Genomic DNA, 57,671 nt, shown 5'->3' on the forward strand with positions numbered 1-57,671 from the left:
GCCTCCATTGTCCAATATTCCTCACTGCTGCCTCCCGTAGGAGTCTGGTCCGTGTCTCAGTACCAGTGTGGGGGATCTCCCTCTCAGGACCCCTACCTATCATCGTCATGGTAAGCCGTTACCTTACCATCTAACTAATAGGACGCATACTTATCTTATACCAATAAATCTTTAATTATAAATTGATGCCAATCTATAATACTATGGAGTATTAGTCAGAATTTCTTCTGGTTATTCTCCAGTATAAGGCAAATTGTATACGCGTTACTCACCCGTGCGCCGGTCGTCAGCAAGTAGCAAGCTACTCCTGTTACCCCTCGACTTGCATGTGTTAAGCCTGCCGCTAGCGTTCATCCTGAGCCAGGATCAAACTCTCCATCGTATAAATTTTAAATCTCTTTAAAAACGAAAAGTTTCTCAAAAAAAATTAACTAGGTTCAAACCTATAATTTTACTCTATTTTTACGCTGTCAATTTTCAATATTTTCAATGAACTCCTTCGATTAAACCTCTCAGTTTTTTCGAAAAAAAATACCCAATATATATTAGGTACATCTTCGTTAGTGAACAGGAATCGAACCCGTTTATTTTACCAAATCACTATTTCATTTATTAGCTGTTTCGCTAAGCGGGTGCAAATATAAAACCTTTTTTCTTCCCCGCAAGAAAAAAATAAACTTTTTTTTTATTTTTTCTCTCAAAACAACTTTTCAAAAAACTACCACTCATCATCTCTCCCAAAGCGGGTGCAAATATACAATGGTTTTATTCTTTTACCAAGATTATTTTAAATAAAAATGATAATATTTTTTAATAAGCTAAACCTCAATAACTTATTTTTAACACTACTCAATTAAAACACAAAAGATATCATTTACTTCATAAATTACATCACAATTCAAATCGTCTTATACATATTATATAATAAAATTGAGACACTAATAAAATTTCATCCACTCGCACCTCTCCCACTGCAACAAATTACTTCTTCCAATTATTTACTTAAAACTAAAAAATAACAATACCTATATTAATTGAATATCAATTCATTTAAGAATGATTATACATAACCAATTAACAAAGAAAACAACCAACACTTATATCATAGTAATACAACAATAATAGGCTTTGTTAATATTAAAAAAATTCTTGTTGTTAAAGAATTAGTAATATCTTTGCACCCTTATTTACCATATTTATGATTAAAATTACATTACCCGACGGCTCTATTAAAGAAGTTGTAAAAAATAGCACTCCTATGGATGTTGCAAAAAGTATTAGTGAAGGCTTTGCTAGAAATGTTATTTCTGCAAAATTTAATGACATTACTGTAGAAACCTCAACTAAATTAACTCAGGATGGCACCTTAATATTATACACATGGAAAGATGACGAAGGAAAAAAAGCATTCTGGCACTCTTCTGCACACCTTTTAGCACAGGCTCTTTTGCATTTTTATCCGGATGCCAAACTTACTATTGGACCCGCTATAGAAAAGGGATTTTATTATGATGTGGATTTTGGCGATAAAACCTTATCCGATAACGATTTTAAGAAGATAGAGAATAAAATGATTGAATTTGCTAGAGAAAAGTTTGAATTCAAATTAAGACCAGTTTCCAAAAAAGACGCTCTACAATATTACAAGAATCTTAACAATGAATTTAAAGTTGAGTTAATTGAAAATTTAACTGATGGAGAGATTACTTTTTGCGATCATGCGGATTTTACAGATTTATGCCGTGGTGGGCACATACCCAATACAGGGTTTATTAAAGCTGTTAAAATAATGAGTGTTGCTGGAGCCTATTGGCGTGGTGATGAAAAAAACAAACAATTGACTCGAGTTTATGGTATTTCATTCCCTAAACAAAAAGAACTTACAGAATATTTAAACTTACTTGAAGAAGCAAAAAAACGTGATCACAGAAAACTTGGAAAAGAGCTTGAATTATTTACTTTTTCACCTAAAGTAGGGCAAGGATTACCCTTATGGCTTCCAAAAGGAGCTGCTTTACGTGAAAGATTAGAAAATTTTCTAAAAAAAGCTCAGAAAAAAGCTGGTTACGAAATGGTGGTTACGCCTCATATCGGTCAAAAAGAATTGTATGTAACTTCGGGACATTATGCTAAATATGGAGAAGATAGTTTTCAACCAATACATACCCCAAAAGAGGATGAAGAGTTTTTATTAAAACCTATGAATTGTCCTCATCATTGCGAAATATACAATAACAAGCCATATTCTTACAAAGATTTACCAAAGCGATTTGCAGAATTTGGCACAGTTTACCGATATGAACAAAGTGGTGAATTACACGGGCTAACACGTGTTAGAGGTTTTACACAAGATGATGCTCACATATTTTGTACACCAGAACAATTGGATGAAGAGTTTAAAAATGTTATTGACTTAGTATTATATGTATTTGGCTCACTTGGATTTGATAATTTTTCTACTCAAGTTTCCATTAGAGATATGAATAATTTAGACAAATACATTGGCGATACAGATACATGGGAAATAGCTGAACAAGCAATTATTAACGCTGCAAAAGACAAAGGATTAGACTACGTTGTTGTTGAAGGAGAAGCTGCTTTTTACGGACCAAAGTTAGACTTTATGGTAAAGGATGCATTGGGTAGAAGTTGGCAATTAGGAACTATTCAAGTTGATTACAACTTACCAAAACGCTTTGACCTAACCTATAAAGGTGCTGACAACCAACTACATAGACCTGTAATGATTCATAGAGCTCCCTTTGGATCTATGGAAAGATTTATTGCTTTGCTTTTAGAACATTCTGGAGGTAACTTTCCTTTGTGGTTAATGCCTGAGCAAGTTATTTTATTGCCTATCAGTGAGAAATATGAAAAATATAGCAAAAAAGTTTTACAATTGCTGGAAAATTACGAAATTCGCGGCCTGATAGATGACAGAAATGAAAAAACGGGGAAAAAGATTAGAGACGCTGAAGTAACTAAAATTCCGTTTATGATAATTATAGGTGAAGAAGAAGAAAAGTCTGAAACTATTTCCGTTAGAAGACACGGAGGCGAAGATTTAGGAAAAATAACCGTAGATGAATTTTCATCTTTGGTAAATAAAGAAATAAATAGTACATTACAACAGTTTAAGTTTAATTAAAAATTTACAGCCATAGCAATACGTAGAAAAGGAGGTAGAAAACCTTGGAGAATACAAAAAGAAGATGCACATCGCATAAACGGTAACATTCGAGCTCAAGAAGTTCGTTTAGTTGGAGATAACGTAGAGATAGGGGTCTATCCCTTAGCTCAAGCAAAAAAAATTGCTCAAGAGCAAGAGTTAGATTTAGTAGAAATATCTCCAAACGCGTCCCCACCTGTTTGTAAAGTTATTGACTATAAAAAGTTTTTATACGAACAAAAGAAACGGGAAAAAGCATTAAAAGCTAAAGCGAGTAAAGTTGTAATGAAAGAGATTCGTTTTGGTCCTAATACTGATGACCATGATTACGAATTCAAAAAGAAACATGCAATTAAGTTTTTAAGTGAAGGTGCTAAACTTAAAGCCTATGTGTTTTTTAAAGGACGCTCTATAGTTTATAAAGATCAAGGTGAAATTTTATTATTAAGATTAGCCACTGATTTAGAAGAGTACGGAAAAGTTGAACAATTACCTCGATTAGAAGGTAAGCGAATGACCATGTTTATTGCACCTAAAAAGAAATAAACCTATATTCATAATTGTTTTTTAAAACAAGGTGGATAATTACTAATTAAATTTAAGAGATCGCATAAAAATATCTCTCAGAGTAAAGAAAATAAGTAAGAATAAATATAAAAAGCAGGAGAAAATGCCTAAAATGAAAACAAAATCTAGTGCTAAAAAACGCTTTAAGCTAACAGGTACTGGTAAAATTAAAAGAAAACACGCTTTTAAAAGTCATATTTTAACAAAAAAATCAAAAAAACGTAAGTTAAAGTTAACTCATTCTGCATTAGTACATAAAGCTGATGAAAGAAACGTGTTAAAAATGTTAAAATTAAAATAGATTATAGTCTATGAAATACTTCAAAGCAAAATGCTCTGGAGTACAAGGAATTATTAACCATGTGTTAGTGCTTATAAAATGCCAATGATATAAATAATGGCTGCCTAACTCAAAAACAATTAAAATTATGCCAAGATCGGTAAACTCAGTAGCTAAAAGAGCTCGCAGAAAAAAAATATTAAAACAAGCTAAAGGTTATTTTGGAAGACGTAAAAACGTTTATACAGTAGCCAAAAATGCGGTTGAAAAAGCAATGTCTTATTCATACCGTGATAGAAAAAACAAAAAACGTAACTTTAGAGGGTTGTGGATTCAGCGTATAAACGCAGGAGCACGTCAACATGGAATGTCATATTCTCAGTTTATGGGTAAAATAAAAGCCAATAACATTGAGTTAAACAGAAAAGTATTAGCTGATTTAGCAATGAATCATCCTGATGCTTTTAAAGCCATAGTAGATAAAGTTAAATAAATAATAATATTCTTACTTATAAAAAAATCCTGAACCTTGGTTCGGGATTTTTTTTTGTAGTTATTTAGTTCTAAAGCATTTACTGTTATTTAATTTTAAGTTAGAGTATTCTTACTTTATATGTGGCACTAAAAACATGTTTATCAAAATTAAGAGTCTTATTTTTGCATAAAAATATAATTTATGGATTTAAGTAATGTAAAGCTGGTAGTTACTGATTTAGACGGTACACTTTTAAATTCTAACCATGAAGTGAGTAATCATTTCTTTGAGCTTTTTCACAATCTAAAAAATCATGTTCATTTTGTAGCTGCTAGTGGGCGGCAATATCACAGCATGAGTGCCAAATTTGAATCTATATTAAATGATATTACCATTGTTGCTGAAAATGGTGGACTTACAATGCAAGGAGATAAGGAGCTTTTATTTACCGATTTATCAATTGAAAAGACAAGAGAATTAATTCCATTAATACGTGAATTAAATGGTGGTTATGCAGTATTATGCGGAAAAGAATGTGCTTATGTAGAAACTGAAAACCAAGATTTTATTTCTTTATTTGATGAATATTATAATAAATATAAAATGGTAAAAGATCTTAGTAAAGTAACAAATGATCCAATATTAAAAATAGCAATTTATCATTTTGAATCTTCTGAAAAATATCTGTTTCCAGCTTTAAAACATTTGGAAGGTGAAATGAAAATAAAAGTATCAGGACAGAATTGGTTAGATATATCTCATGTAAATGCCAATAAAGGTTTTGCTTTAAAGCAACTGCAACAAAAAATGGGAATTAGCCCAAAAGAAACTATGGTTTTTGGTGATTATAATAATGATTTAGAAATGCTAGAATTAGCCGATTATAGTTTTGCTATGGAAAATGCACATCCTGATGTAAAAAAAGTTGCCAATTATTCTACAAAAAGCAATGAAGATTACGGTGTAGAAGTAGTTTTAGAACAGTTATATAAGGCCAAACAAAATCGTTGAATCAAGAAGAGATGGTAGTAAGCCCCTCCATTACAATCCAAAAGCGGTAATAACAATAGAACGTGAATTAGCATTATTTCGATGTTCACAAAGATATATTCCTTGCCAAATACCTAAATTTAATTTTCCGTCAGTTATGGGAATTTGAATAGAAGTTCCTAGTAAAGATGATTTAATATGAGCTGGCATGTCATCTGATCCTTCATAAGTATGTATATAATAAGGAGCATTTTCAGGAACTAGAATTTTAAAATGACTTTCAAAATCTTGTCTAACAGTTGGATCTGCATTTTCATTAATTGTTAAACTAGCAGATGTATGCTTTATAAAAACCTGAAGAATACCAGTTTTAATCTCTTTTATCTCTGGAATATTTTGAAGAATTTTATTAGTAATAAGATGAAATCCTCTTTTATGAGGTGGCAATTTAATTTCTTTCTGAAATGTTTTCATAATTAAATAATAAACTAGCCTAACCTATTTTTATAAAATATTTACAAATCTTTATACTCTCCTAATCCTTTGGTAAATTTTTCAGGGTCAGCAGCCAAATGATAACGTGGATCGTCAATGTCTTCTACTATTACTTCTTGAAACTTTGGACTCGCTTTATAAAGTAATTCTTTACATTCCTCACTTAAATGTTTTAATTTAATTTCCTTACCTGCATCTTCATATTTTTTTACAAGATTAAATACAGCTTCGAGTGCAGAGTGATCGCTAATACGAGATTCAACAAAGTCAATTTCCACTTTATCAGGATCATTTTTTACATCAAATTTATTATTAAATTCTTGAATACATCCAAAAAACAAAGGCCCCCAAATTTCGTAAACCTTAGTTCCATCTTCACGCATACGTTTTCTAGCACGAATACGTTTAGCATTTTCCCAAGAAAACACCAAGGCACTTACAATTACACCTGCAATTACTGCAATGGCTAAATCGAAAATTACAGTAAGTGTAGATACTAATACCAAGACTATTAAATCACTAACAGGTATTTTATTTATAATTCTAAAACTTGACCAGGCAAAAGTTCCAATGACCACCATAAACATAACACCGACAAGAGCTGCGATAGGTACTTGCTCAATTAACCCTGATGCAAATAAAATAAAGCCTAATAAAGCTAAAGCAGCCACTATACCCGACAGTCTACCTCTACCCCCTCCTTTTATATTAATGATAGATTGACCAATCATAGCACAACCTCCCATACCTCCAAAAAATCCTGTTACTATATTTGCACCACCTTGAGCCAAACATTCACGATTTGAATTCCCTCTGGTTTCTGTAAGTTCATCAACTAAATTTAAAGTCATTAAGGATTCAATTAATCCAATAGCAGCTAAAATTAATGCATAAGGACCAATAAATTTTAAGGTTTCCCAAGTAAAAGGAACCTTTTCGAATATATCAAATTGAAACTTAGGCAATCCACCTTTTAACCCATCTCCACCTCCATCTGCAATGAAACTACCAACTGTAGCCACATCTAATTTCCCAAAAATAGCAATAGCAGAAACCACCACAATAGCTACCAGTCCATCAGGTATTTTTTTAGAAATTTTTGGCAACCCAAACATTAATAACATTGTTAGAAGTACCAAGCCAGACATTAATAGAAGTTCCTGTTTTGGTAACCATTTTTTTGCGGCACCAATTTTTTTAATTGAATAGATAGCTGAAGGTTCAATATTAAACTTTACTTCTTTATTTTTTATATCAAAGACTTGATTATCGTAAATATCAAATTTCACTTCTTTAGTATCCGCATCAATCAATTGATTATTTTCTTTGATAAATAACAATTTACCTGAATCTGCATCATAGACTTTATTGTCTGCTATATTCATAATTTTAATAACAGATTCAGTTTTTATTTTATTATTTCCATAAGCATCTTTTATATTCTCTTTAAACATGCCAAGTTGAGACAAAAATATAACAATGGCTAATCCATTTACAAACCCCATCATTACAGGATGCGGTATTAATCTAACAAATTTTCCTAGCTTAAAAATTCCTGCAAGCATTTGAATAATTCCCATTAAAATAACTGTTGCAAAAAGGTAATATAACCCTAATTCTTCATTAGGACTTCCCATCGCATTCCCTTTTGCCACTAACGTTACCATAACCACTGCCAACGCACCAGTTGCTCCAGAAATCATACCTGGTCTCCCACCAAAAGCAGCTGTAATTAAACCTATCATAAACGCTGCATACAACCCTACTAAAGGATCAACACCAGCAACAAATGCAAATGCAACTGCTTCTGGTACTAAAGCTAAAGCTACAGTAAGTCCACTTAAAATGTCATTTTTAGCGTTAGATGCTCTTTTTCTAATAAATTCAGTCATTGCATTTTAATTTTGAAGCCGCAAAAATACAGTTAATCTAAAGAACCACAAGAATATATAATACTATTTTTATTAAGTTTGATGCTTAAAATAAAATTATGCAAAAAATTTATCTTCTCTTTTTATTCCTTTGTGCTTCCTTTATGGCAGATGGTCAAACCAAGACTGAATTTACCACTATATTTGAAAAAAGTAATGGAACAGAAACTGCAACTTACAATCAAACAATTGAGTTTTACACAAATTTAGCCAAAAATTATGCTACAATTGAACTTATAAAAATTGGTAAAACGGACGCTGGTAAACCATTACATATAGCGGTATTCAATCCAGATAAAGAGTTTGACTTTTTAGAAATAAAAAAATCAAAAACAGTACTACTTATTAATAATGGAATCCATCCTGGAGAAAGTGACGGAATTGATGCTACCATGATGTTATATAGGGATATTGCTCAAGGCAAAATAAAGTCACCAAAAAATGTAGTTTTAGTAGCTATTCCAATTTATAATGTTGGAGGTAGCTTAAATAGAAACTCTCACAGTAGAACCAATCAAAATGGCCCAAAAGAATATGGTTTTAGAGGAAATGCCCGAAATTTTGATTTAAACCGTGATTTTATTAAAAATGACACTAAAAATGCCAAAACTTTCGCCAAGATTTTTCACTTAGTACAACCTGATGTTTTTATTGACAACCATGTTAGTAATGGTGCTGATTATCAATACACACTAACTCACTTGTTTACGCAACACAATAAACTAGGTGGAAGTTTAGGGAAATATGTCAACACAAAATTAAGACCAGAACTAGAAAAGAAACTAGCTAAAAAAAAATGGGACATCACCCCTTATGTAAATGTTTTTAATAAAACACCAGACAAAGGATTTTCTCAATTTATAGATTATCCTAGATATTCAACTGGTTATACAACATTATTTAATACGTTGGGAATGATGGTTGAAACTCACATGTTGAAACCCTATAAGCAACGAGTTAATGGTACTTACGAACTGATGGTAAGTATGATTGAAATTATGGAAGAAGAAGCTGACGTTATTTCTAATTTACGAAAGAATTACTATTTAAATATTTTATCTAAAAAAACTTACCCTTTAAATTGGGAAATAGATACAACAAGATTTAGCACTTTAAATTTTAAAGGATTTGAAGGGCAAATGATTCCAAGTAAAATAACTGAAAATCTGAGATTAAAATACAATCGATCAAAACCATTTACCAAACCTATTAAATATCAAAATTATTATAAACCTTCAACAGAAGTTATAATACCTAATGGATATATTATCCCTCAAGGTTGGCATAACGTAATTGATTTATTGAAGCTTAATAATATTGTAATGACCCCTATAAAAAAAGATACTACTTTTACGGTTCAATCATATAAAATTATCGATTATAACACGAGGAAATCTGCTTACGAAGGACATTATCAACATTACAACACCAAAGTTAAAACAGAAAAAATTATCAAGACATTTAGAGCTGGTGATGTATTAATAAATATAAAACAACCTGGAATTCGCTACTTATTAGAAACCTTAGAGCCACAAGCTCCTGATTCTTTTTTTAATTGGAATTTCTTCGACGCTATTTTACAACAGAAAGAAGGATTTTCTCCTTATGTTTGGGAAGATGTGGCCTTAGAAGTTTTGGCTAATAATCCAAACCTTAAAAAGACTTTTGAAGAGAAAAAAACAAATAACCATGATTTTTCTACTAATTGGTATGCTCAATTAGAATGGATTCATAAGCATAGTAAATACTATGAAAAAGCTCATTTAGTTTATCCAATTTATCGATTTTAGATATTATATGTAGTTACTTTTAAATAATAATTTTATATTCTCATAAGTATTTGTTAGAGCCTCTTTTATTTGAAGATTATTAAGCCATTCAACTCTAGTTATGCTTTCTTCTTGCTGGGGCACTAGTTTTCCTTTAAAATCTGAAAACATTTTAAACCAATAAGAAACTTTAAGCACATACTTCTTTTTGTGTTTATAAATGTGATAAGTAATAGGTAAAGGTTCAACAATACTTAAATTCTCAATACCAGTCTCCTCCTCTACTTCACGTAAAGCGGCATTTTTTATGGTCTCATTTTTTTCAATTTTACCTTTAGGTAAATCCCATTTATTATTTCTATAAATAAAAAGAACCTCCTTCTTATCATTAACAACTTTTCCTCCACCTGCTTCAATTACCACAAAATAACTTGTAAAATGTTCCCATAAATCTTCAAAATTATTGTGATAAAGGTAAATAGAATCGGACGTATTTTTTTCTATTGTTGATAGAATTAACATTATATCAACATTCTTTATATGAAAAAAGTTTTTTTCTATTTCATATTTTAAATTCGTAACTAAATAAATGACATGATTGTTAAAAAATACAGACTTCATTAAATATATAGTATTAAAATAATTGTTTAATTTTGCTATTATGATTTTAGAAAAAAATATAGCAAAAGAAACCGCAGAGTTTCTTCTACAAATTAAGGCAATTAAATTGAGTCCGAAAAACCCATTTACATGGGCTTCTGGATGGAAATCGCCTATTTATTGTGACAATAGAATAACATTGTCTCATGTACAGATACGCAATTTTATTAGAGAGTCTTTAGCTAAAATTATTGAGCAGAAATACGGAAAACCAGATGCAATTGCAGGTGTAGCTACTGGTGCAATTGCCATTGGGGTATTGGTGGCTCAAGAGTTAGGCTTGCCTTTTATATATGTACGTCCAGAGCCAAAAAAGCATGGCAGACAAAATCAGATTGAAGGACAAATTGACAAACATGCTTCTGTTGTTGTAATAGAAGATTTAATTAGTACTGGTGGAAGTAGCCTAAATGCTGTTAAAGCTCTTAAAGAACAAGATATAAAAGTGAAAGGCATGGTTGCTATTTTTTCTTATGGTTTTGATGTTGCAGCTCAAAATTTTGAAGACGCCAATGTGGAATTGACAACATTAAGTGATTATGACACATTAATACAGCAGGCCATTGCTAGAAATTATGTTCCCGAAGAAGACCTATTTACACTACAACAGTGGAGAAAAAATCCAAGTACTTGGAAGAAATAATTAGGTAAACCATCACCTTCAATATTTAACTCAAAGAAAATCCCAATCCTTTTTTAATTATAAAGATGAATTTAGAAACAAATAAAGTAGTTGTTAAGAAAACTCAAGAAGAAATGTTTGAATTTTTAACAAAAGTTGAAAATTACGAGAAAATAATGCCAGAAAACACAGATAAATTTGAGGTAAAAGACGACTCTTTTTTGTTTGCTCTAAAAGGAATGCCTGAAATTCGATTAAAATTACAAGAAAAATTGGCTAACGACAAAGTAGTTTTGAGCTCTACAAGCGATAAATTCCCTTTTACTTTAACCGGAAACATTGTTAAAATTGACGGTAATTCTAGTGAGGTGCAATTAATTTTTGATGGTAAATTTAATCCTATGATGGCCATGATGATTAAAAATCCTATCCAAAAATTTATCAGTACACTTACTGAGAATATAGGAAAACTTTAAGCGAACTTAATTTCTCTTATTCCAAATTCTTTTAAGGTTTCATCTTCTAATTCAACAATAAGGTTGCCCATTAATGAAGTGCCAACTATTTTACCTAAAAATTTCTGTTCATCAGAAGTTGTTATAAACATAGAAGGAACCCCTTTTTTATATAGAATTTTTTCGTATTGATTTTTTATCTTTTTATACTCTTGCTTTCTTACAGAAATAAGTTGATATTGAATTTCCATTAGAATTTTTTCTAACAGTTCATCTTTATCTATTTCTTTGTTTAGTATTAGTCTTAATGAAGTGGCCTGAGTTAAACCTTTAGAAAACTTAACTTGATTTACATTTAAACCGATGCCTACAATAGCATAATTTACTAGAGAACTTTTTATTACACACTCTGATAAAACTCCACATATTTTCTTACCTGCTGACAAAATGTCGTTAGGCCATTTTACAGATAATTTATCGGGAATATAGTATCTTAAAACATTATAAATTGCAATTGATATGCTATAATTTAAAATATGCTGATGAGCAACATTTAAATTATCAAACCGAATTAACACACTAAAAGTTAAGTTTTTACCTTTTTCCGAAATCCAGATATTATCACCTTGACCTCTACCATTTAACTGTTCATTTGCCACAACAACAGTAGCATCTTTTACATCAGATTTTTTAATTAAATTCCTCAAATAAATATTTGTAGAATCTATGGCATTAAGTTTGACTATCTTCATATATAAACACAAATATAATAATATGTCTGCATTAGTTAGTTATATTCAAACAAAAACTAAAGATGCATTCATCACTAATAATAAAATTAATACATTTGCAAATTAATTATAAAGTTAGTTAATGGCTAAAAATAAAGTAAGTACTGATCAGTTAATTTCTGAAATAATAAATGGCATTGAAAAAGTTAAAGGATTAAAAATTAATCTTTTAGACTTAAGAGAGATTGAGAATACCGTTTGTGATTATTTTATCATTTGCGAAGGAGGTTCAAACACTCAAGTTAATGCAATATCAGGATCAATTCAAAAAACAGTAAGTAAATCATTAAAAGAAAATCCTTGGCACATAGAAGGTGAATCTAACGCTGAGTGGGTTTTATTAGATTATATTAATGTAGTAGTGCACATATTTCAAAAACAAGTTAGAGAGTTTTATGATATTGAAAGTTTATGGGGTGATGCGAAAATTACCTCAATAGAAGTTTCATATTAATATTTAATATTTATTAGAAAACAATAATGAGCAAAGACAATAATAACAAAAATAATAATAAGCCATTTAAGGAATTTAAGTTCAAGTTTAATTTTTATTGGATTTATGGAATTCTATTCGCTTTAATTATCGGTTACCAATTTTTTAACAGTTCTGATTTAGCTTCAACCAACCTTACCGAAAATGAGTTCGTAGAGTTGCTGAAAGAAGATGATGTGAAAAATATTGTAATCGTAAATGATGATGTTGCAAAGATTTATTTAAAAGATGAAGCTTTTGAGAAAGCTAAATTTAAAAAATTAAAAGAAAGTCCTTTTTTTAATAAAAATGAAGCCGCTTATATTCATGAATTTGGTGAATTAGGTAAATTCCAAGAGAAACTAGATCAATTAAAAAGTGAAAATAGCTTATCATTTGACACTAGTTACACTAATGAAACTAGTATTTGGGAAGGTTTATCTCTATGGTTACCTTTTCTAATAATTATTGCAATTTGGATTTTCATTATGCGTCGTATGTCAGGTGCTGGTAGTGGCGGCGGACCAGGTGGCCAAATATTTAATATTGGAAAATCTAAAGCCAAACTATTTGACCAAGATCAAAAAGTACAAACTTCATTCAAAGATGTTGCTGGATTAGAAGGAGCAAAAGAAGAAGTTCAAGAAATTGTAGATTTTCTTAAAAATCCTGATAAATACACTAAATTAGGAGGAAAAATACCAAAAGGAGCTTTACTAGTTGGCCCTCCTGGTACAGGTAAAACCTTATTAGCAAAAGCAGTTGCTGGTGAAGCTAAAGTCCCATTCTTTTCTCTATCTGGATCTGACTTTGTTGAAATGTTTGTTGGTGTTGGAGCTTCTCGTGTTAGAGATTTATTTAAACAAGCTGCACAAAAATCACCTTCAATAATTTTTATTGATGAGATTGATGCAATAGGTAGAGCTAGAGGTAAAAATAGTTTTACAGGCGGTAATGACGAACGTGAAAACACCTTAAATCAATTATTAACAGAAATGGACGGTTTTGGTACCGATACTAACGTAATTGTATTAGCTGCAACAAACCGAGCTGATGTCTTAGATAAAGCCTTAATGCGTGCTGGTAGATTTGACAGACAAATTTATGTGGATTTACCTGATATGAATGAACGTAAAGAAATATTTCAAGTTCATATAAGACCTTTAAAAATGGATAGTGATGTTGATGTTGAATTCTTAGCAAAGCAAACTCCTGGCTTTTCAGGTGCTGATATTGCTAATGTTTGTAATGAAGCGGCTTTAGTTGCTGCTAGAAAAAATAAAAAAGCCGTCCACCATCAAGATTTCCTAGATGCTGTTGATAGAATTGTTGGTGGATTAGAAAAGAAAAACAAGATTATAACACAAAAAGAAAAACGAACTATAGCTTTTCATGAAGCTGGACACGCTACTGTAAGTTGGACACTAGAACATGCTGCTCCTTTAGTAAAAGTTACCATTGTTCCTAGAGGTCAATCCTTAGGAGCTGCTTGGTATTTACCGGAAGAAAGAATGATTGTTCAAACAGAGCAAATGTTAGACGAAATGTGTGCTGCTCTTGGTGGTAGAGCTGCAGAACAGCTTATTTTTGGTAAAATTTCTACAGGTGCCTTAAGTGATTTGGAAAAAATTACCAAACAAGCTCGTGCTATGATAACTATCTACGGCTTAAGTGAAAAATTAGGAAACATTACGTATTATGATTCTTCAGGTCAATCTGATTATAATTTTTCGAAACCATATAGTGAAGAAACAGCAAAATTAATTGACAAAGAAATTTCGGAATTAATTGAGACTCAATACAAAAGAGCCTTAAAAATTCTTTCAGATCATAAAGAAGAATTAACTACGTTAGCTGAACTTTTATTAGAAAAAGAAGTTATTTTTAGTGACGATTTAGTTAAAATACTTGGTGAAAGACCTTTTATTAAAGAACCATTAGCAGTAAAAAAAGAAGAAACAAAAAAGGAGGATATTATACCTGAAGATTCTACGGAAACAAGTGCAAATCAAAAAGATGTGAACAATGAGGGTGAGATTTCAACAGAATTAGTATAATAATTTCTTAAATATTTATTTTTGAGAAACTCCCTAATAAAATGAATCTTTTAAAAAAATTATTTAGTGCTACACCAGAAGGTGAACCTAATAAAACAACTGACAAAACAAATACAGAAAGAAACATTCCTAAAATGGCTTCTCTAGATGAAACTTTTGTGCAAAATTTTATTTACAAAGGTGGTAAATTTTTGTACTGTACTAACTACGAAGAAGTCAATAAAAATCTCTTAAATATTCTTCAAGAAAATAATTGGGAAAAGGTTGTATGTTTTGATAGTGATTTAAAAAAAGTTTTAACTATTGTTGAACGTGATTATACAGAACAAATCATAAAACAATATCCATTCTTTACCTATTGTGAGCATTTATTAGCTGATGAAGGAAGTATCTTGTTCTCTTCAGAACAAGTACATTTTCATAAAATTGTAGATTTACCTGATTACTTTATCGTTTTAGCAAGAACCAGCCAAATGGTTAGAGATAAAAGCGAAGGTCTAATGGGTATCAAACAAAATTATTTAAAAAACTTCCCAACAAATATTAGCTCTATAAAAAGCTATAAACCAGAAAAGGTAGATGATGACTTTTTAAGCTTTGGTAATAATAATGCAAAAAAGCTATATTTGTTGCTTTTAGAAGACTTATAAAATGCGAGAAATCCTTATCAGGGCTTTATCAGGTATAGTTTATGTAGCTGTAATTTTAGGCAGTATTCTTTATTCCAAAGTTACGTTCTACATTATTTTTTATCTGTTAATGATGATTTGTCTTTACGAATTTAAAAATCTTATACATTTAAGTTATAAATGGACTATGGTTGTTGCTAGTCTTGTTTATGTTAATTTTATTGATATCCCTATCCTAGATTATAAATACTTACATTTTTTACTAATTATAAGTTTGTTTATTCCACTTATTTATCAATTATTTAAATCTAAAATCACTTTAACTTCTAGTAAGCTAGGACATTACTTCTTAGCATTATCATATATTGCATTGCCTTTTGCTATGCTGATTCAAATCCCTTTTATAAAAGGAATTTATCATCCTGAAATAATTATAAGTGTTTTTGTTTTAATTTGGATAAGTGATACTTTTGCCTATATAGTAGGGAGTAATATTGGCAAAACTAAACTTTATAAAAAAGTGTCTCCAAATAAAACAGTTGAAGGAGCATTAGGCGGATTAATAGCAGCTTTAATTGGAGGCTATATTATATCATTATATCTAAAAGAAATTACATTATTAAATTGGATAATTATAGCATTTATTGTTTCTTGTTTTGGATTATTAGGTGACTTAATTGAATCAAAATTTAAAAGAGAAGCAGCAGTAAAAGATAGTAGTAATTTTATTCCGGGACATGGAGGATTCTTAGACAGACTTGATAGTATAATTTTTGCTGCACCTTTTGTTTATGTATATTTACATATTATTACTTAAAAATAAAAAATGTTTCACAAAGAAGGATATAAAATAATTATAATTTCAATGCTAATTTTTGCTGGAATTATTTTATTGATTGATGTACTTATAGGCATTGAATGGATAAGAACTTCACTTATGGTATTTTTTCTAATACTGTTTGTATTAATTCTGCAATTTTTTAGAAATCCAAAGAGACATACTGTTTTAAATGATCAACAAATTATTGCTCCAGTAGATGGTAAGGTTGTAGTCGTTGAGGAAGTTGAAGAAAATGAATTTTTCAAAGATAAAAGAAGACAAATTTCTATTTTTATGTCCCCCCTAAATGTTCATGTAACTCGATACCCTGTTGGTGGTAATGTTGTTTACAGCAAATACCATCCTGGTAAATATTTAGTTGCATGGCATCCTAAATCATCTACAGAAAATGAACGTACAACGGTTGTTGTTGAAAATAATACTATTGGTAAAATATTATACCGCCAAATTGCTGGTGCCATGGCAAAGCGTATTGTAAACTATGCTAAAAAAAATAATAATGCCATACAAGGAGCCGACTCTGGTTTTATTAGATTTGGATCAAGAGTAGATGTATTTATACCTTTAGATATGAAAATAAATGTATCCATTAACGATAAAGTAAAAGGAGGAGAAACTGTAATTGCCGAATATGTCTAAACTAGATGATAAATTTAAAATTGCATTTGAAATTGCCTCAAATATGACGCAAAGAGTTCCGCCTGACATTATGCTAAAATTTTATGCATACTACAAACAAGCAACTAAAGGTGAAAAATATAAGCAACCTGAGAGAGGAATTCCATTAAGAAATGCTTTTAAATTAAATGCTTGGTTGCAAATAAAAAATTTAAGTACAGAAGAAGCTAAAGAAAAATATATTGCTTTAGTTGAAGAAATCACAAATAAAAAAATAGAATAATTATGAATCTTATTAAAAAATCTACATTTATTGTTTTAGGAATTGTACTAGGTTTAAGTGCTATTTCATGTAAAAAAGAAGTAAAAAAAGAATCTGCTAAGTTTTCTATTGAGCCTAAAACTACAACTGTTAATTGGATTGGTTATAAAACCACAGATAAAATTGCTGTAAAAGGTGAGTTTAAAGAGATTAAAATAAATAATATTAAAAAAGACACCTCTGCAATTGGTGCAATTAACGGAACTACTTTTGACCTTCCTATAAGTAGTCTTTTTTCTAATGATTCCATTAGAGATTCGAAACTTAAAGAACTCTTTTTTGGAGTAATGGATGCAACTGTTTCGTTAACTGGTACACTAAACTTGAATGACGATGGTACAGGAAATATTGATATGAAAATGAATAATGTACAACATAAAATTCCTATTACCTATACAGCTAGCGGTCAATTGGTAGAGTTGAAAGGTACTATGAATATTGAAGACTTTAAAGCAAATGCGGCCCTAGAATCTTTAAGTAAAGCATGTTATGATCTTCATACCGGACCTGATGGTGTTAGTAAAACTTGGAGCGAAGTTGGAATTAGTGCTGCTATTTATTTAAAAAAAGAATAAATTTTATTAGTATAAAATTAAAAAAAGCGGTCAGTAATTTTTTAAATTACTGACCGCTTTTTTTATTTAAAATTTTATATTTCTACCCAACAGGCTTAATTATTTTCCAGATTAATGCTCCTAAAACACCTCCTAAAATTGGTGCAATAATAAACAGCCATAATTGTGAAATAGCCTCTGCCTGTACAAATAAAGCTGGCCCAATACTGCGGGCAGGATTAACTGAAGTTCCTGTTATAGGAATACCTACAATATGAATCATAGTTAATGCAAGTCCAATAGCAATACCTGCAAACTTAGTATTAGAATCTTTATGTGTAACCCCAAAAATAACCAATAAAAAAATAGCTGTTAACACTACTTCTGCTATAAAAGCAGATTGCATATCATATCCATTTGGAGAACCTATACCATATCCATTTTGCCCTAATCCATTTATTGCAATATCATAATTTACTAAACCACTAGCTATTAAATATAGTACACCTGCACCTAAAATACCACCAATAATCTGAAAGATAATATACCCAATAGCATCTTTAGTATTGATTTTACCCGCCAATAACATAGCGACAGTAATTGCAGGATTAATATGACATCCTGAAACAGGTCCAATAGCATATACCATGGCTAGCACGGCAATACCGAATGCAAACGCTATTCCTAAAAAACCGACATCTCCACCTGCAATAACTGCACTACCGCAGCCAATAAAAACAAGAACAAACGTTCCGAACATTTCTGCTAAATAATTTTTCATTAGTATAAAATTTGATTAATAGTTCTGTTAAATATAGTTAAAAAAATTGATACTTTTAAAATTCATTGAATTTAAGTACCTTTGTAAAAATTTTTTTCAATGAAATTACTTCTACTTACATTAGGTTTATTAGCTTTAGCTGTTGCTGGAATTGCTATTAAAATTTGGGCTAAAAAAGATGGTAAATTTGCTGGTACTTGTGCAAGTCAAAATCCTGTTTTAAATAAAGAAGGAAACGCTTGTAGCTTTTGTGGTAAAACACCTGATCAATTTGATACATGTAAAGAACCTCAACACAACTAATGTTGTCATTTTTATATGCAATTTTTATTTTGAGTGTATTCACTCAGCTAATTTTTTTTTATATATTTAGTAAATTCTCTTTTACTAAACATCAATATTCAAATGTTTTACAACCTAAAGTTTCTGTGATAATTTGTGCTAGAAACGAAGCTCAGAATTTAAGCCGACATCTAGAAAAATTTCTTACACAAAGATATACTGATTTTGAAGTCATTGTTGTAAATGACGGTTCTACCGATAACTCTTCTGATTTACTTCATACCTACCAAAAACGTTTTTCACATTTAAAAGTTGTTGATATTAAATCTAATAACAGCTATTCGGGTAATAAAAAGAAAGCCATTTCCAAAGGGATAAAAGCTTCAAAATATGATTATCTTTTATTTTCAGATGCTGATTGTGAACCCAGTTCTAAATATTGGATTTCTGAAATGTCTTCACAATTTTCAACTAACAAAAAAATTGTTTTAGGTTATGGTGCTTATCGTAAAATTAATAATTCATTTTTAAATAAATTAATTCGTTTTGAAACGTTAATGACAGCGATTCAATATTTTTCTTATGTAAAAATAGGGCTTCCATATATGGGAGTTGGAAGAAATTTAGCTTACCATAAAGAACTATTTATTAAAGTAAACGGATTATCAAGTCATGCGAATCTCAAATCTGGCGATGACGACCTTTTTGTAAATCAAGTAGCTAAAATAAATAATACAGCCATTTGTTTTTCAAAAAAAAGTTTTACCATTTCTGAACCAAATACATCTTTTAAAGCTTGGTTTAATCAAAAAAAAAGACATATTACTACTGCTAACTATTACAAACCCATTCATAAATTATTATTGGGTTTTTATTATCTTTCACAAATTCTATTTTGGATCTTAGCAATAATACTCTTGTCTTTGTCGTTAATTGGAGAAGTGGAATTTTGGAGCGTAATTGTAATAGTTTTAATTCGACTAGTACTACAGTTTATAATATTAAGCAAAGCTGCTGAAAAACTCGACGAAAGAGATTTATCATTATGGTTTCCCATATTAGATATTCTTTTAGTATTTATGCAACTTCAACTTTTCGTTTCTAATTTAATAGCAAAACCCAAATATTGGTAAAAAAAACAGAAAATATAATTGACAGTATCAACAAAGCAAAAAATGGAGATGAAACCTCTTACACTTTTCTGCTAAATATGTTTTGGAAAGATGTTTATCGATTTATTCTAAGCAAAACAAACGAAGAAAATGAAGCTGAAGATTTAACCATCAGAACTTTTGCAAGAGCTTTTGATAAACTAGATACTTTTAACGAAAAGTATGAATTTAAAACATGGTTACTCACCATTGCCAACAATTTATTTATTGATCAACTTCGTAAAGTAAAAACAGAAACTGTTTCTATTGATAAAAAAAATACTGAAGTCTATAAAATAGAAGATGAAGAACCTTCGCCTGTAGATAAATTAATCATCGAACAAAACTTAGCTCAATTATTAGCTTTTATAAAACAGCTCAAACCTCATTATCAAGAAATTATAAACCTTCGTTTTTTTCAAGAAATGAGTTATAAAGAAATGACTAAAGAATTAAATGAACCTATGAGTAACATCAAAGTAAAACTACTAAGAGCCAAAAAATTATTGGCAGAAATAATTAATGCATCTAAATAGTTATTGCGTTACCTCAGACTTTCTTTCCAAATAAAATAAATTTACTACTTTAACAACATCAAATTATTCTTTTGTGTCTTCCTGATTATGATATTTGACACAAAACTTAAATTTTTATAAAAAATGAAACAAGTATCTTTCAAAAGCTTGCACCAATTTTTATACAATGAAAAGTAATTGGATTAAACAATTAGGTCCTGGATTACTATTTGCTGGAGCTGCTATAGGTGTCTCCCATTTAGTTCAATCAACTAGAGCCGGTGCTGATTTTGGTTTTGGACTATTATGGGCCGTTTTATTGGTTAACCTTTTTAAGTATCCCTTTTTTCAGTATGGAGCTCGTTATGCAACCGCAACTGGAGAGAGTTTAATAGACGGGTATAAAAGATTAGGTAATGTTTTTTTAATTATATATTTCTTACTAACATTTACCACTATGTTTAGCATACAAGCCGCTATTACTATGGTAACTGGAGGCTTAGCCGCAAATCTTTTTGGAATAACTTTAGATGCTAAAGTTTGGAGTGTATTAATTACTGTAGTATGTTTAATTAGCCTACTTATAGGAAAGTACAAACTGCTTGACAAATTAATAAAAGTAATTATAGTTATACTTTCCGTAAGTACAATAGCTGCGGTTACTATGGCAATTTACAAAACAGAACCTTCTAATTTTACGCAAATTTTTCCAAAAAGTGCTATTGAAATTAGTTTTTTAATTGCTTTTTTAGGATGGATGCCTGCTCCTTTAGATGTTTCTACATGGCATTCTCTATGGGCTATTGAAAAACGTAAAAATTTACCAGAAAACTATACAACAAAACAATCATTATTAGATTTTAATATAGGCTATATTGGAACTACAATTTTAGCCATTTGTTTTATTGCTCTTGGAGCTCTAGTCATGTATAAATCAGGAAACCAATTTAGTAGTAACTCTGGTAAATTTGCTCAACAACTTATTCTTTTATATACCGAAACGTTAGGGCCTAAAACTTCTATTTTTATAGCAATTGCCGCTTTTACCACTATGTTTAGTACCGCACTTACCGCGTTAGATGCTTCACCACGTGCTATGGCAAAATCATCTGAATTATTATTTAGTAAGAAAACTAAATTAAATTATAATTTTTGGATTTTATTATTAGCTGCTGGTACTATAATTATTTTGTTTTATTTTGTTTCAAACATGATAACCATGGTTAAAATAGCTACTATTCTTTCCTTTTTAACCACCCCATTTTATGCTATAGCGAATTTAATGCTAATTTCAGGAGAACACACCCCTAAAAAATGGCATCCGTCTAAAGCAATGAAAGTATTAAGTTATTCAGGTATTGTCTTCCTTATTGGGTTTAGTCTCTGGTATCTTTTTAATTTATTATAATAGTAAACATTATTCAAAAAGACTTTAATGTAGTTTTTAAGATGGTTTATTATTGAATTTGTACCTTTGCTTCATTAAAAAGCTGAAATTTTAACCTTTTAATTTTTAACCTTTACCATGTCTGAAGAATCTGTAATACTTCCAGTAAAAAAGCCTAAATGGTTGCGTGTAAAATTACCAACTGGTAAAAAATATACTGAACTAAGAGGTTTGGTCGAAAAATACGATTTACACACCATTTGTACAAGTGGTAGTTGTCCGAATATGGGAGAATGTTGGGGAGAAGGTACTGCAACATTTATGATTTTAGGTAATATTTGTACACGCTCTTGTGGGTTTTGTGGCGTAAAAACAGGAAGACCAGATTCTGTTGATTGGGAAGAGCCAGAAAAAGTTGCTCGTTCTATAAAACTAATGAAGATTAAACATGCTGTTATTACCTCAGTTGACCGAGACGACTTGAAAGATGGAGGCTCTATAATTTGGGCTGAAACAGTAAAAGCTATTCGAAGAGCAAATCCTGAAACTACATTAGAAACATTAATTCCAGACTTTCAACTAATACATAAAAATATAGATAGAATAGTAGCTGTAGCCCCTGAAGTGGTTTCTCATAATGTTGAAACGGTAAGAAGGTTAACAAGAGAAGTACGCATTCAAGCCAAATACGATAGAAGTCTAGCTGTACTTAAATATCTAAAAGAAAGTGGAATTAATAGAACTAAATCTGGTATAATGTTAGGTTTGGGAGAAAAAGAAGATGAAGTAATGCAAACCATAACTGATTTGAGAAATGCTAATGTAGATGTAATTACTATTGGTCAATACTTACAGCCTAGTAAAATGCATTTACCTGTAAAGGAATTTATTACACCAGAGCAATTTAAAAAGTATGAAGAATTTGGCCTAAGTTTAGGATTTAGACATGTGGAAAGTGGTGCTCTTGTAAGGTCTTCATACAAAGCTCAAAAGCATATTTTATAAAATTTTAACATTTTTTATTCCTGATTTATTTTACACAACACAATTTTGGCATAAATTTTGCCGTTATAATAATGTAAACAAAGTAATTTTTGTTTTCATTGTATAAATTATTTGAGTTAGTTAAAATTAAAGCGTCTTAGAAATAAGACGCTTTTTTTATACATACAATCCTAGCATTTGAATACTATTCATTTAAAGCAACCATAGAAACAATCCCAACCAAATAATAGGTAAACTTTCTACAAAAAACGCACTGTAATATTCGTTTTGATTTTCTGTAGATTTCAATAAAAAAAATAAAGCCAAAACAGATATAAAAAAATGAATCTGTAATTGTTCAGTATAAATAGGTGTTTTTATAAATTCTAAACCTAAAAATAACATTAAAAAGACCAATCCAAAAACTTTTGATTTTGAAATTCCAATAGTTTGTGGTAATGTTTTTAAATTTTTAGTATCATAAGACATATCTCTTATATCAAAAGGAATAGTTATTGAAACTACAAATAAAAAGCGTTGTACAGTTATTACTATTTCATTAAATCCAAGGTTAATACTATGTTGAACTAGAGGTATAATTACTGTTACTACCGCCCAAGAAATTGCTATTAAAAATAATTTTATCAACGCTATATATCTCAACGAAAAATTTTTATTTTTAAAAGAAAACGGATTTACATAAAACAACGTAATTAATGCAAAAGGCAATAACCACAATATGGTATTTAGAGTAAAACTAAAAATTAAAAAAAAACATACTATACAACTAAAAATAGTAAGAAGTATAATTAATAGCTTGTTATTTTTTATAAATCTAAAAAACCAAGGTTGCACCTCTTCAACTCTAAAAATGCGAATTAAATTATAAGAAGTAATTGTTGAAAACAAACAAAAAAAAGCAATTAAATTACTGTTATTCCCATAAGATAACAACGTTATTTTAACCAAACAAAATACCGCTAAACCAACATGAATATTACTAAAAATGTAAAAATCTATAATCTTTTTTAATGTTGGCATTTGGTAAAAGTAATAAATTGTAATTTATGCTAATAAGTTGTGCTATTCTTAGTTCAAAAATACTTCTTTTTTAGTTACATTTGACGCTTAATAATCTGTAGATTCCTACACCAAATAACATATCTTGATGAAATGTCAATCCGAATACTTGACATTCCATTTGACTATTAATAATTATTAAACCTTAGCAAATGAAAACGGATTCTTTTACCTTAAGACACCTCGGTCCAAGAGAAGATGACCTATCCGAAATGCTTAACACCATTGGTGTTAATAGCCTTGATGAATTGATTGACAATACAATCCCTAATCATATCAAACTTAAAAAACCTTTAAATTTACCTTCGCCAATGAGCGAATATGAATTTACTAGTTATATTCAAAATTTATCAAAAAAAAATAAAGAATATAAATCATATATCGGTTTAGGGTATCATCCTACTATTTTACCTGCTGTAATTCAACGTAATATTTTTGAAAATCCAAGTTGGTACACCTCATATACTCCGTACCAAGCAGAAATTTCTCAAGGACGTTTAGAAGCTCTATTAAATTACCAAACCGTAATATCTGATCTTACTGGGTTAGGGTTAGCTAATTCTTCTTTACTTGATGAAGGAACTGCTGCGGCTGAGGCCATGATTATGTTATATAATAACCGTTCTAGGACTCAAAAGAAAAATGAATCAGTACAATTCTTTGTATCAGATGACGTATTACCACAAACCGTTTCTATTTTAAAAACTCGTTCTGAATCTTTAGGTATTGAACTTATTTATGGACATCATGAAGAAGTAGAATTTACTTCAAAAGTCTTTGGTGCTATTGTACAATATCCCACAAAAAATGGACAAATTTATGATTATACCCATTTTATAGAAAATGCTCATCAACTAGACGTTAAAGTTGTTGTTGCAGCAGACTTGCTGAGTTTAGCTATTTTAAAATCTCCAGGAGAAATGGGTGCTGATGTTGCCGTAGGCACATCACAACGTTTTGGAATTCCAATGGGGTATGGCGGACCACACGCAGGTTATTTTGCCACTAAAGAAGAATATAAACGATCTGTACCAGGTCGCATTATTGGAGTAACCATTGATATGGACGGCAATCATGCTTTAAGAATGGCTTTACAAACCCGAGAACAACATATTAAACGTGAAAAAGCAACCTCAAACATTTGTACTGCTCAAGTATTATTAGCTGTGATGGCTGGTATGTATGCCGTATATCACGGTGCTAGTGGATTAAAATATATAGCTAATAAAATACACAGTTTAACTAATATTTTAAATCAAGAGATTAAAAAACTAGGTTTAAAACAAGAAAATACAGCATTTTTTGACACTCTAAAAATAAAAGTTACTACTGCAAATAGTATTAAAAAAATTGCTGAAGCTTCTAAAATTAACTTGTTGTATTTAGATCATACTACAATTGGTATCTCTTTAAATGAAACTACTACAATTAATGATGTAGAAAAAATTGTTTCTATCTTAGCTGAAGCAGAAAAAGTAAAATATTCAGACCATTTAAATTATACTGAGATTATTACAATTCCAAATGATGTTAAGCGTAATACTGATTTTCTGACACATGAGGTTTTTGAAAGTTATCATTCTGAAACAGAAATGATGCGTTACATCAAAAGATTAGAGAAAAAGGATATATCCTTAACAGATTCTATGATTTCTTTAGGTTCTTGTACTATGAAATTGAACGCTGCTTCTGAAATGCTACCTTTAAGCTCGAGCAGTTGGAATAGTATTCATCCTTTTGTTCCTATAGAACAAGCACAAGGTTACCAAGAAATGTTAAGAGATTTAGAACATTCCTTGAATACTATTACAGGTTTTTCTGCTACTTCTTTGCAACCCAACTCAGGAGCTCAAGGTGAATATACTGGATTAAAAGTAATTAGAGCCTACCATGCCTCTCGTGGTGAGTCTCATAGAAACATCTGTTTAATTCCTGCTTCTGCACATGGCACAAATCCTGCTTCTGCCGTTATGGCTGGTTTAAAAGTAGTAGTAACCAAAACCTCTGAAGATGGAAATATTGATGTAGAAGATTTAATAGCTAAGGCAGAATTACATAAAGATAATTTAGCAGCTTTAATGGTTACTTATCCATCTACACATGGGGTTTTTGAAAGTGCAATTATGGACATAACAAAAGCCATTCACAAGAATGGAGGACAAGTATACATGGATGGTGCCAATATGAATGCTCAAGTAGGATTAACGAACCCTGCTACTGTTGGTGCAGATGTTTGCCATTTAAATTTACATAAAACATTTGCCATTCCTCATGGTGGTGGCGGTCCTGGGGTTGGTCCAATATGTGTAGCAAAACACTTAGCTCCATTTTTACCCTCAAATCCAATAGTAAAAACTGGAGGACAACACGCTATTACTGCAGTTTCTTCAGCACCTTGGGGTTCTGCCTTAGTCGATTTAATTTCATATGGTTATATTAAAATGCTAGGTGCAGATGGTTTAACTAACGCTACCAAATTTGCTATTTTAAACGCAAATTATATCAAATCTAAACTAGAGAAGCATTTCAAAATTCTTTATACTGGAGAAAATGGCTTTGCTGCACATGAAATGATTGTAGATTTTAGAGAGTTTAAAGAAAAAGGTATTGAAGTAGGTGATATTGCAAAACGATTGATGGATTATGGCTTCCATGCTCCTACCCTATCATTTCCTGTTGCTGGTACCTTAATGATTGAACCTACTGAAAGTGAAAGTAAACAAGAATTAGATCGTTTTTGTGATGCTCTAATTTCTATAAAGTCAGAAATTGAAGCTTATAAGGAAGGACAAGATTCTGTTCTAAAAAATGCACCACATACACAAAGTATGCTAACCGCTGATGAATGGAAGTTTAGTTATTCTCGAAAAGAAGCTGCATTTCCTTTACCTTATATCTCAACAAGCAAATTTTGGCCACCAGTACGTAGAGTAGACGATGCCTATGGTGATAGAAATTTAGTTTGTAGCTGTACCCCTATTGAAGATTATGTAGAAGCGTAAACAGCTTTTTTAACCATAATATTTATTGGTTGGTAAGAGACAAGCCAATAATAATTAACTGTCAAACACATTTTATTTTAAGTAGTTATTTTTAATAAAATGTGTTTGACCTTCTTTTTTAAAATTTTTTTTCACATTCAGCTTTTAAAATAAAATGAAAATAAAATGTTTAGACATCAAGGTAAAAGCAGAACTTTAAAACACAATCTGCGAATTGCCACAATTTTGTCCTTTGTTGCAGGAGTTGTGAATGTGACAGGATTTTTAGCTTTTAATCAATTAACAACCAATGTAACTGGACATTTTGCTCTGTTTATCAGTGATGTTGCTAATTTTGAGGTTTGGAAAGGTACCATTTACTTTCTCTATATTTTTTCCTTTCTCTTTGGTTCTTTTATATCTAGTTTCTTAATTGAAAAATTCAAAGAAAATAAAAAACTCAATATTTTTGTTTTACCAACAATAATTGAAGGCTTAATACTAGTATCAATTGCAGTTATAGGTAATACTAGTATTGTAAAATATACCGACTTAATTGTTTGTGCTTTACTATTTGCAATGGGCCTTCAAAACTCTTTTGTGACCAAAATATCTAATGCTATTGTAAGAACTACTCATCTTACAGGTCTTTTTACAGATTTAGGAATTGAACTCTCTCAATTATTTTTCCCCCACACACATCCAAATCCCGATAAAATTAAAGCAACTATAAAACTTCGTATTTATATTATTTGCTTTTTCTTTATGGGAGGTATCATTGGTGGTTTCATTTACTCAAGACTACAACTAGAATTAAACACCTTAATATTTGCTGCAATAATTCTATTCCTTAGCTTATTTTACGATGATATGAGATATCAACTAATTAGAACAAAAAGAAAATTTGAACAAAGACACTTATAGCCAATTCGTAAAAGACTATAACACTCAAAATAATTTAGCTTTTATATTTTATATATTTTGTTTCCTTAAATAAGTGCACAAACATTTATCACTTAAGGTTCAGCTATATTCAAATTTCAAACTACTACTTTATAAAAAATATGGTGTTTTAAACCATCACGATGCTGTCAATTATTTACCATATTTTTGCGTTTATAATACATCAATTAAAATGGACTCAAAAGAAACCAATTCTATAAAATCTAATTTACATCCTCGAAATAAAAACAGAGACCGATATGATTTAAAAGCATTGGTTAAAATAAATCCAGAATTAACATCTTTTGTAAAGCCAAATAAATATGGCAATGCTTCAATAGATTTTTCAAACCCAAAAGCAGTAAAAAACTTAAACAAAGCCTTATTAAACCATTATTATGGAATTAAGTATTGGGATTTTCCAGATAAAAATTTATGTCCTCCTATTCCTGGAAGGGCAGATTACATCCATTATATTGCAGATTTATTATGCGAATATAATTTTGGAAAAATCCCTACTGGAGACAAAATTACTTGTTTAGATGTGGGCGTTGGGGCCAGCTGTATTTATCCAATAATAGGTGTTATTGAATACGGTTGGAATTTTATTGGGTCAGACATTAATTCCAAATCCATAGATACTTCACAAAATATTATTACTTCAAACTCAATTCTTCAAGGCAAAATCAATTTAAGAATTCAAGAAAATCCTAAAGATATTTTTTATGGAATACTTACTCATAATGATATAATTGACTCTACTCTTTGCAACCCTCCGTTTCATGCTTCAATTAAAGAAGCTCAGAAAGGAACATTGCGAAAAGTTCAAAATTTATCAGGTAAAAAAGTTACAAACCCACAACTTAATTTCTCCGGAATTTATGATGAATTAATTTGTGATGGTGGAGAGTCTAAATTTATCGCAACAATGGTAAGAGAAAGTAAAAAGTTCTCTAAAAACTGTTATTGGTTTACCACTTTAGTATCAAAACAATCAAATCTTAAAAAAATTTATAAAATACTTGATAAATATGAGGCCATTGAGGTTAAAATAATACCAATGGGAACTAGCAACAAATCAACTAGAATTGTGGCATGGACTTTTTTAAACAAATCAGAGCAAAAGCACTGGAAACTAAACAGATGGAAAATAAAAAAAGAAAAAAATTAAAATATTTTAATACTACAAAAATACTCCTTTTAATTGAGATTATTGACCAAATTTAAGCAACTAAAAGAAAAATCAATTGTTTCTTTTAGAACTACCTTTAAAATAGTATTTTTGTAACTAAGTTTGTAACTATTACATTTTAACAAGATGAAGGAAATTACTAAAGAGACCTACCTTAAATGGTACAAAGACATGCTTTTTTGGCGTAAGTTTGAAGATAAATTAGCTGCAGTTTACATTCAGCAAAAAGTTAGAGGTTTTTTACACCTCTATAATGGACAAGAGGCTGTGTTGGCAGGAGCTTTACACGCTATGGACTTAACTAAAGATAAAATGATTACCGCTTACCGAAATCACGTTCAACCTATTGGTATGGGCGTAGATCCTAAACGAGTTATGGCTGAATTATACGGTAAAGAAACTGGAACTTCACATGGTATGGGAGGTTCAATGCACATTTTTTCTAAAGAACACCGTTTTTATGGTGGGCATGGTATTGTTGGAGGTCAAATTCCTTTAGGTGCCGGAATTGCTTTTGCTGATAAATACAAAGGAAGTGATGCTGTAACATTGACTTGCTTTGGTGATGGTGCAGCAAGACAAGGATCTTTACATGAAACTTTTAACATGGCTATGCTATGGAAACTTCCTGTAGTTTTTGTGGTAGAAAATAACGGTTATGCTATGGGAACATCAGTAAAACGTACAGCAAATCACGAAGATATTTGGAAATTAGGCTTAGGTTATGACATGCCTAGTAAACCTGTAGATGGAATGAACCCTGTTAAAGTTGCAGAAGCCATGTACGAAGCAATTGAACATGCGAGAAAAGATGGACCTTACTTCTTAGAAGTAAAAACATACAGATATAGAGGGCATTCTATGAGTGACGCTCAAAGTTATAGAACCAAAGATGAAGTTGCAGAATACAAGAAAATTGATCCTATTACTCAGGTTTTAGATGTAATAAAAAAGGAAAATTATGCTACTGATGATGAAATAAAAGCAATAAATAAAGAAGTTAAAGATAAAGTTGATGAATGTGAAAAATTTGCAGAAGAATCTCCTTATCCAAATAAACAATTATTATATGATGTAGTTTACGAACAGGAAGATTATCCATTTCTTAAACATAGATTATAAAAATATAACGAAGCAATAAGAATAAAGTTTTAAAATTAAATTTATGGCAGAAATAATTAACATGCCCCGTTTGAGTGACACCATGGAAGAAGGTGTAGTAGCTAAATGGTTAAAAAAAGTTGGCGATAAAGTTAGTGAAGGCGATATACTTGCTGAAATAGAAACTGATAAAGCAACGATGGAATTTGAGTCCTTTTATGAAGGCACTCTACTTTATATTGGAATTCAAGAAGGCGAAACGTCAAAAGTTGATACAATGTTGGCTATTATTGGTGAAGAAGGTGAAGATATTTCTGATTTATTAAACCGTAAAGAAGAGTCTGTTGAAAGTGGTGCGAAAGAAGAAAAAACAGAAACTAAAGAAGAATCTAAATCTAGCAGTTCTGACATTAATCTTCCTGAAGGTGTAGAAATTATTACCATGCCTCGTTTAAGTGATACCATGACAGAAGGAACGGTAGCAACTTGGTTAAAAAAGGAAGGTGATAGCATTAAAGAAGGAGATATTCTTGCTGAAATAGAAACAGACAAAGCTACCATGGAATTTGAGTCTTTTTATGAAGGCACTTTACTCTACGTTGGAATCAATGAAGGAGAAACTGCGGCTGTTGATAGCGTATTAGCTGTTGTAGGTGAAAAAGATACAGATATTAGTGGATTAATAACCGCTATTAAATCTGGAGCTTTTTCAAAAGATGATGATGCTAAAAAAGAAGAAAAACCTGCTGCTAAAAAAGAAGAACCTAAAAGTACTCCCGCACTTGCTCAAAAATCTGAACCAGCCCCTTCTCAGCAAGTAAATGTTACAACTTCTACTTCTGGAGGACGCATAATAGCTTCTCCTTTAGCAAAAAAAATAGCAAAAGAAAAAGGTATTAATCTTGCTCAAGTTAAAGGAACTGGAACTGGTGGACGCATAGTAAAAAATGATGTAGAAAACTTTACACCTAGCCAAAGTGGATTATCTACAATGCCTTTTGTACCTACTGGAGAAGAGAGTTTTGAAGAAATACCAAACTCTCAAATGCGTAAAACAATTGCTCGTAGATTAGGAGAATCTAAATTTACAGCTCCACATTACTATTTGAATGTAGAATTCAATATGGACAATGCCATAGCTTTTAGAGAGCAATTTAACTCTGTACCTGACACTAAGATATCTTATAATGATATGGTTGTTAAGGCTGTAGCTTTATCTTTAAAACAACATCCTCAAGTAAATTCTCAATGGTTTGATGACAAAATGCGTATCAATAAACATGTACATATTGGTGTAGCAGTTGCTGTTGAAGATGGTTTATTAGTACCTGTACTAAAATTTGCTGATGAACAAAGCTTACAACAAATTGGTGCAAAAGTAAAAGAATATGCTGGCAAAGCAAGAGATAAAAAATTAACACCACAAGAAATGGAAGGTAGTACTTTTACTGTTTCTAATTTAGGTATGTATGGAATTACTGATTTTACTTCAATTATAAATCAACCTAATTCTGCGATTTTATCTGTTGGTGCTATTGTTCAAAAACCAATTGTTAAAAACGGTCAAATTGTTGTTGGTAATACCATGAAATTGACTTTAGCTTGTGATCACAGAACTGTTGATGGAGCTACGGGAGCTCAGTTTCTACTAACTCTTAAAGGATATATTGAAAATCCTGTTACCATGTTGGTATAATTAATTACATTATTAAGTCTTCCTGATATAGGTTGACCATTATTTATAATTTAATTAAACCAGAGAAGTAAACTTCTCTGGTTTTTTTCTTTCTAAACTAAAATTTTTCAATTTCAATTTTTATCTACTTCCTTTTTTAATGGAGAATGATGTTCATGAACTATTTTCCATCCCTTTTTGGTTTTAACAAAAAGCAGAGTAATCTGATCATTTACAACTACTAAATCTTCACCAAATTTTAAATGAAAATCAGAATGAAATGTCACATTGGCCACATCTCCATAAACAGCTATTTGCATATCTTTTGCATCAAATTTTACTACTTCGGTAACGGCTCCAAATACTTCACGTTCAAACGCTTCATTGGCTTCTCCACCATTACGAAGCTCTCCATTTTTAAATTCTGTAAACTTTGAACCATAGGCATGAAAACCTATTAATTTATCCATGTCTCCATCTTTGAGACTTTGAGCTATTTCACCAAAGATTTCAATTATTTCTTGCTTCGCTTCAGGAAATTCATCCTTAATAAGATCTCCTTGTGCATAACTGTTTGTCATAAGTAATCCGAAAAGCATTATAAATGCTAATGTTAATCTTGTTTTCATAATTTTAAGTTTATTAATGTTAATTAGTTATTTTTTTAATTTAGCAAGTTGGTTTGATATTCTGATTTACCGAAAAAAAGTTATTTGGGTCATATTTCCTTTTTATTTCAGTCAAACGAGGGTAATTATGTTTGTAACTTGCTTTAATACAATTTTGTCCCTCATCCATCATAAAATTAGAATAAGCCCCGCCAGAAGAATAAGGATGACAAGCTTTCCAATACTCTTTGCACCAGATGGTAATTTTAGCGGCAATTTCGGGACTCGAATCAACACCAACATAAACGCCTGAATAATTTGCATATTTGTATGCCTATGCGGTTTCATTTTTACCTACTCTACTTGCTGCACCACTAATAGGATACAAATGCATTGTAGAACGTGGTATTGGTATATTGGATCCAAATTTTAAATGTTAAATTCTTAATTCTGGCCCCAATTCAGAAAAAAAATCGCCTCTCCAATACCAAAGAGTAATCATTATTAACCTAACAATTATTTCTTTGTTTGGATTCATTACCTCTTACTTTTTAAATACGTTTAGTTAATTATTTTAAAAAGAATAAATTCTAATTTTAAAATAATTTTACTAATTATAAGCGACTTACAAGGTAATAAAATTACTACGTCGTTAATAGGGGGTTTTTCCCCTTTTTTAATCTTTAAGTTTATAGGTATTATGTTCATAAAAAAAGCTTGAAATATTAATTTCAAGCTTTTTTAAATTATATTATCAAAGTAATAAGTTATTCTTCTAACAGGACACTAGTACTGGATTTTTCGACATCTACTAAATTAAGACCGTCATACTTTACCAAATAAATGCCTTCATTCTTAAATCCTTTATTTCCCCTTTTGTTGTAAATAAATCGACTAGAGATTCTTTCAGAAATACCCCCTGAAAAGGCACGGTTAACTATTGGATATGTAATTATACGAGCCAGAGCATCATACGTAATATCAAAACCTTTAAAAGAATATTCGGTAGGATCTAGATAATTTATTGCTTTATACTTTTTAATAAATTGCTGAACTTTTGTGTCATTTTCATTTACAAAATTAGAGGTTGCATAATGCAAATTAACTCTAGCCAAATGATGATTTGTAGATTTTTGAAAATTTCCATTATGATATAATGCAAACATTGTAATATTAACTTTTTCTGGAAATACACCTAAATTTTGAACCACGTCATTTGTTACGGACGGATTATCGGTCAGTAATATTACCCAATTTTCTTTATTATCTTGTATGTTTTTCTTAAAAAAATTTGGTCTAATATATCCCTTTTCAGGACTTAAAACACTTAGGTTGCCTAAAGAATCAATGTTTTTTAAATCATTAATGACTTTATTGTATTTCCATTGAATTTCAGGAACATCGTCTTTTATTACAATCAAATTTTGTCCTTTATAATTATCTTTTACATAGTCTAATACTTTTTTAGCCAATAGATCTTCTGAAGGAGCGTCTTGTATAGTACTTTTAGAAGCAAAACCATCATGATTTTTTGAAGAAACTGGAGAAATAATAGCTGTATTTTGATTACCCAAACTTTGTGCTACAAATTTTACATTATTTAAAAACATTGGACCAATAATAACATCAACATCATTAAACTCATTTGTTTTTAAAATAGTAGAAACCTCAGTTAGTTTATTTTTTGTATCAAACACTTTTACTGAAATATCTGCCCCTTGTTTTTTTAAAGAATCTAAAGCCATTTCAGCTCCTAGATAAAAATCTGTTGTTATATTTAATAATTTATCTGTGTCAAAATCTAACTTACTTTTATTAGTAGTAAAAGGCAACATAATTGCTACCTTTACTACTTTATTAGAAGTAATATTTTCAATAAAAATTTTACTATTGTCAAATGCTATCTTTTTCGGAATTTTTATAACCATTCCTGCTTTAACACCATCCTTTAATTCGGGGTTATGTTCCAATAACTGATTTTGAGGAACGTTAAACTTTTGACTTAATCTAAAAAGGTTTTCTCCTTTTTCAATTTGATACATTATACTGTCTTCATTTACAGCATCGGAAATTTCTTTCCTATTTGGTACTTGTATTATAGTTTCAGCTTTTAATCCTTCTTTTATTTGTGGATTCATACTTTCCAAATCTTCTACTTCAATACCATATCTTCTTGCAATCATATATTTGGTTTCTTTAGCTTTAACCAAATAAGGTTTTATTGAAGTATCTTCTTTTTTTACCTCAACGGCATCAATTTCATATCCTTCTTTTAAAGGTATTTTTATTACCTGTCCTACTTTTAAATCATCAATTTTAAGAACGTCATTATGTTTTCTTAATGTACGTTTACTAACCCCATATTCTTTTCTTAAACTATAAAATCCTTCCTTTGGCAACACTTTATGATATAAATATCCATCCAAAACATAGTCTCCATCATCTATGTTAGGTACAATATTATATGCTTTATTAGGTACAATTACAATTTGATCTATACTAACTTCATCATTTTTAATATCAGGATTCAACTTAAGAAAATCTGCCTTTGAAATTGCATATTGTTGTGTAATACTAAATACTGTTTCCCCTTTTTTAACTTGATGGGTTACATATTTTTTCTCTTGAGAAAATGCATTAAACACAACCAAAAGAAATAATATTACCGTTAAAATTAATTTATTCATTTTTTTTATTTTATTCAATTAAATTAGGTAAAACTGATAGAATTTTAAATTCCGTAACAATCCATCGTAAAATTCTAAACTAATTATTCTATTCCCATTCTATAGTTGCTGGTGGTTTAGAACTAATATCATAAACTACTCTATTAACGCCTTTAACACCATTAATAATTTTATTTGACGTTTCTTGTAAAAATTCATAAGGCAAATTTACCCAATCTGCTGTCATACCATCTGTTGAAGATACAGCTCGCAAAGCTACAACTTTTTCGTAGGTTCGCTCATCTCCCATTACACCAACAGAATTTACTGGAAGTAACATTGCTCCTGCTTGCCATACATCATTATATAAATTCCATTTTTTTAAACCATTAATAAAAATGGCATCAACTTCTTGTAGAATTCTTACTTTTTCTGCTGTAATATCACCCAAGATACGAATACCTAGTCCTGGCCCAGGAAAAGGATGTCTACCTAATAGTTCATCATCAATTTTCATAGACTTCCCTACTCTTCTTACCTCATCTTTAAAAATCATCCTTAAAGGTTCTACTATTTTCAATTTCATAAAATCTGGTAAACCTCCAACATTATGATGACTTTTTATAGTTGCAGAAGGGCCTCCTGATACAGATACCGATTCAATTACATCTGGATAAATAGTTCCTTGAGCTAACCATTTTACATCTTTAATAGCATGAGCTTCATCATCAAAAACCTCAATAAAAGTGCCTCCTATGGCTTTTCGTTTTTTTTCAGGTTCTGTTATTCCTTCCAAGGCTTTCAAAAAACGTGCCGAAGCATCTACTCCTTTAACATTAAGCCCCATGTGTTTGTATTGATTTAAAACACTTTCGAACTCATTTTTACGTAATAAACCATTATTTACAAAAATACAATATAGATTTTTACCAATTGCCTTATCTAGTAATACTGCAGCTACAGTTGAATCAACACCACCAGACAATCCTAGAACCACCTTATCATTACCCAATTGTTTTTTTAATTTTTCTACCGTAGAATCTACAAAAGAATCTGGTGTCCAAGTTTGAGCTACATTAGCTATATTTACTAAAAAGTTTTCTAGCAATTGCTTACCATCAGTAGTGTGATACACTTCTGGATGAAATTGAATAGCGTACGTATCTTCTCCTAAAATTTTGAAAGCTGCATGTTTAACATCTTCAGTACTTGCTATACTTTTATAACCATCAGGTAACTCTAATATAGTATCTGAATGACTCATCCAAACTTGACTGCCCTCATTAATTTTATTAAAAAACGGAATTTCATGATCTATATAAGAAAGTTTAGCTCTACCAAATTCTCTGGTATTCGATGCTCCTACTTTACCTCCATAAAACTTGACCAAATATTGGGCTCCATAACAAATACCTAATAATGGTTTTTTACCTTTTATTTTTGATAAATCCGTATGTGGGGCATCTGGTGAGTTTACAGAACAGGGACTACCTGATAAAATTACTGCTTTGTAATCTTCAACATTGAATTTATCGCTGTTAAACGGAAAAATTTCACAGAATATATTTAGCTCTCTAATGCGTCTAGCAATAAGCTGGGTTACTTGTGAACCGAAATCTAAAATGAGTACTTTTTCTTGCATCCGCAAAAATAAAATTTAATTCTTAAATTCTAAGTTGGTTTTATTAATTGTTTATAAATTGTTTAAAACATCTTATAAGAATTTTACAAATTGAGTTTAATAAATTTAATTTACATTAATTCTTTATGTTTTATTAAAATATATTTTTACGCCCATTATTATCTTTGTAATGGATAATACTATTTCTTAATTTAAAGAAATAAGTTAATTTAATAAAAATTACAAAAAAAATGAAAGATATATTTTATAAATAACTTTGAATTTTATTATTAAAATACAAAAATGAAACAAGAACTAAGAAAAGCCGTAATGGCCGTTATTGTAAATGAAGAGGGTAAAGTATTAATAGGTTCGTCTCCTAGGGATGGTGGATATAAATTCCCACAAGGTGGACTTGAACAAGGAGAACATTTTTTAGACGGTATTATAAGAGAACTCAAAGAAGAATTGGGTGTTACTATTACCACAAGAGATATAGACCAAAGTTACAACGAAACTGTTGGATATGTATATCCAGATGAGGAAAAGTACATTTTTAAAAGACAAGAATTAAATATTGTTAAAATTATTTACAATCCATCTATTAAACTTATCCCTCAAGATGATGAATTTGATGAGTTAATATGGATTTTTCCTTCTGAGTTGCCTAAATACAATACAGATTTTAGAGCAAAAGCATATGAAAAGGCCTTAAAAATTTGTGGTCTGTTATAATAAAGATACAATTACAACTTTATAACAGAAAATTTTCCTTCCAAAGGTTGCAATTTAGCTTTTAAAGTTGGAATCAATTTTTCTCCATGGGCCAAATACATTTCTGAAAAATTTCGTTGACGTTCTTCTAAACTTTGGTTCGGAAACAATTGATTCTGTAGTTCTTTAATACGATTAACATGATCGTTTAATTTTCTTTTTTGTGCTTTAAGCAATCTTTTTTCTAAATTATCTAAGCCTTTTAATTGTTTAACTTTTTGAGCTTTTACTGCTCCAATAAAAGACTTATCCGTTTTTTTTGCTAATTCTTCTAAATCTTTAAATTGAGTTTCTAAATAGTTTCGTTGTTTTGAAAAATCAATTTCTATTTCGGATATTTCCTTTACTTTTTGGCTAACTAGTTCATGTTGATTGAGAAATAATTCTTCCATAGAAATGTTCAATTTTTCAGCCTTTTCTAGTTGCTTTTTAGAAATAATCAAAGCCGAATTACGTAATAGTAAAATAGGAAACGGCACTTCTACAGCTTGAAAGTAATCTTTAAGCTCTAACCAATACGCCAATTCACCACCACCACCGATATAACACAAATTAGGCAAAATAACTTCTTGATATAATGGTCGTAAAATTACATTAGGACTAAACCTTTCAGGGTAGTCTATAACTTCTTTCAATATTTCTTCTTTACTCCAAGTAATATCATTATCCAAAACACTATATATTCCATTATTAAGTACGATCCGTTCTCTAATATTATCTGTCAAATAAAACAAGTTAATTTCTCTGGGATTAACTTGAATATTATAATTTTTACTTAACCTTTCAATTGTTTTAGAAACCTTATTAAAACTAGTTTGATTTAACAATTCTTCTTTTACAAAAGGAACAAATTGACTTTTCAATTCTCTGTCGTCACCATCAACAATAACTAAGCCATAGTTTTTAAATAATTCATTTGTTAAATATCTAGTAGCTTCTGTAAGGGAATTGTGTTTTAAATATGATTCTATAAATAACTCTGTTAAAAATTCAGCATTTTTAGAACCATCAAGAGCTTTGGAAAATACCTTAGCCACTTCACTTAACCCTTCTGTAGATAACCTACCTACACCACCTTTACTTTCAGTATTCCAAGTTATTTTTTGCCCCTTAAAATTAAAGTAATTTATTTCTTCAAAATCATGATCTTCTGTTGCCATCCAATAGATAGGAACAAAATTCTGCTTTGGAAATTCAGTCTTTAATTGTTCACATAAATTTATAGTAGAAACAATTTTATACAAAAAATATAATGGTCCTGTAAATAAATTTAATTGATGTCCTGTAGTTACAGTAAAAGTATTTTCTTCTTTAAGAAGTTGAATGTTTTTTTGAGTTAACTCAGATGAATTTGTATTCTGATATTGATTTGTAAGAACTTTAACTAGCCTATTACGTGATCCTTGTGAAACTAACCTCGAATTACGCTTAATTTCAATTTGTTTGTTAAACCCTTCTACATTTGCAAAGTTTGAATAAAAAGGTTTTATCTTCTCATCTTGATTAAGAAAATCACAAATAATATCAGAAAAATAGCCTGTTTTGGCAAAAGGAATTTGTGTAGTACAATCGTCTTCTATCATAAGATAAAATTAAGTAAAAAAAATGAGTCATCAACCTACAATTAACACTTCATACTAAAAAATATTAATGAAATTTTTCATTTCAAATAAGGTATAAATTTTGAAAAATTTAGAATAAAATTCTTAGGGTTTTAAACCTATAAACTAAAAAAAAGTTGTCATAATACAATTTATTACAAGACAGCTACAGGCTCTCCTTGCAAATCAAAATCACCCGCTTCGGTAATTTTCACATCTACAAATTGCCCCAATTGGACATAATGCTCTCTTGCATCAACTATTACATCATTATCAACATCAGGAGAATCAAATTCTGTTCTTCCAAAAAAGTAATTCCCTTCTTTTCTATCAAAAATACATTTAAAAGTTTTACCAACCTTTTCTTGATTAAGCTCAAAAGAAATTTGACTTTGAATTTCCATTATTTCTGAAACGCGTTTTTCTTTAACCTCTTCAGGTACATCATCTATTAAAGAAGCTGCATGGGTATTCTCTTCATGTGAGTAAGCAAAAGCTCCTAATCTATCAAAACGAGTTGCTTTTACCCAATCTTTTAATTCTTCAAAAATTTCATCAGTTTCTCCAGGGTATCCAACAATTAAAGTAGTTCTAATAGCCATCTCAGGCACTGCCTCTCTAAATTTTTCAATTAAACCTACCGTTTTCTCATGGGTAGTACCACGTCTCATAGACTTTAATATTTCAGTATTTATGTGTTGCAACGGGATATCTAAATAATTACATATTTTGGGTTCGTTTTTCATAACCTCAAGCACATCTAATGGAAATCCCGTAGGAAAAGCGTAATGTAAACGAATCCATTCTATTCCTTCAACTTTTACCAAAGCCAATAATAAATCTGCTAAAGCTCTTTTCTTATATATATCTAACCCATAGTAGGTTAAATCTTGAGCGATTAAAATTAATTCTTTAATTCCTTTTTTAGCCAATATATCAGCCTCTTCAACTAATTTCTCAATTGGTGTAGAAACATGTTTACCTCGCATTAATGGGATAGCACAAAAAGAGCAAGGTCTATCACAACCTTCTGCAATTTTTAAATATGCGTAATGTTTTGGTGTAGTGGTTAAGCGTTCACCTAACAGTTCGTGTTTGTAATCTGCTTCTAAAACTTTTAATAAATTTGGTAAATCATGTGTCCCAAAATAAGCATCAACATCAGGAATTTCTTTTTCTAAATCTGGCTTATATCGCTCACTTAAACAACCTGTTACAAAAACTTTATCTACTTCTCCATTCTCTTTTTTATGAGCATAATGCAAAATTGTGTTTATAGATTCTTCTTTGGCTTTACCAATAAACCCACAAGTATTAATAACTACAATATTTCCATCATCATTTTCATCTTCATGCACAACATTTTTATTGTTGGCTTTCAATTGCCCCATTAACACTTCAGAATCATAGACATTTTTTGAGCAACCTAAAGTAACTACATTTATTTTATTTTGCTTTGTTGATTTTGTTCGCATTTTTTAGGAAAAGTAAAGGTTAAAAGAAGATATTAAATTTTAAAACTAATTTTGATGCAAAAATAGCTTTTTGAAGTTTAAAATAAAGATTTTGATTATTATTCTTTTAAAAACCAGTTTAAATAAGGCCCTTTTCTTTAGCCGCTTTTATAAGTTCTTGATCATTTCCTCTTTTTACTCCAAGTAATTTTCTCATATTACTTTTCCTTTTTTCAATAGCACTCAAAGATAGATTAATATACTTAGTTAAATTTTTGGTCATTACACCATTTTCTAAATGCATTAATATTTTAATATCATTGCCATCAAACTGTTGTTTATCTTTAAGGATATTAATAGTATTTAAGTACTTTAGAACTGTACTACTATAAAAAGGCGGATTTCTTAAAATGGTTTTAAATCCAGCAATAAAATCAGCAGGGTTACTGTCATTTTTAATTAGTAAACCATCCGGATTTATTTTGGTTAAAATATTATGAAGACTTAAATTGTCATTATTTAAAGTTAAAATAACCACTTTGGCTTTAGGAAAATTCTGTTTGGCATATAAAGCTAAATCTTCCCCTGATTTGAATTTTCCATCTGAAGATGGCGGTAAATTCATGTCAAAGTAAAAAAGCTGATAAGGTTGTTTTTTAAGAGCTTGTTTCATTTTTGCAATTGCAGAATCACAATCTGAAGCAATATCAATATTAATCTCATACTCTTCCAAATCACCATAACTGAACATACTCTTATAAGCCTCAATAATCATAGGATTATCGTCAACTATCAAGGTATTTATCAACTTTTTCATATGCTAAGATATAACAATAAAAGGTTAAGTAACAAATTTAATCAATTATTAGATGCGTTGGTAGGGAATTTTTATAATAATGGAAGTTCCTTTTTTTAACTCAGAAATAAACTCTACTGTACCTCTAAGTCTTTCGGTTCTAGATTTTATGTTTTTTATACCAATTCCTTCTTTTTGTGTATTTGTGTTAAATCCAACACCATCATCAATAATAGTTAAATGAATAAAGTCTGTATCACTAGCCAATGATACACGTATATTTTTGGCTTTTGCATATTTGTTTATATTTTGAACTGCTTCTTGTAATATGCGATAGATATTCATTTTTATATCACCTCGAATTTCAGACCAATTTGTGTCTGTATTGGCAAATAATTCATAGTCATAACCATGTATTTCACTTTTCTCTAGCAAAAGATTTTCGACCAATTGAATATAACCAACGTCCGCATCAATTGCGTTTGCGTGTAGTTCATGTGAAACATTTCTAATCTCATCAATTACTTCAGACAGATTTTCAATAAACTGTTCTCTTTTACTAATAGCTTCAGTACTATTTTGTTGATTTAAAACAGCTAAATTCATTTTAATGCCATAGAGGTTTCCTAAAACCCCATCATGCAATTCTTCAGAAATTCTTTTTTTCTCCTTTCTTTTTCCTTCATTTAACTTATTTTGCTGTACTAGCATTAAATTATAAATTTCTTCATTTGCTTTCTGTTGTTCTTTTTCTAATCTTAAACGTACATTTTTTACACGTTGATCTCTAATAATGTAAAGTAATATACTTAATAGTAAAAGTGTTGAACCTATTATTAAAATACGTTTTTTTTGTACTGTTAACAATTCATTCTCTTCAATAAACTCATCTGTTTCAAATCGAATACGTGTAAATTTATTTCTTATAGCTCTTTCTTCTTTTAATAATTCTTCACTTAAATAAATATATTGTTTTAAATATAAATTACTTTTGTCTTTATCCAATTTAGATAGTAACAATAGTGATGCCAATAAGTCTCTATGGTTTTTTGACTTTCCAGCAATTCTTTTTCCTTCTTCTGCAAACTGAAGTGCTGTTACTGTATCTTTATAAACGGCATGAAATTCTGCTAAATGCAAGTTACTTACAGCTTGTCCCGATATAAAGCCTATACTATCCCTAAGTTCTAAAGACTCATAAAGCAACTCTTTAACGCCTACCGAATCATTAATTTTCAACTTGCTATACGCCAAATTATCTAATAACATAGAATAAAGTTCCGCATCATAACTTCTTAAGTCTTTATTTTTTAGACCCTTTTGGTAATATTCAATTGCTTTTTTATGCTCATTATTATTCTTGTAAACAACACCTATGTTATTTAATGAATTCTCCCTTAAAACATGATCTCCTTTTACTTCCTTTTGATATTCTAACGCTTTCCCATGATAAAATAAAGCTTTATCATACTCTTGCAATTCATTATAAATAATCCCTAAATTATTGTAACATTTATACAACTGCCTATCTTTCTCTAAAGGTTTAAGCAATTCAATGGCTTTTATTGTAGTTACTTCACTACCTGTATAGTCTCTTAAATCTGATTGAATAATTGCCATATTCAAAAACATAAGCCCTTGATAATATGATTTTTTTAAAGAACTATACAATTTCTCTGCCTTGGAATAACTATAATAGGCACTATCTTTTACCCCTTTTAAATCATAAAAATTTCCTAAATCCCAATAATTGGCAGCTAACTTTACTGAATCTCGCAATTTTATGGATAAATTAATCGATTTTGCATTCGATTTTCTAAAGCCAATTGAATCTTTTAGCCAATAGTAGGTATATGCAATTTTTAAAAAATAGTTGTTTTTTAAAGAATCGTTTTTTTCTTTCAATGCAGTACTATATGCCTTATCAATAAAATAGGTTCGCTTTTGCACCTCTAAATCATTGTTTCTAGCATACTCTATCCACTTCAAAATACTATCATTCTTTATTTCATCATCACTTACCTGTGCGAAAGAAATAAACGAGCTGATTATTAACAAACAAACAATACCTAGTTTTAAATTGCTCAAAAGAATATTTTATATTAATTAGACAAATCTACCTAATATAAAACAAAAAACCTTAAACATATTGTTTAAGGTTTTTTTTATTATTTAAATATTTTTTAGTCTAGTCGTCTTCCTCTTCTGTTCTTTGCTCTACTTTATTTCCTTGATCTCCTGTATCCATAGAAATGTTTGAATCGAACTCGGCTTGGTTAGCTTCATCTAGTGTAGCATCTGCATCACAAGAGTAAAAAGCAACTGATAATATTAATAAAGCAAAAATAGTTTTAAAATGTTTCATGGTTGAATGTTTATTTATTAGTTAATTATTTAATTACAAGTTCAACACTTAAAAGGTTTACAAAGCCTTTATGTATAAGGTTGATTAATTTTATAATTTGATTTTGAAGCTTCAAATTCTGTTACAAACCTATCACGAAACGAAAATTTAACCAAGAATTTTAAAGTACTTATAGTAACTGACCTATAAAGAGAAGTAAATGTACCTTTTATAAGAGTACATGAAAAAATGGTATACTAGTTTAATGTTAATAAAGCATTCTTAGAAATTGATTTTTCTAAAATAATCACATTTTCTTTGTAAGTTTTTGAAAATGGAATGGCAAAACTATTCTGTTTAATGGTACATTTAGATTTACCAAAGTGAATTCTGGACACATAATTTTGATTAACAATATAACTATTATGTATACGGGTAAAATTTTCAGGTAAAATGCCTTCGAAGAATTTTAGTGTTTTATATGCACTAATTGTATTGCCATCACTCATAAAAAAATCAGTGGATGTATTGTCTGCTTTTAAAAATAATATTTCATCCATTTCAATAAAACGATAGTCTTTATATGATTTTAAACACAATTTATTAGACGCTTGTTTGGGTTTTAACTTTAATCTAGCAATAGATTTACGCAGTTCAAAATCGTCAACGGGTTTTAATATATAATCAAAAAAATTATTTTTCATACAATCATACGCTTTGTCTTTTGAAGTTGACAATGCAACAATATTTGGCAATTCACTAACATATTTATAAAGTTCATTTACAAAACTAAATGCATTACTACTACATCCTTCACTATAATCTACATCAATAAAAACAATATCTGGTGTAAACTCTAAAATAGTATCTAAAGATTTATTGTAACAATCTGAGCTACCTACACATACAAAGTTAACTGTGTTTTCAAAAAACTTATGAATTTTATTTATTGTTGATTTACTTCCGTCAATTATAGAATATCTGTTTTGCATAGACCCTTAATTTAGTTTCACTAAATTACACAGTTAATTTATTTTATACCCGTCATTTAACCGCAAAATATCCTTTAAAAAACCGCAAAATTTTACGGTTTAAACCGTAAAATTTTGCGGTTTTTTTTATAAAATTATGCGGATATTTTTTAAATAATATCAACAAGATGTCGTTATATTTGTAACAAATTAAAACAATACATACACAGCTAAACACATTATGTATAATATAGTCCATACCCAATTGATTTACTTACCTAAATTTCCACTTATTACAAAGGAGGTAAAGTTTATTCATAGCAAATCTTTACTCTAAGTCATTGGGATGGACTTTTTTTACATCAAAGTAAAAAGGGGAATTGTGATTTTTGCGAAAACAATTGCTTTTTAATCAATTTGTTTTAATAAGGGAGTTAGTGTAATAGAGATTCGAAAGAATCTCTATTACTTTTTTAGAGAGATTTTTTTAAACTTACTTAATTTATGAAAAATAAATCAACCCTATTTCTTGTATGAGGAGTAATTATTAAAATTTCTAAAATAGAAACATACTCCAATATCTTTTTGACAATAGGTTTAGTTTTAGAAATTACGGCTGGTATTTTACCACACACTAAAAAATAAAACCTATTTACTAATTACTTGAAAAAACTATCCACAAACTCAAATTTATTAAAAACTTGAAGATCTTCTATCTTTTCACCAACACCAATATATTTAACTGGTATTTTAAATTGATCAGAAATACCAATAACAACTCCTCCTTTAGCCGTTCCGTCCAATTTAGTAACTGCTAGAGAGGTAACTTCGGTAGCTTTAGTAAATTGTTTTGCCTGTTCAAATGCATTTTGACCTGTAGAGCCGTCTAAAACTAACAAAACATCATGTGGGGCATTATCAACAACTTTTTGCATAACGCGTTTAATTTTAGAAAGCTCATTCATTAAATTTACTTTGTTATGTAAACGTCCTGCTGTATCAATAATAACCACATCAGCATTTTGATTAACTGCAGATTTTACTGTATCGAAAGCGACAGATGCTGGATCACTACCCATTTTTTGTTTTACTATAGGCACATCAACTCTGTCAGCCCAAACCTGTAGCTGATCTATGGCAGCAGCTCTAAAAGTATCTGCAGCACCTAATACTACCTTTAATCCTTGTTTTTTAAATTGAGAAGCTAATTTTCCTATTGTTGTTGTTTTTCCCACTCCATTTACTCCAACTACCATTAAAACGTAAGGTTTTTTGTCTTTAGGTATTGTAAATTCAGTTTCATTACCAACATTTGTTTCTGCTAGCAAACCAGCTATTTCTTCTCTTAGAATCTTATTGAGTTCGTCAGTTCCTAAATATTTGTCTTTTGCAACTCTAGCCTCAATTCTTTCAATAATTTTTAACGTTGTAGCAACACCAACATCAGAAGAAACCAATACTTCTTCTAAGTTATCCAAAACATCATCATCAACTTTAGATTTACCCGCTACAGCTTTAGATAATTTAGAAAAAAAAGTAGTTTTACTTTTTTCTAACCCTTTATCTAAGGTTTCCTTCTTTTCTTTCGAAAATATTTTTTTAAATAAGCTCATTGTTTAATGCTATTGGTTATTTTTATTTAATTTATTAACCACACCTATTGGCACAGCAGGTTGAAAGAATTCTGATATTAAACTTTCCATACAAATATAAAAAACAAAAGCTACTTTCAAATAAATGAAAGTAGCTTCGTAATAATTTATAGTAAAAGATTATTTTTTATTAAAAAAATCGTTTACTTGAGTTGGATCTATAATTGTTTCAACAAAACTGTAAGCCCCTGTTTTAGGAGATTTTACCATTTTTACTGCTTTTGTCAATCTTTTTGAGCCTGTTTGTAACGATGCTACTGATTTCTTTGCCATAATTTAAATATTATTTGAAATTTTATTCTAAAAATTTCTAAATGATTAATTGAAATTTTATTCTAAAATTCCGAATTATTTAATCTCTTTATGAATAGTCATTTTCTTCAAGATTGGATTGTATTTTTTCAATTCCATTCTATCAGGAGTATTCTTCTTATTTTTTGTGGTAATATACCTAGAAGTACCTGGTTTACCACTTTCTTTATGTTCAGTACATTCTAAAATAACCTGAATTCTATTACCTTTACCTTTTGCCATTGTATTCTATTTTTTCAAAAAGCCATTAGCTCTGGCTTCTTTAATTACAGCAGATATGCCTTTTTTATTAATATTTTTTAAAGCCGATGCAGACACTTTTAATGTAATCCACTTATCTTCTTCAGGAATATAAAAACGCTTCTTCATTAAATTAGCGTCAAATTTTCTCTTAGTTTTATTCATGGAGTGAGAAACATTGTTTCCTACCATGGCTTTTTTTCCTGTTAACTCACAAACTCTTGACATTTTCTAAACTTTAAATGTGTTAATTCTAAACGAGGTGCAAAAATAATAAATAAATTGAATTTACAAACAAAAATTTAAGTGTTTTTTAATAAGATATTTTTTAATATTTCTAATGCCTTCATTGTAGCTCCTTCAATTACCTTCTCTCGAGGTTGACCAAAATTAAATTCCTTCGTAATAATATTGTCTGTTGTAGCAATACTTATAAAAACAATTCCAATCGACTTGTCTGTATCATCTTTAGTGGGCCCTGCATTTCCTGTTACTGCAATTGCATAATCTGTTTTATATAATTGTTGAACTCCCCGTGCCATTTCTTCTGCCACAGCAGCACTAACAACAGAATATTTTTTAATAGTATTTTCAGAAACTCCTAAAAAATCGGTTTTTATACGTTTATTATAACAAACAACTGAACCAATAAAATATTTAGAAGCTCCTGCTACAGAAGTTATCTGTTTAGCAATACTTCCTCCAGTACAACTTTCAGCAGTTGCTACGGTTTTATTTTTTTCTACAAGTAATTTACCTATTAAAGTTTCTATAGAATCTTCTTCTTCAAACCCAACAAAAATATCGCTAACATAGCTGATCAATTCTTTTTCAAGCTTTAGCACTTCGGCTTTAAGCATTTTTTTATCAAATCCTTTGGCCGTCAATCGCAATCTCACATTACCTAGATTAGGCAAATAAGCTAATTTAACATTATTAGGTAGCGTATCTTCCCATTCGTCTAACCTATTTGCAATAGCACTTTCCCCCAATCCATAAGTTAGTAAGGTTCTATGTAATATATAAGGACGATTGTATTTTTTTTGAAGAAAAGGAAGAACTTCATTAGAAATTAACCCTTTCATTTCATAAGGTACACCTGGCAATGAAATAAACACTTTATTATTTTTAGTTAATAACATACCAGGAGCAGTACCAAAACTATTATGTAAAACCAACGCCTTTGAAGGAACTAATGCTTGTTGACGATTAATATTTGAAATTGGAGTGGTTATATACTTTTTAAATAAATTTTCAATGTGTTCTAAAACAGCATCATTCTGAACCAACTCATCTTTAAAATATTGACAAATTGTATACTTAGTAATATCATCTTTAGTGGGTCCTAAACCTCCAGTAATAATGATAATATCTGCATTTTCTTCTGCTTCTTTTAGTGATTTTAAAATGTGTTCTTTATCATCTTGTACTGATGTAATTTGATAAACAGAAACTCCTATTCTATTTAATTCTTTAGCTATAAATGCAGAGTTAGTATCTACAATCTGTCCGATAAGTATTTCATCTCCTATAGTAATTATTTCTGCATTCAAATTAATATTGTTTAAAAATGACTGACAAAGATAATCAAGTCTTTTTAATCTTAATCGTTATTACTTTAGAAGTATTTACATATATTTACCTCAAAATGTATCCTTTATGAAAAAAGTTATTCTTTTCCCCGCCTTTTTATTGGTCTTTTTGACATGCACTTCTCAAACCGATGTTGATAAAGTAAATGAAACCGTTTCTAAAAATGATATTGAGGGTCACATTTACTTCTTAGCTTCTGATGAATTAAAAGGTAGAGAAACTGGTACAACTGAAATTGATATTGCTGCTTCATACTTAGCTAATTCATTTCGAAGATATGGTGTTAAACCTGCTAATAATGGAAGTTATTATCAATCCGTTGAACTTGAAAAAACAAGTGCAGCAAATAATATTAAAGCAGAATTAAACACTTTAAAATCAAACCATTTACTTCCATTATCTGCAAGAAATTTTAATTTTACTGGTGATGCTATTTTCTTAAACTACGGCTTAAAAGACGACTATAAAAACAAAAATGTAAAAGGGAAATTAGTTGTAGTAAAAGCAGGAACAGCCGAAAAAAGTGATGCTAGATCATCATTTAGAGCGGCAGGAAACAAAAGAAAAATAGCTTCAGAACATGGAGCCGCAGGCCTTATAGAATTAAGTAATGCAGATGACACCACATGGAAACAATTATCAGGTTATTTTGGTAATGAAAAAATTGATCTAAAAAGTGATGACACAAAAAGTCTTGTACACGTTTGGCTTCAAGATGCGGAAAAACGCATTGAGAAAGAGCTAATTTCAAGCAAAAAAATATCTGGAAAATTAAGTGTATCCGGAATTGTAAAATCCGCTGTTCCATCCAGAAATGTAGTCGGAATTGTTGAAGGTACTGATCCAAAACTAAAAGATGAATATATTATTTATTCTGCACATTACGATCATATTGGTATTGGAGAACCTAATGCCGAAAATGATTCCATATACAATGGAGCTAGAGACAATGCCGTTGGCACAGTTACCGTGCTAAGTGCAGCGAAAAATATTGCTAAATACCCTACAAAAAGATCTGCTTTATTTATATTATTTACAGGTGAAGAAAAAGGCTTACTAGGAAGCAAATGGTATGTAGAACACCCTATTATACCACTAAAGCAGATGGTTTACTGCTTTAATAGCGATAATGGAGGGTATAATGATACATCTATAGCTACAATTGTAGGGTTAAATAGAACTACAGCCGGTAAACATATTAGTAATGCTGTTTCTGAATTTGGTTTAAAAGCCATTGACGATCCCGCTGGAGAACAAGGTCTTTTTGACCGATCTGATAATGTGAATTTTGCTGCAAAAGGTATTCCTGCTCCAACCTTTAGCCTTGGGTTTACAGCTTTTGATAAAGAAATTAATAAATATTATCATAAAACCTCTGACAATCCTGAGACTTTAGACTATGATTATTTAGAAAAATTCTTTAAATCTTATGTAATGGCTTGTAGACTTATTGCCAACGACCCTAAAACTCCTTTCTGGATTGAAGGTGATAAATATTATGAGATAGGTAAAAAGTTATATACCATGAAATAAAAACGTTTACAGTTTTCACCATAATTTATATGGATTTTTTACTAGAGACGAATTATAATATTTTGTAATTCCTGTAACTTCTTTGCCTAACCATTCAGGCTTTGTAAAAGTTTCATTTTCTGAAATCAGCTCTATTTCTGCTATAATCAAACCATTGTTTTCTCCATAAAACTCATCAACTTCAAAAGTATGGTTATCTGACTTTATATAGTATCTTGTTTTGTCTATAACACCTGGTTCACAAATTTTCAGCAAATTTAAAGCTTCTTCAACTTCAATCTCTTTTTCCCATTCAAACCGAGAGACTCCTGATGCATTACCTATTCCCTTAATAGTAATATATCCTAAATTTTCAATAACTCTAATCCGCACCGTACGTTCAGGAACAGAAGATAAAAACCCTTGAATAATTTTTTGCTTTTTTAATGCTTCATTTTTAAAAGCATCATTTTTTACTAAAAATTTACGTTCAATTTCTAAAGCCATTAAGTTTTATTAAACTGTTCTACCTAGTAGAAACTTATTAAACAATAGACTAATCTAAATTTTATACTACTTTATTTTTACATTAAAAGCTTCGTAATCTTTCAATTTACCAATTAAAATATCATTTTCACTTACCTTACCAACACCTGCAGGGGTTCCTGTAAAAATAATATCTCCTTTTTTTAAGGTAAAAAATTGTGAAACATAAGAAATCAACTCATCAATTTTCCACAACATAGCATTGGTATTACCATTTTGCACAACAATTTCATTTTTTATCAATTGAAAAGGCAAATTATCAAGATTAAAATCTCCTTTAGGATAAAACTCACCTACAACAGCACTTCCATCAAAAGCTTTAGCTTTTTCCCATGGCAATCCTTTTTCTTTACTTTGAGCTTGGATATCACGAGCAGTAAAATCTATTCCCAATCCGATTTCATCATAATACTTATGAGCAAACTTAGATTCTATATGTTTACCAACCTTATTTATTTTTACCAACACCTCAACTTCATAATGAATGTCATTAGAAAATGTAGGAATAAAAAATGGCATTTTTTTTGGTAATATAGCCGAATCTGGTTTCAAAAAAACCACAGGATTTTCTGGCTTTTCATTTTCTAATTCTGCAATATGTTTTGCATAATTTCTTCCAATACAAATAATTTTCATCTGTTTGTTGTTTTTTATTTAAACTAAAATCGTTTTCACTCTCCTGATTCTGGAAATACCACAGCCCTATTCTTTGATACGATTATTTGATTTTGAATATGACATTTTATGGCTTTAGCAAGCACCAAACGCTCAACATCTGCTCCAATACGCTTCAATGTTTGCGGAGTACAATCGTGTGTAACACGCTCTACTGCTTGCTCAATAATAGGACCTTCATCTAAATCTTCAGTAGCATAATGTGCTGTGGCACCAATTAACTTCACTCCTCTTTCATAAGCTCTCTTATAAGGGTTAGCTCCTTGAAATGCAGGCAAAAAGGAATGATGAATATTTATTATTTTTTCAGGAAATTTATTGATAAAACTAGAAGATAAAATTTGCATATATCTAGCCATTACTATTAAATCAACTTTATTATCGTTAAGTAAATTTATTATTTCCTCTTCTTGTTTTTCTTTAGTATCCTTGGTTACAGGTAAATAATAATACGGAACATTAAACATTTCTGCAATTGGCCGTAATTTTTCGTGATTACTTATAACCATTTTAACAGTACAATCTAAATCACCTTCTCTTTGCCTTTCCAAAATATCATATAAACAATGTGATGCATGTGAGACTAAAATGGCTACATTTAACTTTTTATCACCATAATTTACAGACCATTTAAACCCTAACGGTTTTGCCAGTTCCAAAAATTTGGTTTCCAAGTCGCTTTTACTGATTTTGGTACCTTCTGCATTTAATCTAATACGCATAAAATACATATTCTCAATAGCATTTACATATTGCTGACAACTGAGAATATTAAACCCTTTACTATAAAAAAAGTTAGTAATTTTTGCTACTAACCCTTTATTATCTGGGCAACTAATTAAAAATGTTACAACTTGCGAATCCATTTATTTTTAACATTAATTTATTAAAAACACCTATTTATTTTAAGGTATCCATTTTTTTTCAAAATTAGGCTTACGTTTTTCTAAAAAAGCATTTCTCCCTTCCTTAGCCTCATCAGTCATATATGCCAACCGTGTTGCTTCACCTGCAAAAACCTGTTGCCCTACCATACCGTCATCCGTTAAATTCATTGCAAATTTTAACATTTTTATAGATGTAGGCGATTTAGCTAAAATTTCTTGAGCCCATTCATATGCAGTATCCTCTAATTTATCATGAGGAATAACCGCATTAACCATACCCATTTCAAAGGCTTCTTGTGCTGAATAATTTCGTCCTAAAAAGAAAATTTCTCTAGCTTTTTTTTGCCCTACCATTTTGGCTAAATAAGCAGAACCATAACCTCCGTCAAAACTGGTAACATCTGCATCTGTTTGTTTAAAAATGGCATGTTCTTTACTGGCTAAAGTTAAATCACAGACTACATGTAAACTATGACCACCTCCAACTGCCCATCCTGGTACCACTGCAATAACAACCTTAGGCATAAAACGAATTAACCGTTGTACTTCTAGAATATTTAAACGATGCATGCCATCTTCACCAACATACCCTTGATGCCCTCTTGCTTTTTGATCTCCTCCACTACAGAAAGAATAAACTCCATCTTTTGGAGAAGGACCTTCTGCAGAAAGCAACACTACACCAATGCTAGTATCTTCTTGAGCATCATAAAACGCATCGTACAATTCACTAGTTGTTTTAGGACGAAAAGCATTTCTAACCTCCGGTCTATTAAATGCAATTCTTGCTACACCATTTGACTTTTTATAAGTAATATCTTCGTATTTTTTTACAATTTTCCAATCTGACTTTATCATTGATTACAATTTTATGCGATTCTTTTCGTTTGTAAAGATAGAATTTAGAAAAAGAGAAAAAAAATTAACCCAACTAAAAATCCAAAAATTGTGTAAGTATGAAGAGATTTTACTTTTTACTATTACTTCTAACTGCTAGTGTTGCCACCTTTGGTCAGAACATTTCATTAGAAGCTTTTAAGTCTGCCGAATTAAATGGTGAATTAAATGATACTAGAACCTTAAAAATATATGTACCAGATTCTTACCATCAAGATTCTACAAGAGTATATCCTCTAGCCATTATACTAGATGCAGAATACTTGTTCGATATTTATGTGGCTAACTCTAAACTTTTTGCTGCTAAAGATAAGGCTCCTGAACAAATTGTTGTAGGTATTTTTCAAAATCAAAAAAATGAAAGAAAAAAAGACTGTGAAGTTGATTTAAACAGTATGCTTACCGAAACAAGTTCAAAATTTTATAAATTTATTAAAAATGAATTGATTGGCTATATTGAAAATAATTATAGAATTTCTCCATTTAGAACTATTGTTGGTAACACAATAACAGCAAATTTTATAAATTACTTTATGGTAGAGCCTACTCCAATTTTTAATGCTTACGTAAATATTAATCCTAGTTATTCTCAAGATATTGCTGATTTATTTAGAGGAAAAGTACCAACCATTGATAGACACACCTATTATTATTTAAATAATGGTGACTTTTTAGGAGAAGCTAAGAGTAAAAATATTGAGAGTCTTTACTACGTTTTTAAAAATTTTGAAAATGACAACTTTAAATTTAAATATGATGAGTTTAACAACTCTACAAGTGTTTCTTCCATAGGTCAAGCAATACCAGGAGCTATGGCTCATATTTTTGATATGTATTCTTCAATTTCAAAAGAAGAATTTGACAACAATATTGCAGACCTATCTCCCGCTGAAGCGATTGAGTATGTTGAAAAAAAATATGTTGAAATTCAATTTCTTTTTGGAGCGAACTTAAAAATAAGACAACGTGATATTTTTGCTATAGAATCTATTGTATTAGATAAAGAAGATGGAGCTTATCTTGAAGAGTTTGGTAAAATGATTAATAGATTATATCCTGAATCTCCAATAGGTGATTATTATATAGGTCAATATTACGAAACTGGTAACGACCTTAAGAGAGCTTTAAAATATTACAAAAATGGCTTTGCTAAGATTTCAGCCGAAGACCCAAATGCAGATGGCTATTACCAAAACGTTGAACGTGTTTTAGCAAAACAAAAAAGTTTAAATAATGGTGAAATTCCTGACGATGAGTTTCAAGAAGAAATTATCGAAGAAGGAGAAGAAACCGGACGTTAGTTAAATATAAAATCACATAAAAAACCACTCAAATAGAGTGGTTTTTTTTTAGTTAACATTCTTAAAATATGATTTTAAAATTTTATCATTTAAATTACTAGGAGTTAATATTTCTAATAATTTTGGACGATTAGAATTATAAAAAAAGGTTTTGATTTGCGTGGATAATTCTATTAAATTTTCAGCTTTTACATAATCAAACTGATACATTTTACACAAATGCTCTGCACTAAGATTATGATGTGTTTCAAAATAATCTAATGCATTTGTTTGTGGAGGACCAGGTAAAATCTTAAATATTCCCCCTCCTCCATTGTTAAGTAAAATAATTCTAAAACTTGAAGGTATATATTTATTCCACAACCCATTACTATCATAAAAAAAACTAATATCTCCAGTAATTAAAACCGTTTGACCTTCAGAAACCGATGCAGCACCAACAGCTGTTGAAGTACTTCCATCAATTCCACTTGTACCTCTATTACAAAATATTTTAATTGTAGAATTGTTATCAAACAGTTGAGTATAACGTATTACAGAACTGTTAGAAAGCTGTAATTGAATATTATCAGGGAGATTATTTAATATTACATCAAAAGCTTTTAAATCAGAAAACTCTACTTCGGATAAAAATTGATTGTGTTTTAGAGTTCTACGCTCTTTTTCTAACAACCAAGTTTTTTGATAATCACTATTTTTACTTTCAACTATTGTTGTAAAATAACTTAAAAACAATGAAGCAGGCATTTTAAAATGGTGTGAAAGACAGTGAAAAGTATCTAACGATTTATCATTATGTACATGCCAATGGTGTTCTGGTTTAAATTTTCTTAAAAACTGTTTCACTTTTTTTGAAACTACCAATCCTCCCAAAGTAAGTAATACTTCAGGTTTTAAACGTTCAAAATCCTCATCTGTTAATGGAGAAATTAACTTATCTATACAATTAATAAACTTTGGATGATGCACATTAGAAGTAGTTTCTGTAAAAACCAATACAGACTCATCCATTACCAATTTAGATAATTGTTGTTGTACTATTTCATCAGGATAATGAGCTCCTATTAAAATTAATTTTTTGGAGGATTTATTCCATAGAGAAACAAAATTTTCAAAATCATAATCTACATCCGATTCAAGGGTTATCAATTCAGTATCTACGCTATTTATAACCAATTCAGTAGTTGTTTCATATAAAGGTTCATCAAACGGAACATTTATATGAGTTGGTCCACTTTTTAAAATTGCCAATTGAATAGCCTTAGAAATTAATTTCGAATTTTCTTTTTCAAAATCAATACCATCAATTAAATTGGCATTAAAAATAATATGATTTGAAAATACATTTTCTTGTCGTATGGTTTGACCATCACCAATATCAATTAAATGTTTAGGTCTATCTGCAGAAATAACAATAAGAGGAATATTACTATAATATGCTTCAGCAATAGCAGGATAATAATTCAACAAAGCTGAACCAGATGTACATATTAAAGCTACAGCCTTCTGTGTTTGTTGTGCTATTCCTAATCCAAAAAAGGCTGCAGATCTTTCATCAACAACACTATAAGATTTTATCCTAGAATGATTTGTAAAACCGATAGTTAATGGGGCATTACGTGAACCTGGAGAAATTACAACATGTTCTACATTATAGGCAACACAGCTTTCTACTATTAATTGAGAAAGTTCTTTTTTAGAATAAATCATTCTATATTAATGGGTTTAAGTAAAAAGAGTACATAAAAATGACGGTATCATAATTCAATAAAATCTCTTGCAACTATTTTATACCATATTGGTCAAACAAATATATGATTGAAGCCATAGATGCAGCTCCTAATTCCAACTCACGTTTATTAACAGCTTCAAAAACATCAACTTCCGTATGATGATAGTCAAAATATCTTTGCGAATCTGGTTTTAATCCTAATAGCACGTTATCTTGATTTTTTAATGGTCCAATATCTGCTCCTCCACCACCTCTAGCAAAAATATGAATGTTATAAGGTTCAAAAAGTGATTTCCACTCTAGTATTTGATTATAATTATTATCGTTACTGGTAATACCAAATCCTCGAGGTGTAAAACCGCCTGCGTCAGATTCTAAAGCTACTATATGCTTTTCTTTATTCTTTTTAGCTTCCGCAGCGTATGTAGTGCCTCCACTTAAACCAAATTCTTCATTGGCAAATAGAACCACTCGAATGGTTCTTTTAGGTTTAATTTTTAAGTCTTTAAATAGTCTTAAAACTTCCATAGATTGCACTACTCCTGCTCCATCATCATGAGCTCCTTCACCTAAATCCCAAGAATCTAAATGTCCACCAACCAAAATAATTTCATCAGGAAAATGCAAGCCTTTTAATTCACCTATTACATTAAAAGATTGAGTATCTGGCAGGTTTTCGCAATTTTGTTTAAAATAGAACTGAAGTTCCATTTCTCCCTTTTGCTTCAATAAATTACTCAACATTTCGGCACCATTTGTACTTATAGCTGCTGTAGGAATTTTTTGATTTTCATCGATATCTCCATAACGCATGGTACCTGTATGAGGTACATTGTCTATTTTTGTAGACATAGAACGAACTATAGCCCCCACTGCTCCGTATTTACCTGCTACCGCAGCTCCATACACACGCTGATCTACAGTAGCTCCATAAGCAGACATTGTCTCAATACGTTCTGCAGGCATTGCTCGGTTATAAAAAACAATTTTACCTTTTACTTTATCTCCTAATTTTTCAACCTCCTCCAAACTTTTAACTTCTATAACATCTGCTAACAATCCTTTTTTTGGAGTAGCAATTGAACCTCCCAACGCTCTAATATTTACATTAAACTTACCATATTTTGTTTTTATATAGGCCTCTTCTTTATCACCACGAATCCAATGAGGAACAGTAACCGGCTGTAACCAAACTTTGGTTAAACCTAACTTTTCTAATTCAGCCTTAGCCCAAGCTACTGCATTTTTATCGCCTTCAGAACCAGCTAAACGATGACCAACTTTTTTTGTTAATTGATTTAACCAATTATAACTTCTACCATTTTTTAAGGCTTCAGTATATATTTCTCTAATTTTAACTGAATCTGTATTAACATCTGACTGTGCATAAAGACTAATAGACAGTAAAACTGTGATTGTAATGATTGCTATTTTTTTCATATTTTTTATACTAAAACATTAATTTATAACTAAATTTTCTAGATACACATAATACAGATAATAATTTAAAAATTATTCTTAAACACTTATCGTTATATATTTAGTCATTTTCAAGTTGCTCTCTAAATTCAGATAAGCGAGCTTTAGTTTTTGCATCTAATTCTGGATATTTTATATCCTTATAAGATTCTAATTTTTCTAAAATAGTTTCTGCTACAATTTTTCTAGCCGTATTTTTATCATCAGAAGGTATAACATACCATGGAGCATTTTCTGTTGAT

Annotated in this window: 56 protein-coding genes and 1 rRNA gene (2 of these 57 cut by a window edge); 28 read left to right on the forward strand and 29 right to left on the reverse strand. The window is 30.0% G+C overall.

The features are described from left to right. Positions 1–382: ribosomal RNA gene (locus EGM88_RS02985) — 16S ribosomal RNA — on the reverse strand (it extends 1,140 nt beyond the left edge of the window). Between the two features lie 816 nt (positions 383–1,198). Here EGM88_RS02985 and thrS point away from each other — a divergent pair. From thrS to EGM88_RS03010, 5 genes are all read left to right on the forward strand, one after another. Further along, positions 1,199–3,148: a threonine--tRNA ligase gene (thrS, locus tag EGM88_RS02990; protein ID WP_123896492.1), complete on the forward strand. Its 1,950-nt coding sequence runs from the start codon at positions 1,199–1,201 to the stop codon at positions 3,146–3,148. Between the two features lie 51 nt (positions 3,149–3,199). Further along, positions 3,200–3,715, forward strand: a complete 516-nt coding sequence (infC, locus tag EGM88_RS02995; protein ID WP_262695637.1) for a translation initiation factor IF-3 — start codon at positions 3,200–3,202, stop codon at positions 3,713–3,715. A gap of 124 nt (positions 3,716–3,839) precedes the next feature. Beyond that, a complete protein-coding gene (rpmI, locus tag EGM88_RS03000) occupies positions 3,840–4,037 on the forward strand; it encodes a 50S ribosomal protein L35 (protein WP_123896494.1) in 198 nt (65 codons plus the stop codon). Positions 4,038–4,164: 127 nt separating this feature from the next. Next, entirely contained in the window at positions 4,165–4,509 is a 345-nt protein-coding gene (gene rplT, locus EGM88_RS03005; protein WP_123896495.1) for a 50S ribosomal protein L20, read from the forward strand. A 183-nt stretch (positions 4,510–4,692) separates the two neighbouring features. Then, complete coding sequence (locus EGM88_RS03010; RefSeq protein WP_123896496.1) at positions 4,693–5,502, forward strand: HAD family hydrolase; 810 nt, start codon at positions 4,693–4,695, stop codon at positions 5,500–5,502. A 30-nt stretch (positions 5,503–5,532) separates the two neighbouring features. On the opposite strand, the gene EGM88_RS03015 is transcribed toward EGM88_RS03010, so the two are convergent. Together EGM88_RS03015 and EGM88_RS03020 are read right to left on the reverse strand one after the other, a co-directional pair. Next, positions 5,533–5,955 carry a secondary thiamine-phosphate synthase enzyme YjbQ gene (locus tag EGM88_RS03015; RefSeq protein ID WP_123896497.1) on the reverse strand — a complete coding sequence of 141 codons (423 nt, stop codon included), beginning with the start codon at positions 5,953–5,955 and terminating at the stop codon, positions 5,533–5,535. Positions 5,956–5,996: 41 nt separating this feature from the next. Then, complete coding sequence (locus EGM88_RS03020; protein ID WP_123896498.1) at positions 5,997–7,868, reverse strand: SulP family inorganic anion transporter; 1,872 nt, start codon at positions 7,866–7,868, stop codon at positions 5,997–5,999. A 98-nt stretch (positions 7,869–7,966) separates the two neighbouring features. Here EGM88_RS03020 and EGM88_RS03025 point away from each other — a divergent pair, with 98 nt between their 5' ends. Beyond that, positions 7,967–9,697 carry a M14 family metallopeptidase gene (locus EGM88_RS03025; protein WP_123896499.1) on the forward strand — a complete coding sequence of 577 codons (1,731 nt, stop codon included), beginning with the start codon at positions 7,967–7,969 and terminating at the stop codon, positions 9,695–9,697. A gap of 3 nt (positions 9,698–9,700) precedes the next feature. Here the strand turns inward: EGM88_RS03025 and EGM88_RS03030 are convergent, their stop codons facing one another. Then, the gene (locus EGM88_RS03030; protein ID WP_123896500.1) at positions 9,701–10,297 is read right to left on the reverse strand and encodes an NUDIX hydrolase; all 597 of its coding nucleotides are present in this window, start codon (positions 10,295–10,297) and stop codon (positions 9,701–9,703) included. A gap of 40 nt (positions 10,298–10,337) precedes the next feature. On the opposite strand from EGM88_RS03030, the gene pyrE reads away from it, so the two are divergent. After that, positions 10,338–10,979: an orotate phosphoribosyltransferase gene (pyrE, locus tag EGM88_RS03035; protein ID WP_123896501.1), complete on the forward strand. Its 642-nt coding sequence runs from the start codon at positions 10,338–10,340 to the stop codon at positions 10,977–10,979. A 65-nt stretch (positions 10,980–11,044) separates the two neighbouring features. Beyond that, entirely contained in the window at positions 11,045–11,434 is a 390-nt protein-coding gene (locus EGM88_RS03040; RefSeq protein ID WP_123896502.1) for an SRPBCC family protein, read from the forward strand. On the opposite strand, the gene EGM88_RS03045 is transcribed toward EGM88_RS03040, so the two are convergent. Continuing rightward, positions 11,431–12,165, reverse strand: a complete 735-nt coding sequence (locus tag EGM88_RS03045; RefSeq protein ID WP_123896503.1) for a biotin--[acetyl-CoA-carboxylase] ligase — start codon at positions 12,163–12,165, stop codon at positions 11,431–11,433. The genes EGM88_RS03040 and EGM88_RS03045 overlap by 4 nt on opposite strands. Before the next feature lie 121 nt (positions 12,166–12,286). Here EGM88_RS03045 and rsfS point away from each other — a divergent pair, with 121 nt between their 5' ends. Genes rsfS through EGM88_RS03080 form a run of 7 tightly spaced genes read left to right on the forward strand, consistent with a single transcriptional unit; the run spans position 12,287 to position 17,718 of the window. After that, positions 12,287–12,658, forward strand: a complete 372-nt coding sequence (gene rsfS / locus EGM88_RS03050; RefSeq protein WP_123896504.1) for a ribosome silencing factor — start codon at positions 12,287–12,289, stop codon at positions 12,656–12,658. 26 nt (positions 12,659–12,684) lie between these two features. Then, the gene (ftsH, locus tag EGM88_RS03055) at positions 12,685–14,733 is read left to right on the forward strand and encodes an ATP-dependent zinc metalloprotease FtsH (RefSeq protein ID WP_123896505.1); all 2,049 of its coding nucleotides are present in this window, start codon (positions 12,685–12,687) and stop codon (positions 14,731–14,733) included. A 41-nt stretch (positions 14,734–14,774) separates the two neighbouring features. Then, on the forward strand, positions 14,775–15,383 hold the full coding sequence (locus EGM88_RS03060; protein WP_123896506.1) for a hypothetical protein: 609 nt from the start codon (positions 14,775–14,777) through the stop codon (positions 15,381–15,383). Between the two features lies 1 nt (position 15,384). Then, the gene (locus EGM88_RS03065) at positions 15,385–16,179 is read left to right on the forward strand and encodes a phosphatidate cytidylyltransferase (protein WP_123896507.1); all 795 of its coding nucleotides are present in this window, start codon (positions 15,385–15,387) and stop codon (positions 16,177–16,179) included. Positions 16,180–16,188: 9 nt separating this feature from the next. Beyond that, the gene (locus EGM88_RS03070; RefSeq protein WP_123896508.1) at positions 16,189–16,842 is read left to right on the forward strand and encodes a phosphatidylserine decarboxylase family protein; all 654 of its coding nucleotides are present in this window, start codon (positions 16,189–16,191) and stop codon (positions 16,840–16,842) included. After that, positions 16,835–17,104, forward strand: coding sequence for an acyl-CoA-binding protein (locus EGM88_RS03075; protein ID WP_123896509.1), 270 nt, complete (start codon positions 16,835–16,837; stop codon positions 17,102–17,104). Before EGM88_RS03070 ends, EGM88_RS03075 begins: the two co-directional genes overlap by 8 nt. Positions 17,105–17,106: 2 nt before the next feature. Continuing rightward, positions 17,107–17,718, forward strand: a complete 612-nt coding sequence (locus tag EGM88_RS03080) for a YceI family protein (protein WP_123896510.1) — start codon at positions 17,107–17,109, stop codon at positions 17,716–17,718. An 82-nt stretch (positions 17,719–17,800) separates the two neighbouring features. Here EGM88_RS03080 and aqpZ read toward each other — a convergent pair whose 3' ends face one another. Next, a complete protein-coding gene (gene aqpZ, locus EGM88_RS03085; protein ID WP_123896511.1) occupies positions 17,801–18,478 on the reverse strand; it encodes an aquaporin Z in 678 nt (225 codons plus the stop codon). Between the two features lie 99 nt (positions 18,479–18,577). Between aqpZ and EGM88_RS03090 the strand changes: the two genes are divergently transcribed. From EGM88_RS03090 to lipA, 5 genes are all read left to right on the forward strand, one after another. Then, entirely contained in the window at positions 18,578–18,781 is a 204-nt protein-coding gene (locus EGM88_RS03090; protein ID WP_123896512.1) for a membrane or secreted protein, read from the forward strand. Between the two features lie 125 nt (positions 18,782–18,906). Beyond that, positions 18,907–19,893: a glycosyltransferase gene (locus tag EGM88_RS03095; protein ID WP_238988365.1), complete on the forward strand. Its 987-nt coding sequence runs from the start codon at positions 18,907–18,909 to the stop codon at positions 19,891–19,893. Beyond that, the gene (locus tag EGM88_RS03100) at positions 19,887–20,447 is read left to right on the forward strand and encodes an RNA polymerase sigma factor (RefSeq protein ID WP_123896514.1); all 561 of its coding nucleotides are present in this window, start codon (positions 19,887–19,889) and stop codon (positions 20,445–20,447) included. The genes EGM88_RS03095 and EGM88_RS03100 overlap by 7 nt, the downstream gene beginning before the upstream one ends. Before the next feature lie 166 nt (positions 20,448–20,613). Then, positions 20,614–21,834 carry an Nramp family divalent metal transporter gene (locus tag EGM88_RS03105; RefSeq protein ID WP_123896515.1) on the forward strand — a complete coding sequence of 407 codons (1,221 nt, stop codon included), beginning with the start codon at positions 20,614–20,616 and terminating at the stop codon, positions 21,832–21,834. Positions 21,835–21,951: 117 nt separating this feature from the next. After that, entirely contained in the window at positions 21,952–22,818 is an 867-nt protein-coding gene (gene lipA / locus EGM88_RS03110; RefSeq protein ID WP_123896516.1) for a lipoyl synthase, read from the forward strand. Positions 22,819–23,010: 192 nt separating this feature from the next. On the opposite strand, the gene EGM88_RS03115 is transcribed toward lipA, so the two are convergent. Beyond that, on the reverse strand, positions 23,011–23,460 hold the full coding sequence (locus EGM88_RS03115) for a UbiA prenyltransferase family protein (protein ID WP_123896517.1): 450 nt from the start codon (positions 23,458–23,460) through the stop codon (positions 23,011–23,013). Positions 23,461–24,029: 569 nt separating this feature from the next. On the opposite strand from EGM88_RS03115, the gene gcvP reads away from it, so the two are divergent. From gcvP to EGM88_RS03140, 5 genes are all read left to right on the forward strand, one after another. Beyond that, positions 24,030–26,879: an aminomethyl-transferring glycine dehydrogenase gene (gene gcvP, locus EGM88_RS03120; protein ID WP_123896518.1), complete on the forward strand. Its 2,850-nt coding sequence runs from the start codon at positions 24,030–24,032 to the stop codon at positions 26,877–26,879. Between the two features lie 165 nt (positions 26,880–27,044). Continuing rightward, on the forward strand, positions 27,045–27,782 hold the full coding sequence (locus EGM88_RS03125) for a YoaK family protein (RefSeq protein WP_123896519.1): 738 nt from the start codon (positions 27,045–27,047) through the stop codon (positions 27,780–27,782). Between the two features lie 211 nt (positions 27,783–27,993). Then, on the forward strand, positions 27,994–28,971 hold the full coding sequence (rlmF, locus tag EGM88_RS03130) for a 23S rRNA (adenine(1618)-N(6))-methyltransferase RlmF (protein WP_123896520.1): 978 nt from the start codon (positions 27,994–27,996) through the stop codon (positions 28,969–28,971). Between the two features lie 147 nt (positions 28,972–29,118). After that, a complete protein-coding gene (pdhA, locus tag EGM88_RS03135) occupies positions 29,119–30,114 on the forward strand; it encodes a pyruvate dehydrogenase (acetyl-transferring) E1 component subunit alpha (RefSeq protein ID WP_123896521.1) in 996 nt (331 codons plus the stop codon). A 43-nt stretch (positions 30,115–30,157) separates the two neighbouring features. After that, the gene (locus EGM88_RS03140; RefSeq protein WP_123896522.1) at positions 30,158–31,789 is read left to right on the forward strand and encodes a pyruvate dehydrogenase complex dihydrolipoamide acetyltransferase; all 1,632 of its coding nucleotides are present in this window, start codon (positions 30,158–30,160) and stop codon (positions 31,787–31,789) included. Between the two features lie 113 nt (positions 31,790–31,902). Here EGM88_RS03140 and EGM88_RS03145 read toward each other — a convergent pair whose 3' ends face one another. From EGM88_RS03145 to guaA, 4 genes are all read right to left on the reverse strand, one after another. Further along, complete coding sequence (locus tag EGM88_RS03145) at positions 31,903–32,397, reverse strand: YybH family protein (RefSeq protein WP_123896523.1); 495 nt, start codon at positions 32,395–32,397, stop codon at positions 31,903–31,905. A 40-nt stretch (positions 32,398–32,437) separates the two neighbouring features. Beyond that, the gene (locus EGM88_RS15970; RefSeq protein ID WP_317126531.1) at positions 32,438–32,653 is read right to left on the reverse strand and encodes a BBE domain-containing protein; all 216 of its coding nucleotides are present in this window, start codon (positions 32,651–32,653) and stop codon (positions 32,438–32,440) included. A gap of 490 nt (positions 32,654–33,143) precedes the next feature. After that, positions 33,144–35,063, reverse strand: a complete 1,920-nt coding sequence (locus EGM88_RS03155; RefSeq protein WP_123896524.1) for a LysM peptidoglycan-binding domain-containing protein — start codon at positions 35,061–35,063, stop codon at positions 33,144–33,146. A gap of 88 nt (positions 35,064–35,151) precedes the next feature. After that, positions 35,152–36,684 carry a glutamine-hydrolyzing GMP synthase gene (guaA, locus tag EGM88_RS03160; protein ID WP_123896525.1) on the reverse strand — a complete coding sequence of 511 codons (1,533 nt, stop codon included), beginning with the start codon at positions 36,682–36,684 and terminating at the stop codon, positions 35,152–35,154. Positions 36,685–36,966: 282 nt separating this feature from the next. Here guaA and EGM88_RS03165 point away from each other — a divergent pair, with 282 nt between their 5' ends. After that, entirely contained in the window at positions 36,967–37,398 is a 432-nt protein-coding gene (locus EGM88_RS03165) for an NUDIX domain-containing protein (protein WP_123896526.1), read from the forward strand. Positions 37,399–37,409: 11 nt separating this feature from the next. Here EGM88_RS03165 and bshC read toward each other — a convergent pair whose 3' ends face one another. The 11 genes from bshC to EGM88_RS03215 all read right to left on the reverse strand — a co-directional run bounded on the left by bshC (position 37,410) and on the right by EGM88_RS03215 (position 48,360). Continuing rightward, the gene (gene bshC / locus EGM88_RS03170) at positions 37,410–39,020 is read right to left on the reverse strand and encodes a bacillithiol biosynthesis cysteine-adding enzyme BshC (RefSeq protein WP_123896527.1); all 1,611 of its coding nucleotides are present in this window, start codon (positions 39,018–39,020) and stop codon (positions 37,410–37,412) included. Between the two features lie 173 nt (positions 39,021–39,193). Beyond that, positions 39,194–40,513: a 30S ribosomal protein S12 methylthiotransferase RimO gene (gene rimO, locus EGM88_RS03175; RefSeq protein WP_123896528.1), complete on the reverse strand. Its 1,320-nt coding sequence runs from the start codon at positions 40,511–40,513 to the stop codon at positions 39,194–39,196. A gap of 118 nt (positions 40,514–40,631) precedes the next feature. Beyond that, positions 40,632–41,309 carry a helix-turn-helix domain-containing protein gene (locus tag EGM88_RS03180; RefSeq protein ID WP_123896529.1) on the reverse strand — a complete coding sequence of 226 codons (678 nt, stop codon included), beginning with the start codon at positions 41,307–41,309 and terminating at the stop codon, positions 40,632–40,634. A gap of 48 nt (positions 41,310–41,357) precedes the next feature. Further along, complete coding sequence (locus EGM88_RS03185) at positions 41,358–43,376, reverse strand: tetratricopeptide repeat-containing sensor histidine kinase (protein WP_123896530.1); 2,019 nt, start codon at positions 43,374–43,376, stop codon at positions 41,358–41,360. 100 nt (positions 43,377–43,476) lie between these two features. Beyond that, positions 43,477–43,653 carry a hypothetical protein gene (locus EGM88_RS15725; protein ID WP_162497536.1) on the reverse strand — a complete coding sequence of 59 codons (177 nt, stop codon included), beginning with the start codon at positions 43,651–43,653 and terminating at the stop codon, positions 43,477–43,479. Positions 43,654–43,889: 236 nt separating this feature from the next. Further along, positions 43,890–44,624: a LytR/AlgR family response regulator transcription factor gene (locus EGM88_RS03190; RefSeq protein WP_123896531.1), complete on the reverse strand. Its 735-nt coding sequence runs from the start codon at positions 44,622–44,624 to the stop codon at positions 43,890–43,892. Between the two features lie 638 nt (positions 44,625–45,262). Beyond that, positions 45,263–46,216, reverse strand: a complete 954-nt coding sequence (ftsY, locus tag EGM88_RS03195; RefSeq protein ID WP_123896532.1) for a signal recognition particle-docking protein FtsY — start codon at positions 46,214–46,216, stop codon at positions 45,263–45,265. A 159-nt stretch (positions 46,217–46,375) separates the two neighbouring features. Further along, positions 46,376–46,528, reverse strand: a complete 153-nt coding sequence (locus EGM88_RS03200; RefSeq protein ID WP_123896533.1) for a DUF4295 domain-containing protein — start codon at positions 46,526–46,528, stop codon at positions 46,376–46,378. Positions 46,529–46,603: 75 nt separating this feature from the next. Continuing rightward, positions 46,604–46,789 carry a 50S ribosomal protein L33 gene (rpmG, locus tag EGM88_RS03205; RefSeq protein WP_123896534.1) on the reverse strand — a complete coding sequence of 62 codons (186 nt, stop codon included), beginning with the start codon at positions 46,787–46,789 and terminating at the stop codon, positions 46,604–46,606. A gap of 6 nt (positions 46,790–46,795) precedes the next feature. Beyond that, positions 46,796–47,035: a 50S ribosomal protein L28 gene (gene rpmB, locus EGM88_RS03210; RefSeq protein ID WP_123896535.1), complete on the reverse strand. Its 240-nt coding sequence runs from the start codon at positions 47,033–47,035 to the stop codon at positions 46,796–46,798. 74 nt (positions 47,036–47,109) lie between these two features. Next, on the reverse strand, positions 47,110–48,360 hold the full coding sequence (locus tag EGM88_RS03215; protein ID WP_123896536.1) for a competence/damage-inducible protein A: 1,251 nt from the start codon (positions 48,358–48,360) through the stop codon (positions 47,110–47,112). 106 nt (positions 48,361–48,466) lie between these two features. Here EGM88_RS03215 and EGM88_RS03220 point away from each other — a divergent pair, with 106 nt between their 5' ends. Beyond that, on the forward strand, positions 48,467–49,933 hold the full coding sequence (locus EGM88_RS03220) for a M28 family peptidase (RefSeq protein ID WP_123896537.1): 1,467 nt from the start codon (positions 48,467–48,469) through the stop codon (positions 49,931–49,933). A gap of 15 nt (positions 49,934–49,948) precedes the next feature. Here the strand turns inward: EGM88_RS03220 and EGM88_RS03225 are convergent, their stop codons facing one another. From EGM88_RS03225 to EGM88_RS03240, 4 genes are all read right to left on the reverse strand, one after another. Then, a complete protein-coding gene (locus tag EGM88_RS03225; RefSeq protein WP_123896538.1) occupies positions 49,949–50,419 on the reverse strand; it encodes a CYTH domain-containing protein in 471 nt (156 codons plus the stop codon). A gap of 66 nt (positions 50,420–50,485) precedes the next feature. Next, positions 50,486–51,094, reverse strand: a complete 609-nt coding sequence (locus EGM88_RS03230; RefSeq protein WP_123896539.1) for a fumarylacetoacetate hydrolase family protein — start codon at positions 51,092–51,094, stop codon at positions 50,486–50,488. A gap of 35 nt (positions 51,095–51,129) precedes the next feature. Continuing rightward, complete coding sequence (gene purU, locus EGM88_RS03235) at positions 51,130–51,999, reverse strand: formyltetrahydrofolate deformylase (RefSeq protein ID WP_123896540.1); 870 nt, start codon at positions 51,997–51,999, stop codon at positions 51,130–51,132. 39 nt (positions 52,000–52,038) lie between these two features. Beyond that, entirely contained in the window at positions 52,039–52,878 is an 840-nt protein-coding gene (locus EGM88_RS03240; protein WP_123896541.1) for a 1,4-dihydroxy-2-naphthoyl-CoA synthase, read from the reverse strand. Between the two features lie 98 nt (positions 52,879–52,976). Between EGM88_RS03240 and EGM88_RS03245 the strand changes: the two genes are divergently transcribed. Beyond that, the gene (locus EGM88_RS03245; protein WP_123896542.1) at positions 52,977–54,218 is read left to right on the forward strand and encodes an alpha/beta hydrolase; all 1,242 of its coding nucleotides are present in this window, start codon (positions 52,977–52,979) and stop codon (positions 54,216–54,218) included. Between the two features lie 48 nt (positions 54,219–54,266). On the opposite strand, the gene menD is transcribed toward EGM88_RS03245, so the two are convergent. From menD to EGM88_RS03260, 3 genes are all read right to left on the reverse strand, one after another. Continuing rightward, complete coding sequence (gene menD, locus EGM88_RS03250; protein WP_203229420.1) at positions 54,267–55,928, reverse strand: 2-succinyl-5-enolpyruvyl-6-hydroxy-3-cyclohexene-1-carboxylic-acid synthase; 1,662 nt, start codon at positions 55,926–55,928, stop codon at positions 54,267–54,269. A gap of 73 nt (positions 55,929–56,001) precedes the next feature. Beyond that, complete coding sequence (locus EGM88_RS03255) at positions 56,002–57,390, reverse strand: M20/M25/M40 family metallo-hydrolase (protein WP_123896543.1); 1,389 nt, start codon at positions 57,388–57,390, stop codon at positions 56,002–56,004. A 100-nt stretch (positions 57,391–57,490) separates the two neighbouring features. After that, positions 57,491–57,671, reverse strand: partial view of a PPK2 family polyphosphate kinase gene (locus tag EGM88_RS03260; RefSeq protein WP_123896544.1) — the 3' portion only. It continues 677 nt past the right edge of the window; the window shows 181 of its 858 coding nt (coding positions 678–858); the start codon falls outside the window, past its right edge — the gene reads right to left on this strand; it ends in the stop codon at positions 57,491–57,493.

It is taken from the genome of Aureibaculum marinum (assembly GCF_003813905.1).
Classification (GTDB): Bacteria; Bacteroidota; Bacteroidia; order Flavobacteriales; family Flavobacteriaceae; genus Aureibaculum; species Aureibaculum marinum.

Excerpts from the sequence above, each read along its gene's own strand:
- thrS (WP_123896492.1), top strand. The coding sequence starts at position 1,199 with ATGATTAAAATTACATTACCCGACGGCTCTATTAAAGAAGTTGTAAAA.
- rpmI (WP_123896494.1), top strand. The coding sequence starts at position 3,840 with ATGCCTAAAATGAAAACAAAATCTAGTGCTAAAAAACGCTTTAAGCTA.
- rplT (WP_123896495.1), top strand. The coding sequence starts at position 4,165 with ATGCCAAGATCGGTAAACTCAGTAGCTAAAAGAGCTCGCAGAAAAAAA.
- EGM88_RS03010 (WP_123896496.1), top strand. The coding sequence starts at position 4,693 with ATGGATTTAAGTAATGTAAAGCTGGTAGTTACTGATTTAGACGGTACA.
- EGM88_RS03015 (WP_123896497.1), bottom strand. The coding sequence starts at position 5,955 with ATGAAAACATTTCAGAAAGAAATTAAATTGCCACCTCATAAAAGAGGA.
- EGM88_RS03020 (WP_123896498.1), bottom strand. The coding sequence starts at position 7,868 with ATGACTGAATTTATTAGAAAAAGAGCATCTAACGCTAAAAATGACATT.
- EGM88_RS03025 (WP_123896499.1), top strand. The coding sequence starts at position 7,967 with ATGCAAAAAATTTATCTTCTCTTTTTATTCCTTTGTGCTTCCTTTATG.
- EGM88_RS03030 (WP_123896500.1), bottom strand. The coding sequence starts at position 10,297 with ATGAAGTCTGTATTTTTTAACAATCATGTCATTTATTTAGTTACGAAT.
- pyrE (WP_123896501.1), top strand. The coding sequence starts at position 10,338 with ATGATTTTAGAAAAAAATATAGCAAAAGAAACCGCAGAGTTTCTTCTA.
- EGM88_RS03040 (WP_123896502.1), top strand. The coding sequence starts at position 11,045 with ATGAATTTAGAAACAAATAAAGTAGTTGTTAAGAAAACTCAAGAAGAA.
- EGM88_RS03045 (WP_123896503.1), bottom strand. The coding sequence starts at position 12,165 with ATGAAGATAGTCAAACTTAATGCCATAGATTCTACAAATATTTATTTG.
- rsfS (WP_123896504.1), top strand. The coding sequence starts at position 12,287 with ATGGCTAAAAATAAAGTAAGTACTGATCAGTTAATTTCTGAAATAATA.
- ftsH (WP_123896505.1), top strand. The coding sequence starts at position 12,685 with ATGAGCAAAGACAATAATAACAAAAATAATAATAAGCCATTTAAGGAA.
- EGM88_RS03060 (WP_123896506.1), top strand. The coding sequence starts at position 14,775 with ATGAATCTTTTAAAAAAATTATTTAGTGCTACACCAGAAGGTGAACCT.
- EGM88_RS03065 (WP_123896507.1), top strand. The coding sequence starts at position 15,385 with ATGCGAGAAATCCTTATCAGGGCTTTATCAGGTATAGTTTATGTAGCT.
- EGM88_RS03070 (WP_123896508.1), top strand. The coding sequence starts at position 16,189 with ATGTTTCACAAAGAAGGATATAAAATAATTATAATTTCAATGCTAATT.
- EGM88_RS03075 (WP_123896509.1), top strand. The coding sequence starts at position 16,835 with ATGTCTAAACTAGATGATAAATTTAAAATTGCATTTGAAATTGCCTCA.
- EGM88_RS03080 (WP_123896510.1), top strand. The coding sequence starts at position 17,107 with ATGAATCTTATTAAAAAATCTACATTTATTGTTTTAGGAATTGTACTA.
- aqpZ (WP_123896511.1), bottom strand. The coding sequence starts at position 18,478 with ATGAAAAATTATTTAGCAGAAATGTTCGGAACGTTTGTTCTTGTTTTT.
- EGM88_RS03090 (WP_123896512.1), top strand. The coding sequence starts at position 18,578 with ATGAAATTACTTCTACTTACATTAGGTTTATTAGCTTTAGCTGTTGCT.
- EGM88_RS03105 (WP_123896515.1), top strand. The coding sequence starts at position 20,614 with ATGAAAAGTAATTGGATTAAACAATTAGGTCCTGGATTACTATTTGCT.
- lipA (WP_123896516.1), top strand. The coding sequence starts at position 21,952 with ATGTCTGAAGAATCTGTAATACTTCCAGTAAAAAAGCCTAAATGGTTG.
- gcvP (WP_123896518.1), top strand. The coding sequence starts at position 24,030 with ATGAAAACGGATTCTTTTACCTTAAGACACCTCGGTCCAAGAGAAGAT.
- EGM88_RS03125 (WP_123896519.1), top strand. The coding sequence starts at position 27,045 with ATGTTTAGACATCAAGGTAAAAGCAGAACTTTAAAACACAATCTGCGA.
- rlmF (WP_123896520.1), top strand. The coding sequence starts at position 27,994 with ATGGACTCAAAAGAAACCAATTCTATAAAATCTAATTTACATCCTCGA.
- pdhA (WP_123896521.1), top strand. The coding sequence starts at position 29,119 with ATGAAGGAAATTACTAAAGAGACCTACCTTAAATGGTACAAAGACATG.
- EGM88_RS03140 (WP_123896522.1), top strand. The coding sequence starts at position 30,158 with ATGGCAGAAATAATTAACATGCCCCGTTTGAGTGACACCATGGAAGAA.
- EGM88_RS03145 (WP_123896523.1), bottom strand. The coding sequence starts at position 32,397 with ATGAAAACAAGATTAACATTAGCATTTATAATGCTTTTCGGATTACTT.
- EGM88_RS03155 (WP_123896524.1), bottom strand. The coding sequence starts at position 35,063 with ATGAATAAATTAATTTTAACGGTAATATTATTTCTTTTGGTTGTGTTT.
- guaA (WP_123896525.1), bottom strand. The coding sequence starts at position 36,684 with ATGCAAGAAAAAGTACTCATTTTAGATTTCGGTTCACAAGTAACCCAG.
- EGM88_RS03165 (WP_123896526.1), top strand. The coding sequence starts at position 36,967 with ATGAAACAAGAACTAAGAAAAGCCGTAATGGCCGTTATTGTAAATGAA.
- bshC (WP_123896527.1), bottom strand. The coding sequence starts at position 39,020 with ATGATAGAAGACGATTGTACTACACAAATTCCTTTTGCCAAAACAGGC.
- rimO (WP_123896528.1), bottom strand. The coding sequence starts at position 40,513 with ATGCGAACAAAATCAACAAAGCAAAATAAAATAAATGTAGTTACTTTA.
- EGM88_RS03180 (WP_123896529.1), bottom strand. The coding sequence starts at position 41,309 with ATGAAAAAGTTGATAAATACCTTGATAGTTGACGATAATCCTATGATT.
- EGM88_RS15725 (WP_162497536.1), bottom strand. The coding sequence starts at position 43,653 with ATGAAACATTTTAAAACTATTTTTGCTTTATTAATATTATCAGTTGCT.
- EGM88_RS03190 (WP_123896531.1), bottom strand. The coding sequence starts at position 44,624 with ATGCAAAACAGATATTCTATAATTGACGGAAGTAAATCAACAATAAAT.
- ftsY (WP_123896532.1), bottom strand. The coding sequence starts at position 46,216 with ATGAGCTTATTTAAAAAAATATTTTCGAAAGAAAAGAAGGAAACCTTA.
- EGM88_RS03200 (WP_123896533.1), bottom strand. The coding sequence starts at position 46,528 with ATGGCAAAGAAATCAGTAGCATCGTTACAAACAGGCTCAAAAAGATTG.
- rpmG (WP_123896534.1), bottom strand. The coding sequence starts at position 46,789 with ATGGCAAAAGGTAAAGGTAATAGAATTCAGGTTATTTTAGAATGTACT.
- rpmB (WP_123896535.1), bottom strand. The coding sequence starts at position 47,035 with ATGTCAAGAGTTTGTGAGTTAACAGGAAAAAAAGCCATGGTAGGAAAC.
- EGM88_RS03220 (WP_123896537.1), top strand. The coding sequence starts at position 48,467 with ATGAAAAAAGTTATTCTTTTCCCCGCCTTTTTATTGGTCTTTTTGACA.
- EGM88_RS03225 (WP_123896538.1), bottom strand. The coding sequence starts at position 50,419 with ATGGCTTTAGAAATTGAACGTAAATTTTTAGTAAAAAATGATGCTTTT.
- EGM88_RS03230 (WP_123896539.1), bottom strand. The coding sequence starts at position 51,094 with ATGAAAATTATTTGTATTGGAAGAAATTATGCAAAACATATTGCAGAA.
- purU (WP_123896540.1), bottom strand. The coding sequence starts at position 51,999 with ATGGATTCGCAAGTTGTAACATTTTTAATTAGTTGCCCAGATAATAAA.
- EGM88_RS03240 (WP_123896541.1), bottom strand. The coding sequence starts at position 52,878 with ATGATAAAGTCAGATTGGAAAATTGTAAAAAAATACGAAGATATTACT.
- EGM88_RS03245 (WP_123896542.1), top strand. The coding sequence starts at position 52,977 with ATGAAGAGATTTTACTTTTTACTATTACTTCTAACTGCTAGTGTTGCC.
- menD (WP_203229420.1), bottom strand. The coding sequence starts at position 55,928 with ATGATTTATTCTAAAAAAGAACTTTCTCAATTAATAGTAGAAAGCTGT.
- EGM88_RS03255 (WP_123896543.1), bottom strand. The coding sequence starts at position 57,390 with ATGAAAAAAATAGCAATCATTACAATCACAGTTTTACTGTCTATTAGT.